Below are 56,049 nucleotides of genomic sequence, written 5' to 3'. Positions count from 1 at the left end.
ACGGGCATCGACGAGCCCGCCGGCGCATCGTGACGATCGACATACCCAAGAAGGAGACTCCCATGCAACTCATATCCCTGTTCAAGGTCCTTGCCGTCTCGGCGTCCCTGGCCGTGGTGCCGGTCCTGGCATCGGCCCAGGCCTACCCGACGCACGCCATCAAGATCATCGTGCCCGCCCCGCCCGGCGGCGCGATCGACACGATTGCCCGCGTCGTCGGAGACAAGATCGCCCACTCGATGGGGCAGGCGGTGATCGTCGACAACCGGCCCGGCGCATCTAACAATCTCGGCACGGATGTCCTCGCCAAGTCGCCACCCGACGGCTACACGATCGGCATCGTGGGCGGCAGCCACAACATCAACAAGTTCCTGTTCAAGAACCTGGGCTGGGATCCCGAGAAGAGCTTCGAGCCCATCGTCTACACGCACGAGGTTCCGCTGGTGTTCGCGATCTACCCGCAGATTCCCGCCAGGACATTGCCCGAGTTCGTGGCCTGGATGAAGGCCAATCCGGACCAGGCCAAGGTTGCCACCTCCGGACGCGGCAGTGCACAGGAAATGGCGGCGGAGATGTTCCGCATGGCGAGCGGCGTGCCCATGCTGCTGATCCCTTACAAGGGCTCTTCCGCCGCCCAGCCCGATCTGATGGCGGGGCGCACCGCGCTCTACATCGACACGATCAGCGCCATGCAGTCGCAGGTGAAAGCCGGCAACGTGCGCGCCATCGCGGTGTCGACCCGCAAGCGATCGACGTCTCTGCCGGATGTTCCGACCGCGGACGAACAGGGGCTCAAGGGCTACGACGCCAACACGAACGGCGGCTTCCTGGCGCCTGCCGGCACGCCCAAGGCGATCGTTGCCAGGCTCAATGCCGAGATCAACGCGGCGCTGAAGCTGCCTGATGTGCGCGCCAAGCTGGAGGCTGCCGGGGTCGAGATCCAGGGCGGAACGCCGCAGGAGTACGCCGCGCTGATCAAGTCCGATCTCGCCAAGTGGGGCAAGGTCGTGAAGGAGGCGGGCATCGCAGCGGAGTGATTCCGTGGGCGAGGGGCTCAGAAGGCGCGGCGGCTAGCGCGATGACGGGTGCCACTCCGCTCGCCAGAGCCGCCGCAGTTCGCTCGTGATCGCGGGCGATGGGTTGCCGAGCAGGGTCTCTCCGCTCACGCGATGGAGGAGGCCGAAGATGTGTTCTTCGCCGGGGTTGTAGAGCTGCACCGCGTTGTTGTCGCTGCAGTCGTGCGGCTTGCAGAAGGCGTTGAACACATAGCGATTGCCGACCGCGTCGACCCAGCGTGGCGGGGGCGAGGGGCCGTTCATGTTGGCGATCCAGGGTTCGCGGGCCAGGGGGCCCAGCATGGCGCGCCAGGTCCTGCCGAAGCGCGGCTCCGCGACCAGCCTGGCGGCGCCGTCGGCGTCGTCGGCGACCGCGGCAGGCGCCTTGGGCGGCGCGGGCGGCTGGCTGGGCGCCGGTGGCGGGGGGCCGATAGCCAGCGTGGCCTCGCACTGGCGGTACTTCTGCCCGGGCTTCGCTCCGAGGGATGCGCGGATCTTCGGGTCCGCCTCGACTTCGATGTAGTTGCCGCCGAGATCGCTGCTGACCATGAAGAGAAGCTCCGGCATGCCGCGCACCTGGCTCAGCAACGCGACCTCGAAGCTCCTGGGCGGCGAGTTCCCGAGGTAGCTGTAGGAGGCCTGCGGGTCGGCGCCGACCACGCGCCTGTTGTTGCCCTCGACCAGGAGCGCATCGGGCAGCACCCGCACGCGCGGCGCCGAGGGATTGCCGCACTCGGTCGAGTAGGTGCCTCCGAAGCGGGCGATGACGCCGCCGTCGAGTCGTTCGCGAGCCCAGCCTGGCAGGGCGAGCGCCGCAAGGGCGCAGAGCATGAGCAATCGAGGCTTGTTCGGCATCGAAGGATCATCGGGCCGCGAGGCCGGCTCCGCAAGAGAGGAGGGCCCCCGCCGAGCCACGCTCCGGTTCAGGGCGCGGGCGTCTTCGGCTTGTAGTCGCAGAAGGCCGACACAGCGCAGCGCCAGCACATCGGCTTGCGCGCCACGCAGACGTAGCGGCCGTGCAGGATCAGCCAGTGGTGCGCATGCAGCCGGTACTGGGGCGGTACGCGCTTCTCGAGCTTGAGCTCGACTTCGAGCGGGGTCTTGCCCGGCGCCAGGCCGGTGCGGTTGCCGACGCGAAAGATGTGCGTGTCGACCGCCATGGTGGGCTCGCCGAAGGCGACGTTGAGCACCACGTTGGCCGTCTTGCGGCCGACGCCCGGCAGGGCCTCCAGCTCGGCGCGCGTCCTGGGCACCTCGCCGCCATGCCGCTCGACGAGGATGCGGCAGGCCTCGACCAGGTGCCTGGCCTTGCTGCGGTAGAGGCCGATGGTCTTGATGTGGCTCTCGAGCCCCTCGACGCCCAGGTCGAGGATGGCCTGCGGTGTGTTGGCGACCGGGAAGAGCTTGCGCGTGGCCTTGTTGACGCCGACATCGGTGGCCTGCGCCGACAGCAGCACGGCCGCCAGAAGCTCGAAGGGATTGGTGTATTCGAGTTCGGTCTCGGGGGTGGGGTTGGCTGCCTGCAGGGTCGCGAAGAAGGACTCGATCTCGGATTTTTTCATCGTGCGCGGGAGTCTAGTACCGGCTTCCCCATGGCCGGGCGGCCGGCGCCGAAATTGCGACAATCGGGCCTGCAACTCTCCGACAGAAGGTTCTCATGCAATTCGCCTCCCGCCTCGACAACGTCGAAACCTCCGCCATCCGCGAACTCTTCAAGCTGCTCGGCACGCCCGGCATCATCAGCTTCGCGGGCGGGTTTCCGGACAGCGCGATGTTCGACGTCGAAGGGCTGAAGGAGGCGAGTGCCAGGGCGCTGGCCGAAGAGCCCGGCGGCGCGCTGCAGTACGGCGCGACCGAGGGCTACGAGCCGCTGCGCACCCAACTCAGCGCCTTCATGAAGACCAAGGGCGTCGATGTGGACCCCAGCGGCCTGATCGTGACCACCGGCAGCCAGCAGGCGCTCGACCTGCTGGGCAAGACGATGATCTCCCCCGGCGACAAGGTGATCGTCGAAGGGCCGACCTTCCTCGCGACCATCCAGTGCTTCCGGCTCTACGGCGCGCAGCTCATCAGCGCGCCGATCGACGCCAACGGCGTGAAGACCGACGAGCTGGAGAAACTCATCGCCGAGCACAAGCCGAAGTTCGTCTACCTGATCCCCACCTTCGGCAACCCCAGCGGCGCGATGCTGAGCCTGGAGCGGCGCAGGAAAGTGCTGGAGATGGCGGTCAAGTACCAGACGCTGATCGTCGAGGACGACCCCTATGGCGACCTGTACTTCGGCGAGCCGCCGCCGCCATCGATCCTGTCGCTCACCAGGGAGGTGCCGGGCAGCCGCGAACTGGTCGCGCATTGCGGCAGCCTCAGCAAGGTGCTGAGCCCGGGTCTGCGCATCGGCTGGATGATCGCGCCCGCGGAGCTGCTCGCCAAGGCGACCATGTGCAAGCAGTTCAGCGATGCCCACACCAGCACCTTCGCGCAGGCGACGGCGGCGCAGTACCTCAAGAGCGGACGCATGCCGGCCACGCTCGCCAACGTGCGCAAGGTCTACGGCGAGCGGGCGCGGGCCATGGGGGCGGCGCTCAAGCGCGAGCTCGGCGACGCGATTGCCTTCGAGCAGCCGGGCGGCGGGTTGTTCTTCTGGGCGCGGCTCACCGGCGCGAACGGCAAGATCGCCGATGCCAACGTGTTGGCCAAGAGGGCCATCGAGAAGCTGGTCGCCTTCGTGCCGGGCGCGCCCTTCTTCGCGGAGAAGCCCGATGTCGCGACGCTGCGCCTGAGCTTCGCGACGGCGAACGTCGAGAAGATCGAGGAAGGCATCGCCCGTCTGGGCGCCGCGTTATAAGGGACCATGAGAAAAACATTTCAACTCCGGCCCGAGGGAAAGAATCCCGACCGGGTCCTGGACGCGGTCAAGCACGAGATCCGCAAGTACATCAAGCGCGAGCGGCGCCGCGAACTGCCCGAGGGCGCGGACTACTGGGACTTCGACTGCAAGTTCGGCGCGACATCCGAGGGTGCCGAACCGGTGCATCTCGCCGCCATCACGGGGCTGATCGACGGCGTGGCCAAGGAAGCCGGCACGCAGTTCTACATCGAGATCCTGGCCAAGCCGGGCCACCGGGCGGCCAAGCCGCCCAAGCCTGACGCGGAGCAGCCGCAGCCCTGAGGGCGGGCGTCTCAGGCGTCTCGGGCTAGCGCAGGACTTCCAGCAGGCGGTCGAGGCCGCCTTCGTCGATGGCGACCATCGCCTGTTCGCGCACCTTGGGCTTGGCGTGGTAGGCCACCGAAAGGCCGGCCTCGGCCATCATCGGCAGGTCGTTGGCGCCGTCGCCCACCGCGATGGTCTCGTTGGCCGAGATGCCCAGCAGCGAGGCGACCTCCAGCAGGGTGCGGCGCTTTTCCGCGCCGTCGCAGATGTCGCCCCACGACTGCTGCATCACGCGGCCCGTGAGGAGGCCGTCGGCTTCGTCCAGCATGTTGGAGCGCGCGAAGTCGATGCGCAGACGGTCCTTCACGCGGTTGGCGAAGAAGGTGAAGCCGCCGGAGACCAGCAGCACCTTCAGGCCGGCGGCCTTGCAGGCATCGACGAGCTGTTCGGCGCCGGGGTTCAGGCGCAGGCGCTGGTCGTGGACCTCCTGCAGGGCCGCCACCGGCACGCCCCGCAGCAGCGCGACGCGGCGGCGCAGGCTTTCCTTGAAGTCCGGGATTTCGCCGCGCATCGTGGCTTCGGTGATGGCCGCGACCTCGGCCTTCTTTCCGACCGCGTCGGCGATCTCGTCGATGCACTCGATGTTGATCAGCGTCGAGTCCATGTCGAAGGCGATGAGCCTGAAGTCGGCGAGCATCAGCGGCGGCGTGAAGCGCTGGATCACCAGGCCGGGAGCGATTTCTTGGGGGGTCATACGGGGGCGGGTTGCTGGACCTGGGGTTGCCCGAGGCTGCGAAGCACGTCGCGCACCATCTGCGCGCGGTCCTTGGGGTCCTTGAGTTCGCGCTCGATGCGCAGCTTCTCGTTGCCGGCGAGCTTGATGTGCTTGTTCTTCTGGATCAGGCTGATGATGTTCATCGCGTCGATCGGCGGGTCCTTCTTGAAGGTGATGTTGATCACGCCCGGTGCCGCGTCGACCTTGACCACGCCATAGGGCCGCGCCAGCACCCGCAGCCGGTGCACGTCGATCAGGGTCTGCGCCTGCGGCGGCAGCTTGCCGAAGCGGTCGACTATTTCTTCGAGCAGCGTGTCGATCTGATCGGGCGTCCTGGCCGTTGCCAGCTTCTTGTAGAAGGACAGGCGCAGGTGCACGTCGCCGCAATAGTCGTCGGGCAGCAGGGCGGGCGCGTGCAGGTTGATCTCGGTCGTCACGCTGAGCGGAGCCAGCAGGTCGGGTTCCTGGCCGGCCTTGAGCGAGCGCACCGCTTCGGCCAGCATCTCGTTGTAGAGCTGGAAGCCGATCTCCAGCATGTTGCCGCTCTGGTTCTCGCCCAGCACCTCGCCGGCGCCGCGGATCTCCAGGTCGTGCATGGCGAGGTAGAAGCCGGAGCCGAGTTCTTCCATCTGTTGGATGGCGTCCAGGCGCTGCGCCGCCTGCTTGGTCAGCCCGTCGATGTCGGGCACCATGAGGTAGGCGTAGGCCTGATGGTGGCTGCGGCCCACGCGCCCGCGCAACTGGTGGAGCTGGGCCAGGCCGAACTTGTCGGCGCGGCTCATGACGATGGTGTTGGCGGTCGGCACGTCGATGCCGGTCTCGATGATGGTCGAGCACAGCAGCAGGTTGTAGCGCTGGGCGACGAAGTCGCGCATGACGCGCTCCAGGTCGCGCTCGGGCATCTGGCCGTGGGCGACGGCGATGCGCGCCTCGGGCAGGATTTCCTCGAGCTTCTGGCGCCGGTTCTGGATGGTCTCGACCTCGTTGTGCAGGAAGTAGACCTGCCCCCCGCGCTTGAGCTCGCGCAGCACGGCTTCGCGGATGACGCCGGTGCCTTCGTTGCGCACGAAGGTCTTGATGGCCAGCCGCCGCTGCGGGGCGGTGGCGATCACGCTCAGGTCGCGCAGGCCCTCGAGCGCCATGCCCAGCGTGCGCGGGATCGGCGTGGCGGTGAGCGTGAGCACGTCGACCTCGGCGCGCATCGCCTTCATCGCCTCCTTGTGGCGCACGCCGAAGCGGTGTTCCTCGTCGATGATCAGGAGGCCGAGGTTCTTGAACTTGACCGACTGGGAGAGCAGCTTGTGGGTGCCGACCACGATGTCCACGCTGCCGTCGGCCAGGCCCTTGGCGGCGGTGGTGATTTCCTTGGTCGAGCGGAAGCGGCTCATCTCGGCCACCTTGACCGGCCACTTGGCGAAGCGGTCGACCAGCGTCTGGTAGTGCTGCTCGGCCAGCAGGGTGGTCGGCGCCAGGAAGGCGACCTGCTTGCCGCCCGTGACCGCGATGAAGGCGGCGCGCAGCGCCACTTCGGTCTTGCCGAAGCCGACGTCGCCGCAGACCAGGCGATCCATCGGTTGCGGCGAGATCATGTCCTGGATGACGGCGTGGATCGCGGCCTTCTGGTCGGCCGTTTCGTCGAAGCCGAAGTCGTTGGCAAACACCTCGTAGTCGGCGGCCGAGTAGCGGAAGGCATGGCCTTCGCGGGCGGCGCGCCGGGCGTAGATGTTGAGCAGTTCGGCGGCGGAGTCGCGCACCTGCTCGGCCGCCTTGCGCTTGGCCTTTTCCCACTGGCCGGAGCCGAGCTTGTGCAGCGGCGCCTCTTCGGCGCTGACGCCGGTGTAGCGGCTGATCAGGTGCAGCTGCGACACCGGCACGTAGAGCGTGGCCTTGTCGGCGTACTCCAGGTGCAGCATCTCCTGCAGCAGGGGCTTGCCCTCGGCGTCGAGGCCCTGGCCGAGGTCCATGTTGATGAGGCCGCGGTAGCGGCCGATGCCGTGCGCCGAATGCACGACTGGATCGCCGATGGCGAGCTCGCTCAGGTCCTTGATCAGCGCCTCGACGTCGCTGACCTGCTCCTGCTTCTTGTTGCGGCGACGGATCGCGGGGGCGGTGGCGAAGAGCTCGGTCTCGGTGATGAAATCGATGCCTTGCTCGCGCCATGCGAAGCCGGCCACCAGCGCGGCGGTGGCGATGCCGATCTTCTCGTCGGGCGAGGCTTCGAATTCGGCGAGCGAGTCGAACGCGGGCGGGCCGACGCCGCTGGCGCGCAGGAAGTCGAGCAGGCTTTCGCGCCGCCCGTCGCTTTCGGCGATGAGCAACACGCGGTGCGGCGTGGCGCGGATGTGCTCCTTGAGCTTGACGAGCGGGTCGTCGGCGCCGCGGGCGACGGCGAAGGGGGGCAACTGCTCGAACTCGGCGTAGGGGGTGCCTTCGGTCGAGCGGATCGCCAGCTGCGCATGGACCTTCGCCCGCTGGTAGAACTGCTCGGCGCTCAGGAACAGCGCCTCGGGCGGCAGTGCCGGGCGCTCCGGGTCTCCGCGGACCAGGCGATAGCGCTCCCCCGTGTCCTGCCAGAAGTGCTGGAAGGCGGGCTCCAGCTCGCCATGCAGCACCACGGTGGTCTCGGCGCCCAGGTAGTCGAAGACCGTCGCGGTCTCTTCGAAGAAGAGCGGCAGGTAGTACTCGATCCCGGCCGTCGCGACGCCGTTGCCCATGTCCTTGTAGATGCGGCTTCGCGTCGGGTCGCCTTCGAGCAGCTCGCGCCAGCGGCCGCGAAAGCGCGCGCGCGCATCGTCGTCCATCGGAAACTCGCGCCCCGGCAGCAGCCGCACTTCGGGCACGGGGTAGAGACTGCGTTGCGTGTCGGGGTCGAAGGTGCGGATCGAGTCGATCTCGTCATCGAACAGGTCGACGCGGAAGGGTACCGGCGAGCCCATGGGGAACAGGTCGATCAGGCCGCCGCGCACGGCGTATTCGCCGGGGCTCACGACCTGTGTCACGTGGCTGTAGCCGGCGAGTGTCAGCTGCGCCTTGAGCTTCGACTCCTGCAGCTTCTGCCGGGTCTTGAAGTGAAAGGTGTAGCCGGCCAGGAAGGAGGGCGGCGCCAGGCGGTAGAGCGCGGTGGTCGCGGGCACGAGCACCACGTCCGCCTCCTTCTGGCTGATGCGCCAGAGGGTGGCCAGGCGCTCGCTGATCAAGTCCTGGTGCGGGGAGAAGCTGTCGTAGGGCAGCGTTTCCCAGTCGGGGAAGAGGGCGCAGCGCAGTTCGGGCGCGAAGAAGGCGATTTCGTCGATGAGCCGTTGCGCGTCGTTCGCGTCGGCGGTGAAGACGGCGGTGGCGCGGCCTGCCGATTTCTCGCGTTCGGCCAGCTGCGCGAGCAGCAGCGCGTCGGCCGACAGCGGTGGGCGCGGCAGCGTGAAACGCTTGCCCGGCGTGAGATGGGGGAGGTCCATGGAGTGCCTGGGAAATGCAGAACACCCCGCGCCGACGGGCGAGGGGTGTGATGGCCGATTCTAGAATGGCTGCCCCACTGCCGCTGGCCACGGAACAAGTTCATGACCGCTTCTCGTCTTTTCGCATTGATTCCCTGCGCGGGCGCGGGCAGCCGCGCGGGCGGCAAGGGCCCCAAGCAGTACCAGCGGATCGCGGGCCGTCCGATGGTGGGCCACACCCTCGAGGCCTTCCGCTCGCTCGTCGGCGTGTTCGAGGGCATCGCGCTGGTGGTGGCGCCCGACGACGCGGACGTGGAGGTCGTGCTGCCGCGCTTTCCGGCGGCTGGCGAGCTTCTTCTGCGCGTGGGCGGCGCGACCCGTGCCGCCACCGTGCGCAACGGCCTGCGGGCCTTGAGGCAGGCCGGAGCCGGCCCCCACGACTGGGTGCTGGTGCACGATGCCGCGCGCTGCCTGGTGGTGCCGACGCAGATCGAGGCCTTGATCGCGGCCTGCGAGCATGATCATGTCGGCGGTCTGCTGGCCCATCGGCTGGCGGATACGCTCAAGGTCGCTTCACCCGAGGGACGGGTGGCAAGCACGCTGACGCGCGCCGACAAGTGGCTGGCGCAGACGCCGCAGATGTTTCGCATCGGCATGCTGCTCGACGCGCTGGAGCGGGCCGGCGACGCGGTGACCGACGAGGCCGCCGCGATCGAGGCGATGGGCCTGGCCCCGTTGCTCGTGCCGGGCAGCGCGCAGAACCTGAAGATCACCTACGCCGAGGACTTCGCCGTGGCGGAGGCGGTGTTGCGCAGCCGGAGGCCTGGCCAATGACCGCCTTTCATCTCCGTGTCGGCGAAGGCTGGGACGTTCATCAATTGGTCGCCGGCCGCAAGCTGATTCTGGGCGGCGTCGAGGTGCCTCACGTCACGGGGTTGCTCGGTCATTCGGATGCCGACGTGCTGTTGCATGCGATCACCGATGCCTTGCTCGGCGCGGCCGGGCTCGGCGACATCGGGCGGCACTTTCCAGACACCGATCCGCAGTTCCGCGGCGCCGACTCGAGCGCGCTGCTTGCCGAGGCGGCGCGCCGCGTGCGCGCGGCCGGCTGGCAGATCGGCAATGTCGACAGCACCGTGATCGCCCAGGCGCCCAGGCTGGCGCCGCATATCCCGGCGATGTGCGCGCGCATCGCGGCCGCGCTGGAAATCGATGTCGAGCAGGTGAATGTGAAGGCGAAGACGGCCGAGAAGCTGGGGCCGGTGGGCGAGGGGCGGGCGATGGAGGCGCGTGCCGTCGTCATGGTGCATCGCTAACCCGGGCCACCGGTGTTGCCCCCCTGAAAGGAGGCCTTCGTTTACTTGGCTGGGGGGGGCTCGGGCTTGGCCGAGGCGGCGCGGGGCATGCGGATGTGCGCCGCCAGACCCCGGCCGGGCGTGCTCGTGAGCGCGAAGGTGCCTCCCATGCGCTCGATGTTCTTCGTCACGATCGACAGGCCGAGGCCCGCGCCGGCCGCGGAGGTGCGGGCGACGTCGCCTCGGAAGAAAGGCTTGCTCAGCTGCGACAGCATGGCCGGCGCGACGCCGGCGCCGTGGTCGCGCACCTTGATGAGCACCGCGTCGTTGTGCGCCTGCGCCTGGATCGCGATGTCGGCGACGCCGGTGGCCGGCGTCTTGCCGTAGCGCCTCGCGTTCTCGACCAGGTTGGAGATGACGCGCTGGAGCTCGACTTCGTCGGCCATCACGCGCAGGTCGGGCGGCACGTCGACCGTGATCTTGATGTCCTCGTGATCCTGCACCGCATAGGTACAGGCATCGATGACGTCGCGCAGCAGCACCGGCCTGAAGTCGACATGGTCGGGCCGGGCGTAGTCGAGGAACTTGTCGATGATGGCATCGAGCTGCGCGATGTCGGCGGCCATGTGGTCGCGGGCATCCTCGTCCGCCACGCTCATCTCGGTTTCGAGCCGCAGCCGCGCAAGAGGGGTGCGCAGGTCGTGCGAAATACCGGCCAGCATCACCGCACGGTCCTGCTCGATCTTGGCGAGCTGGTCGGCCATGCGGTTGAAGCCGACGTTCACGGCGCGGATCTCGTTGGTGCGCGCGCGCTCGTCGAGCCGGTGGGCCTCGTATTCGCCCTCGCGCACCTGCATGGTGGCCTGGGAGAGCTGCTTCAGCGGCCGGTTGATGAGTCCGGTGATCAAGGCCGCGCCGGCCAGCGAGATCGACATGGTCGTCGCCAGCCAGACCAGCCAGGTGCGCCGGTCCAGCCGACTGAAGCGGGTCGGGTCGACCAGCAGCCAGTAGGTGTCGCTCTCGATCGTGAAGCCGATCCAGAGCCCGGGCTCGTCGTTGACGCGGCTCGCCACGGTCGTGCCCTCGCCGAGCCGGGCGATGAGCTCCTCGGTCACACGCTGGTCGAGCGCGCCGCTGGTGTAGGGCAGGAAACGGTCGTTCGGCTCGCGCGGCAGGATGCGCACGCCCTCCTGGTCCGCCAGGGTCTTGATCAGCGATACGCGGGTGATGGCGTCGGAATAGACCAGCGCGGCGCGCGTGAGGTTCACCAGCGAGGCGATCTGGTGCGCGGTCTGGATGGCGCGCGGCTCGTATTCGAGCGCGCGGAAGGTCTGCAGCCAGGCAACCGTGCAGCCGACCAGCAGCAGCACCAGCAGAAAGAAAGTTCGCCAGAAGAGGCTCAGGCCCAGCTGGAGCCTGGGTCTTCGCCGCGACTGGCCGAGACCCTCCAGAGGACTTGGCAGGGTGACCTGCGGGCCGTCCTCGGCAAGGGGACTCGGCTGCGTCGTCTGGGGGCCGATCGTGGCGGCCACGTGGGTCAGCGCTTCAGGTCGTGCCGTCCGGCACGAACACGTAGCCGACACCCCAGACCGTCTGGATGTAGCGCGGCGCCGCGGCGTCGGATTCGACCAGCTTGCGCAAGCGCGAGATCTGCACGTCCAGGCTGCGGTCGAAGGGCTCGAACTCGCGCCCGCGTGCCAGTTGGGCCAGCTTCTCGCGCGACAGCGGCTGGCGAGGATGCCGCACCAGCGCCTTGAGCATGGCGAACTCGCCGGTGGTCAGGGAAAGTTCCTCGCCATCCTTCTTCAGCGCGCGCGAACCGAGATCGAAGCTGAAGGGGCCGAAGTTGACCGTTTCGTTCTCCGTCGACGGCGCCCCGGGCGCTTCGAGCGGCGGGCGGCGGCGCAGGACCGCGTGGACGCGCGCCAGCAGTTCGCGCGGGTTGAAGGGCTTGCCCAGGTAGTCGTCGGCACCGACTTCGAGTCCGACGATGCGGTCGACGTCCTCGCCCTTGGCGGTCAGCATGATGATGGGGGTGCGGTCGTTGGCCGCTCGCAGGCGGCGGCAGACGGAGAGGCCGTCTTCGCCGGGCATCATCAGGTCCAGCACGATCAGGTCGACCGTGTCGCGAAGCAGGATGCGGTTGAGCGCCTTGCTGTCTTCCGCGACGATGACCTCGAAGCCTTCCTGGGTCAGGTAGCGGCGCAGCAGGTCGCGGATGCGCGCGTCATCGTCGACGATGACGATCTTGTCTGTGCGGGCAGGTGCTTGATTCATTTCTACAACGCCGAATTTGTAACAGCACCAATTCTGGCTCTGTTGCGACCCCATTGAGCCGGTTTTCGTAGTGCTTTGACACTAAGTTACAAAACTTGCGGGTGCTCGCCTTCCAGACGCCTGTGCCTTGCGCAGCGGTGGCACAGTCAATTTTCCGCTTGATGGGCCTCCATGAAATCTGTCCCTCTTCTTCTCGTGCCGATTCTGCTTTTTGCCGACCTTGGCCTTTCCGCCTGGGCGGGACCGCCCGGGCCGGCGCCGCTCGGCGTACAACGGCGCAATGAGTTGCGCGTTGCAGTCGAGGCGCACCGGGCGGCGACGCGCGAGGAGGTGCAGCGGGAGGAGGCCGCGGCGGGGCGCCGTCTCACGCCGGCCGAACTCGCCGAACTGCGCTCGCAGGTGCGCGAGCAGTGGGCGCCACGGCAGGATGTGGTCAGATCGGCAGAATCGCAACCGGCTGAACGGATCGCGCCGCTGTCCATGTCGAGCGACAGGTTATCGACCGGTCCGCGCAGCCAGCGTCCCTGAGTGTCGCCCGCAAGGCGCCTCGGGCATGCCATTTGGCTCTCTTTTTTCCGGGCAGGAATCAGTTTTGAACAATGTCAGATGGATCGCGGCTTGCGCGGTGTTGATGAGTGCAGGCGCGGCGATGGCTCAGGGCGCGCCCTGGTCGCCCCCGCAGAACGTGCTGCAGCTTTCGGCCACGGGCACGGTCGAGGTCCAGCAGGACCTGCTGAGCATGAGGCTCACCACGACCCGTGATGCGCCCGACGCGGCAGCGGTGCAGACGCAGCTCAAGACGGCGCTCGATGCCGCCCTGGCCGAGGCGCGCAGGAACGCGCAGCCCGGCCAGCTCGACGTGCGGACCGGCAATTTCAGCCTGTCGCCGCGCTACACGCGCGACGGCAAGATCAACGGCTGGCAGGGCTCGACCGAACTCGTGCTGGAGGGCCGGGACTTCCCTCGCATCACACAGACCGCGGGCCGCATTTCGACGCTGACGGTCGGGAGCATCGGTTTCGGCCTGAGCCGCGAGGCTCGCGCCAAGGTCGAGGCCGAGGCGCAGACGATCGCGATCGACAACTTCAAGCAGAAGGCCGGCGAACTCGCCAAGGGCTTCGGCTTCGGCGGCTACACGCTGCGCGAGGTATCCGTCAATGCCAACGAGGGCGGGCCCATCCGCCCGCGCATGATGGCGATGGAGGCTTCGTCGAAGGTGGCGTCGGATGCGCCGGTGCCGATCGAAGCCGGCAAGACCAGCGTGGTGGTCAATGTCTCGGGTTCGGTTCAGCTGAAATAGGCCGCCATGGCCGTGGGGAGTTGCTCGCGTGTGAGCAAACCCCGGATGAATTAGGATGCAGCGAGACGATTCATTTCACCGCGACGCTTCCTTTTCTTCATGACAGAGTCCGTTCTTCATCACACCCGTGAGGACGCCACGGCCCCCATGAGATGGACGGGGCGGGATCACCCGGATTCGACGGCGTGAAACGCGAGCAACCCAATCTCCAGATGGCTGGCGTCTCCGCCGCCGGCATGATCGACTATCCGCTGTCCGCCGCCACCGCGGACCGCACGCCGGTGGTCGAGAACATGCTCGCGCGTGCCCGCGCCTTTGCCGAACCCCTGATCGCCGACGAAACGCTGGACACCGGCGAGAACACGCTCGCGCATGCCGATGCGGTGGCCAAGATCGTTGCCGCGATGGGCGGTTCGGAAGCGATGCAGGCGGCGAGCTACCTGGTCTATTCATGCCAGCACCTGAATCGCCCGCAGGAGGTGATCGCCAAGGTGTTCGGCGACAACTTCGCCGCGCTCGCGGTGGAGACGACCAAGCTTGTGTTCGTGCAGAAGCAGGCGCGCTCGGCGACGGCCAACGCCCATCTGGCGGACGGCGCGGAAGCACAGACCGAGAACGTGCGCAAGATGCTGCTGGCGTTCTCGCGCGATCTGCGCGTGGTGATGCTGCGTCTGGCATCGCGCCTGCAGACGCTGCGCCATGCGGCGGCGAGCAAGCAGCCGGTGCCCGAGGGCGTGGCGCGCGAATCGCTGCAGGTTTTCGCGCCCCTGGCGAACCGCCTGGGCATCTGGCAGGTCAAGTGGGAGATCGAGGATCTCTCGTTCCGCTTTCTCGAACCCGAGACCTACAAGCTCATCGCCCGGCTGCTCGATGAGAAGCGCATCGAGCGCGAGGGCTATGTCGAACAGCTGCGCGCCAAGCTCGAGCGCGATCTGATGGCCGAGGGGATCAAGGCCACCGTGCAGGGCCGGCCGAAGAATATCTACAGCATCGTCAAGAAGATGCGCGGAAAGTCACTCGACTTCGCGCAGGTCTTCGACATCATGGCGCTGCGCGTCGTGGTGGCAGACGTCAAGGATTGCTATGGCGCGCTGGCCTGGGTGCACTCGCACTTCCGGCCCATCGACGAGGAGTTCGACGACTACATCGCGCGGCCGAAGCCGAATGGCTACCAGTCGCTGCACACGGTAGTGCGCGAGGTGGTCCATGGGCAGGTCGGCAAGCCGATCGAGATCCAGATCCGCACCGAAGAAATGCACGACCATGCCGAGCACGGCGTGGCGGCCCACTGGGCCTACAAGGAAGCCGGCCACAAGGGCTACGCCGGCGTCTGGGCGAGCGGAGAGTACGACGCCAAGATCGCGGTGCTGCGGCAGCTGCTGGCCTGGGAGCGTGACCTCTCGGGTGGCTCGCAAGGGCGCGGGCTCTTCGATGACCGCATCTATGTACTGACGCCCGATGCGGCGATCGTCGAGCTGCCTCAAGGCGCGACGGCGGTGGACTTCGCCTACACGGTCCACACCAGCCTGGGGCACCGTTGTCGCGGCGCGCGCGTGGATGGCGCGATGGTTCCGCTCAACACGCCGCTTCAGAACGGCCAGACGGTCGAGATCATCGCGGCGAAGGAAGGCGGCCCGTCGCGCGACTGGCTCAATGCGGATCTGGGCTATCTCGCGAGCCATCGGGCGCGCGCGAAGGTGCGCGCCTGGTTCAACGCGCAGATCACACACGAGACGGTGGCACGTGGTCGCGAAGCGGTCGAGAAGGTGTTGCAGCGCGAGGGCAAGACGGCGCTGAAGCTCGAAGACCTGGCCTCGCAGCTCGGCTTCAAGTCGGCGGACGCGCTGTTCGAGGTGGTGGGCAAGGACGAGTTTTCGCTGCGCAACATCGAGACGCTGCTGCGGCCGCCGGAGCCCGTGCCCGGGCCGGATGAAGGGGTCGTCATCAAGAAGGCCCGCGGCAACGAGTCGGCGCGGGGCGGTGTGCTGGTGGTGGGCGTGTCCTCGCTGATGACGCAGCTCGCCAAGTGCTGCAAGCCCGCGCCGCCCGACGCGATTCGCGGCTTCGTGACGCGCGGCCATGGCGTCAGCATCCACCGTGCGGACTGCAGCAACTTCCGCACGATGGCGAATCACAATGCCGAGCGCGTGATCGATGTCGAATGGGGCGCATCGAAAGGCGACGCGGGTTCGGTGTATCCCGTCGACGTCGCCGTGGAAGCTGCCGATCGGCAGGGCTTGCTGCGCGACATCTCCGACGTGTTTGCGCGCGAGAAGATGAACGTGATTGGCGTACAGACGCAGTCCGTCAAGGGCACGGCGTGGATGACTTTCACCATCGAGATCGCCGATGCCGCGAAGCTCGCGCAAGTGTTGAACGTCGTGGCAGCGGTGTCCGGTGTGCGATCTGCGCGTCGTCGCTGAAAAGCGGCCTCGCGGCCTGCTACAATTCAGGCTCTCGGACACATCCTTAGGCGCGTAGCTCAGCTGGTTAGAGCACCACCTTGACATGGTGGGGGTCGTTGGTTCGAGTCCAATCGCGCCTACCAATTTTTCGATCGCAGCGCCGCTTAACCACCGGCCGACAGCGCATCGCAACCAACCCCGTATTTCATCTCTCCGCATCCACCGGGGTGTTGATCTGCGCGACGGTATATGGCCTTTGTACGACTGGCGAATTGCCTGCCAGTTGTGGTACCTTGGCTTTCCGTCACCTTCAAAGCAATTGACCCAGGGATCAGATGAATACGCCAGCGGCAGAGATCGATCCGGCGCTCGAAGAGCTTCGCCTCGCGGCGCTGGTCAAGCAGGCGCCCCTCGAGTTTGCGCGCGTCGTCTACGGACTCAACGACCGTGCCAACGGCCGTGCCGGCACCATGGCGGCCGAGGATGTCGCCCGCACCGTGCGGCAGGGTGGCCTGGTCACGCGGGAGCGAGCGGAGCAGCGCGCGCGCGGCTATCTTCCGGTCGCAGGCCAGGAGCACTGCCCGCGGTGCTGGGTATTCAACGGCATCAAGAGCCCGTTGCACTACCGCGAAACCACCGAACAGCGCCCCGAATCCGCGGCATGCAAGGTCTGCGGCGCGGAGTACGCGACCTCGCTGGACTGACCCCTCCCTCGCTCAGGGTAAACCTTGGCGCGGTGTCGCAGGGCCGCTCCCTAGAATCGGTCGCGCGCCCTGGCGTGAAACACTTAGGAGCATTTAGTGCAGAGCAAGAAGTCCGGTACCAAGCCGGTCCAGCGGGTGATCAAGAAGTATCCAAACCGAAGGCTCTACGACACGGAAACCTCCACGTACATCACGCTCACCGAGGTGAAGCTGCTCGTGATGAACAAGTCGCCATTCGTGGTGCGCGACGCGAAGACCGGGGACGACCTCACGCGCAGCATTCTGCTGCAGATCATTCTCGAAGAAGAGGCAGGAGGAGCCCCGATGTTCACCGAACAGGTGCTCGCCAGCATCATCCGTTTCTATGGCCAGGCCATGCAGAGCTACATGGGGCCGTACCTCGAGAAGAACATACAGGCGATGACCGAGGTGCAGGCGCAACTCGCCGAGAAGGCGGAGGGTCTGACGCCCGAGATGTGGTCCAAGTTCATGACGATGCAGTCGCCGATGCTGCAAGGCTTGATGGGCAATTACGTCGAACAGTCCAAGAAAGTCTTCCTGCAGATGCAGGAGCAGATGCAGAAGAACACCGAGCAGGTTCTGGGCGCTTTCGGCATCAAACGGCCCTGAGCGGGGCGCGGCGGCCGATAGCTGGGACAATAGGGGGATATGAGCGAAGTTGCATCCCTTGAACGAATTGTCCCGACGGCAGCACCCAAAGTCGGCTTTGTGAGCCTGGGCTGCCCCAAGGCCTTGACCGATTCCGAGCTGATCCTTACCCAATTGAGCGCCGAGGGCTATCAGACCTCCAAGACTTTTGAAGGCGCCGATCTGGTGATCGTCAACACTTGCGGCTTCATCGACGATGCGGTCCGGGAAAGCCTGGACACCATCGGTGAGGCCCTGGCGGAGAACGGCCGCGTGATCGTCACCGGCTGCTTGGGCGCCAAGACGGGCGAGCAGGGCGGCAATCTGGTCCGCCAGATGCACCCGAGCGTGCTCGCCGTGACCGGGCCCCACGCGACACAAGAAGTGATGGATGCGGTGCATGCGAATCTTCCCAAACCGCACGATCCCTTCCTTGATCTGGTGCCGCAGGCCTTCGGGGTCGCGGGGCTCAAGCTCACGCCGCGGCACTATGCCTATCTCAAGATCAGCGAGGGCTGCAACCACCGATGCACCTTCTGCATCATTCCCTCGATGCGTGGCGATCTCGTGTCGAGGCCAGTCGGCGATGTGCTGGGCGAGGCCAAGGCCTTGTTCGCCGGTGGCGTGAAAGAGCTGCTGGTGATCAGCCAGGACACCTCGGCCTACGGTGTGGATGTGAAGTACCGGACTGGCTTCTGGGACGGCAAGCCGGTCAAGACCCGGATGCTCGAACTCGTGCGCACGCTCGGCGAGATCGCGGAGCCTTACGGCGCCTGGGTTCGTCTGCACTATGTGTATCCGTATCCCAGCGTCGACGAAATCATTCCGTTGATGGCGAGTGGGCAGGTGTTGCCTTACCTGGACGTGCCGTTGCAGCACAGTCACCCCGACGTGCTCAGGCGCATGAAGCGGCCCGCGAGTGGGGAGAAGAATCTGGAGAGAATCGCACGCTGGCGCGAGGTGTGCCCGGAACTCGTGATCCGCAGCACCTTCATTGCGGGTTTTCCGGGCGAGACGGAAGAGGAGTTCGAGCATCTGCTCGACTTCATCCGCGAGGCGGAGATCGATCGCGCGGGCTGTTTCGCCTACAGTCCCGTTCAGGGCGCCGCCGCGAACGACATACCGGGCATGCTGCCGGAAGCCGAGCGCGAGGCGCGGCGCGCACGCTTCATGGAGGTGGCGGAGGCCGTGTCGATCGCCAAGCTGAAGAATCGTGTTGGCGCGACGATGCAGGTGCTGGTGGATTCGGCGCCGGGCATGGGTCGCAAGGGTGGTGTAGGCCGGTCATATGCGGATGCGCCGGAGATCGACGGCACCGTTCGCTTGCTGCCACCCGAGAAGATCAGCAAGACGCTGAAGGTCGGGGAATTCACCCGGGCCCGCATTGTCGGTGCTGAGGGACACGACCTGATCGCGCTGCCCATCTGATGCCAGGCGCAAACGGGAGAGACAACAAAAAAGCCACCGGAGGCCGGTGGCTTGATTGGAAACCCCATCAAGGGGTCTATATAAACTTGGTGCCCAGAAGAGGACTCGAACCTCCACGATGTTACTCGCTAGTACCTGAAACTAGTGCGTCTACCAATTCCGCCATCTGGGCCCACTTGTTGCAAGGAATGAATCCTTGCAACGCGTTTTGAATTTCAGGAAAGAGAGAGATCATATCAAAAATAATGGCCATCCCAGCGGCTTGCTGGATGAAGTTGAAGGCACAGTCCAAGGACATCGCGACGGACATGGTTTCGTGCAGCGCGACGACGGCGAAGCCGACATCTATTTACCCCCCAACGAGATGCGCGCGGTGCTGCACAAGGACCGCGTCAAGGCGCGCGTCGTGCGCCAGGACCGGCGCGGTCGTCCCGAAGGGCGCGTGGTCGAGATCGTCGAGCGGCCCGAACAACCCATCATCGGTCGCTTGCTTCACGAGGGCGGTGTCTGGCTTGTCGCCCCTGAGGACAAGCGCTACGGACAGGACGTTCTGATCCCCAAGGGCGCGACCGGCACGGCGAAGGTCGGCCAGGTCGTCGTCGTGCAGTTGACCGAGCCGCCCGCGCTGTTCGGCCAGCCCGTCGGTCGCGTGAGGGAAGTGCTCGGCGAGATCGATGACCCGGGCATGGAGATCGAGATTGCGGTGCGCAAGTACGGCGTGCCGCATGAGTTTTCCGAAGCCTGTCTCGCCGATGCGAAGGCGCTTCCCGACAAGGTGCGCCCGGCAGACAAGAAGGGCCGCGTCGACCTGACCGACATTCCATTGGTCACCATCGATGGCGAGGACGCGCGCGACTTCGACGATGCCGTGTACTGCGAACCCGCCAAGGTGGGCCGCGGCAAGGGCTGGCGGCTGCTGGTCGCGATCGCGGATGTCAGCGCCTATGTGCAGACCGGATCTGCCATCGACATCGATGCCTATGACCGGGCGACGAGCGTCTATTTTCCGCGCCGCGTGATCCCCATGCTGCCCGAGAAACTGTCCAACGGGCTGTGCTCGCTCAATCCCGAGGTCGAGCGCCTGTGCATGGTCTGCGACATGCTGGTGGCGGCTGATGGCGAAATCTACGCATACCAGTTCTATCCCGCCGTCATGTGGAGCCATGCGCGCTTCACTTATACCGAGGTCGCCGCCATTCTCGGCAACACGCGCGGGCCGGAGGCGTTGAAGCGCAAGGACCGGGTGAAGGACCTGCTGAATCTCCACGACGTCTACCGCGCGTTGCTCAAGCAGCGTTCGAAGCGCGGCGCGGTCGACTTCGAAACGACGGAGACGCAGATCATCTGCGACGATGCCGGGCGCATCGAGAAGATCGTGCCGCGCACCCGCAACGAAGCGCACCGCCTGATCGAGGAAGCCATGCTGGCGGCCAATGTCTGCAGCGCCGATTTCATCGCCGAAGGCAAGCATCCCGGGCTGTACCGCGTTCACGAGGGCCCCACGCCGGAGAAGAAGGAAATCCTGCGCGGCTACCTGAAGGCGATGGGTGTCGGGCTTTCGATCACGGACGACCCGAGGCCCGGCGAGTTCCAGGCCATCGCCGAGGCGACCAAGGATCGGCCGGACGCACAGCAGATCCACACGATGCTGCTTCGCTCGATGCAGCAGGCGATCTACACGCCGATCAATAGCGGTCACTTCGGCCTGGCCTATGAGGCTTACACGCACTTCACGAGCCCGATCAGGCGATATCCCGATCTGCTCGTGCACCGCGTGATCAAGGCCATTCTTGGCAAGACCAAGTACCAGCTCCCCATGTTGCCCACGCCTGGGGAGGCGCATGCCAAGCTCGCGAAGCGGCTTGCGTCGCGCGTGAAGGCGCCGACGAGCAAGCCTCAGAAGGCCACGGTCGCGCCGACCAAGGAGGTGCTTGCCTGGGAAGCGGCGGGTCTGCATTGCAGTGCCAACGAGCGACGCGCCGACGAGGCCAGCCGTGACGTGGAGGCCTGGCTCAAGTGCAAGTACATGCGCGAGCATCTCGGCGAGGAATACGGCGGCGTCGTCACCGCAGCGACTACTTTCGGCATCTTCGTCACCCTCGATGCAATGTATGTCGAAGGACTGGTGCACATCACCGAACTCGGCGGCGAATACTTCAAGTTCGACGAGCAGCGTCAGGAGTTGCGCGGTGAACGCACCGGCATCCGCTACGCGATCGGCACACGGGTGCGTGTGCAGGTGAGCCGCGTTGACCTGGATGGCCGAAAGATCGATTTCCGGCTGATGCGTGAAGGCGAAGAGCTGGGAGCGCGGGCCATGAAGGACAAGGGCGTCGCCGCGACTGGCGTGCCCACCAAGGCATCCGCCAAGCGCAGTGCGCGCAGCAAGCCCGAAGCGCCGGTCGAACGCAGCGATCGGGCCGCTGCCGCAGGGCCACAGACGGCGATGCAGGCGTTCAGGTCGGCCGTCAAGAAAGCCGCCAATAAGATGAAGGGGCGCAAACCGCGCCGTTGAAGGAGATATGAATGAGTGAGAACAAGAGCCAGAGCCGCATTGCGGTCGTCACGGGCGCCGGCACCGGCATCGGCCGTTCAGCCGCGCTCGCGCTGCTGGGCGATGGTTGGAGCGTGGCGCTGGCCGGGCGCCGGCTGGAGCCGCTCCAGCAGGTGGCGGAGGAATCGGGTGCCGGCGCGCGCGCGTTCGCCGTGCCGACCGACGTGGCAGATCCGGAATCGGTGCGGGCGCTGTTCGCGGCCGCTGTCGATCGCTTCGGCCGCGTCGATCTGCTTTTCAACAACGCGGGCGTCGGCAATCCCCCAGGTACCTTCGAAGATTGGACGCCTGAGCAATGGCGCGGCGTGGTCGATATCAACCTGAACGGGATGTTCTATTGCATCCAGCAGGCTTTTCGCACGATGCAGGCCCAGACGCCGAAGGGTGGCCGGATCATCAACAACGGTTCGATCTCCGCCAAGGCACCCCGGCCCAACTCGATCGCCTACACCGCGACCAAGCACGCGGTCGAAGGACTGACGAAGACCGCATCGCTCGATGGCCGCAAGCACGATATCGCGGTGGGCCAGATCGACGTCGGCAATGCGATGACCGATTTGGCATCGCGCATGGCCAAAGGCGTCCCGCAGGCCAACGGCGAACTCGCGATCGAGCCGCTGATCGACGTGAAGATCGTCGGCCAGTCAGTGCTCTACATGGCCAATCTGCCGCTGGAAGCCAATGTGCTGTTCCATACGGTGATGGCCACCAAGATGCCTTTCGTCGGCCGGGGTTAGAGAGCCGGCGGAGGGAAGCCTCGGGCCAATCCATCGGCAGTGAGCGGCGTGTTCGCCGGCCAGCGGTCGGCGAGATCGCCGTGGTGCCAGACCGCTTCGCAAGCCGCCTGCATGGCGGGACTGCCGGCGGCGGCCAGCGCGGCGCCCATCATGCCGGCCAGCACGTCGCCGGTGCCCGCGGTGGCGAGCCGGGCATTGCCCGTGGTGTTGATGACCGGCGTCTCATCGGATGCGGCAACGATGGTGCCGGAGCCCTTCAGCACAACCACCGCGTCGAATCGCTCCGCCAACTGGCGCGCGGCGCGCAGGCGATCGGCTTGAACCTCCACCGTGGTGACCTTCAACAGGCGCGCCGCCTCCAGGGGGTGCGGCGTGAGGACGGTGGTGCGATGGTCCCGTGCTCGCGCCTGCAGGAGAAGCTGCAACGCAGGGTCGGCCGCGACGGCGTTCAACGCATCGGCGTCGAGTACCAGGGTTCGCGCGGTTTCGAGTACTCGGGGCAACAGGCTGGTCACAGCCGCGCCGCCACCGCACCCACAGACTATCGTCAGCGCTTCGAGGTCCAGTGTCTCCGGTCGTCGAAACATCAGCGCGGGTTGCAGGGTGTCCAGCATCGGGAGGTCGGGATCCAGCGGCGCGACGAAGACGCGCCCCGCGCCGGCAGACAGGGCGGCGGATGCGGCGAGCAGGGCCGCGCCCGCCATGCCGGGTGCGCCGCCGATCACGGCCACGTCTCCATAGCTTCCCTTGTGCGAGGCGTGCAATCTCGGCACTGCCATCGGCATGCCGGCCAGGCGCGCCGAGGGCGGCTCGGACCCCTGGCCCACGCCGAGATCGTCAAACCACACCTCGCCGGTGGCGTCCCGGCCCAAGGCCGTGAAAAGGCCCGGCTTGCATGTGAGCAGGCTGAGGCAAAGGCGCCGGGCGTAGCGCGTGTCGCCGGCAGAGCGCGAGAGGTAGTCCGCCGAGAGTGTGCCGGTATCGGCGTTCAGGCCTGAGGGTATGTCCACGCTAAGCACCGGCGCGACGCCGGCGTACATGCGCCTGAGCCAGTCGAACATGAGGCCTTCGGGAGGACGCGAGGCCCCGATGCCGAGCAGCGCGTCGATTGCCAGGTCATGGTGTGCGGGCGGGCCATCGGCAAAGTGCACGCCGGCATCGCGCGCCCGTTGCAGGGCCGCCTGCGCGTCTGGCGGCAGCCGGGATTCGTCCCCGATCCGGGTGACGAGCACCGTGAAGCCGCGGCGCTGCAACTGAGCAGCGGCCTCGAAACCGTCGCCGCCATTGTTGCCGGGGCCGCATGCGATCCAGATTGCGCGTGCGTGGGGCGAAACAGCCATGGCGAGCCGCGCAACCGCCAGGCCCGCACGCTGCATGAGGGCATGCGGAGCCAGCGCGGCTGCTGCCGTCAGCTCGATCCGGCGTGAAGCTGCGATATCGAACAATGCAGCGGCGGTGGCGGTAGTGATGCGATACATGGAAGACCTGGCCGGTTGTCAATATTGCAGGAGACGCTCGACGCCCAGGCCTTCGAGGTCGATGCCCGCGTCGCGGCCGCCCATCAGATCGGCCAGAACCCGCGCGCTGCCGCACGAAAGGGCCCATCCGCTCGAACCGTGGCCCAGATTCAGCCACACACCTGGCACGCCGCTGGGGCCGATGATCGGCGGCCCGTCGGGCAGCATCGGACGCGCGCCCTTCCATTGCTGGACACCGGCCTGCAAGGTCGCTGCGCCGGGAAACCAGTCATGCAGCACCTTGTAGAGCGTTTGCAGGGCGGCGGGGTTGATCCTGTCGGGCGAACCGCCGAGTTCGGCGCTGCCGGCCACCCGCACGCGCTGCCCGAGCCTCGAGATGGCGACCTTGTAGCGTTCGTCCATCACGGCGCTTCGCGGTGCATTGAGCGGCTCGCGAATGTTGGCGCTGACCGAGTGGCCGTAGACCGGCGCGAGCGGGATGCGCAGGCCCAGGGGCTCGATCATCTTCGCCGACGCAACGCCGGCGCATACCACCACCGCATCGAAGCGATGGCCTTCCGAGCCGCTCGCCAGCGAGATCTCCGTCGGCGCGGCCCTTCGCAAAGGTGCGAGATCGCAGTTGAAATGAAACTGCGCACCCAGATCTTCGGCCTCCCACTTGAGCAGCAGCGCAAATTGACGGCAGTTCGCGACCTCGTCGTCCGGAAGGTGGATGGCGCCTGCCAGCGTCGTATCCGTGCTGAGCGCGGGTTCGATCGTGCGGGCTTCGTCGGCGTCGACTTCCCGGAAGTTGTTGCCCGCGGCGCGAAGCACATCGAGCCCCGGTTGCACCAGCTTGCGCTCGCGCTTGGAGCGCAGCAGAACGAGATAGCCATCGCTGCGTTCGTAGCTGAGCTCGCGCGCTTCCGTGATCTCGTGCAGTCGCGTGCGGCTGTAGAAGGCAAGGCGCTGCATTCGCGCGCGGTTGGACAGATAGGTTTCCAGCTTGCAGGCGCGCTCCCAGCGGGCCATCCAACCCATGTCCCGCGCCGTCAGCGGCCAGCGCAGCTTGATGGCGCCATGTGTGGAGAGCAGCGAGCGCAGCACCTTCGCGCGCATGCCCGGTGCGGCCCATGGCGTGACATAGCCCGGAGCCACCACGCCGGCATTTGCAAAGCTGGATTCTTCGGCGGCGGCACCACGTCGCTCGAACACAGCCACTTCGTGCCCATCCGATGCCAACTCCCAGGCTGTGGTGACGCCGATGATCCCGGCTCCCACGATGGCGATTTTCATTCGATTCTTTGCGGTGAGGTATTTCGTCGGCGCCTGCGTCGGAGGAGTGCAGGACCGTTATTGCGTTTGTAGCGCGCGCTCGGCCTGAAGTGCGACGGCCAGAATTGCATCGTCGTGCAGGGCGCCATGCCAGAGCATCAGGCCGACCGGTAGTTCGTCCGCTGCCTGACAAGGCAGCGAGATCGCGCAGCCGTCGAGCATGTTCACGACGGAAGGGTTGCGCAGCAGCAGCGCATTGACGCGGAAGAAGGCTTCGTCGCGCTCCTGGCCGGGCGCAACGCTCGCAATGGCGGGCGCCGTGATCGGCACCGTGGGCGACAGCACGGCGTCGAAGCCGGCAAGCGCCCGTTCCATGCGGCCTATCCAGCCGCGACGGGCCTTGATGAGCTCGATGTACTCGTGGGCCATCATGGTCGCGCCCTTGATGATGCGCTGCGCCACGCGCGGGTCGTAGCCGGCGCCGCTGCGCTCCAGCAGGAGGCGGTGCCAGGAATAGGCTTCGGGAGCGGAGAATCCACCGGTCGAGTTGATCGAGGAGAGGTCGGCCAGTTCGGGCAGGGCGATTTCCTCGATACGGGCGCCCGCATCGCGCAGTGTCTTGACCGCCCGCTCGAAAGCGCGCGCGACCATGGGATCGAGCTCATCCATGAAGACTTCCCGGACGACGGCCAGCCGGTAGGCTGAAAGAGGTGCGGTACCGGCCGTCACGCGGCGGCTCGCGAGGATCTCATGAGCGACGATCGCATCGCGCACCGAGCGCGTCATGGCGCAGACGGTGTCGAGCGTGGTCGACAGCGGCACGGCGCCGTCCGTCGGCACCAGTCGGGCGGTGTTCTTGAAGCCGACGATGCCATTGAGCGCCGCGGGGATTCGGATCGAGCCTCCGGTGTCGGAGCCCAGGCCGATGAACGCCGCGCCGCTGGCGACCGAGATGGCGGCGCCGGACGACGAACCGCCGGGAATGCGAGCCACGCCAGGGTCACTCAGGTTGGCGGGCGTGCCGTGGTGCGGGTTGATTCCAACGCCAGAGTAGGCGAACTCCGTCATATTGGTCCGGCCGATCAGCGTGCCGCCTGCAGCGCGAAGGCGGGCGACCGCTGGCGCATCGGCGGTGGCGGCCGGCGCATGGGCCAGCACGATCGAGCCGGCCGGCGTCGGCTGGCCGGCGATATCGAACAGATCCTTGGCCGAAAACGCAAGGCCCGCCATCCGCTGCCCCGGATTCGCGGCAACGGCGGCGCGGCGCGCTTCATCGAACATCGGTCGGGTGAAGACGTGTTCGCATGCCGGCGACTGGCCGGCAACGATGCAGCGCTCCATTTCGGTGCGTGCATCGGAGGTTCCCGTCATCAATGAGCGTCGGGTGGCGTGCAGGTCAGGGCGCATGGTGTGGTGGCAGGGGGAAGAGGGGGGAGCGAAGGGTGGTGCGTGCTATACTCTTTGGGTTTCGCTCAAGGCACTTTTCAGTTACTTTCCGAGCGCGAAACGCATCCGCAAACCAGCCCATTCAAGGTGTTGTGCGCCTCTCCGCAGGGAGGTTCACAAATCGGGCTGGATTTTAGACCCAACCTTTGGAGTTATTCCTATGTCGACAACCATGCGCGAAATGCTGGAAGCCGGTGTCCATTTCGGTCACCAAACGCGCTTCTGGAACCCCAAGATGGCGCCGTTCATCTTCGGCCATCGCAACAAGATTCACATCATCAATCTGGAAAAATCGCTTCCGATGTTCCAGGACGCGATGAAGTACGCCAAGCAACTCACCGCGAACCGCGGCACCATCCTGATGGTCGGCACCAAGCGTCAGGCCCGCGAGATCGTGGCTGCCGAGGCCCGTCGCGCCGGCGTGCCCTTCGTCGATACGCGCTGGCTCGGCGGCATGTTGACCAACTTCAAGACCGTCAAGACCTCGATCAAGCGTCTGAAGGACATGAAGGCCCAGCAGGAAGCCGGCCTCGACTCGCTGAGCAAGAAGGAGCAACTCACCTTCTCGCGTGAAATCGAGAAGCTCGAGAAGGACATTGGCGGCATCCAGGACATGACCGCTCTGCCCGATGCCATCTTCGTGATCGACGTGGGCTTCCACAAGATTGCCGTGGCCGAAGCCAAGAAGCTCGGCATTCCCTTGATCGGCGTGGTCGACTCGAACCACTCGCCTGAAGGCATCGACTACGTGATCCCTGGTAACGACGACTCGTCCAAGGCTGTCATGCTTTATGCGCGCGGCATCGCCGACGCGATCATCGAAGGCCGTTCCAGCGCCGTCAACGACGTGGTCAAGGCCGTGGCCGAAGGCAGTTCTGACGAGTTCGTCGAAGTCGAAGAGGGCGCCTCCGCCTGATTCGAGTTCTCGCGAGCCTGAAGAAGGGGCTTTGTTGCCCCTTTTTTTTAATCTGAATTTCGTGGCCCCCGATGCGGGCGGTCACCACTGACAAACCGAACGGAGAACACACATGGCAACAATCACCGCAAGCATGGTCGGCGAACTGCGCGCAAAGACCGACGCTCCGATGATGGAGTGCAAGAAGGCCCTGACCGAGGCTGAAGGCAACATGGAAAAGGCCGAAGAGCTCCTGCGCATCAAGCTCGGCAACAAGGCTGGCAAGGCGTCGGGTCGCATCACGGCCGAAGGCGTAGTCACGGCTTTCGTTGATGGCGACGCTGGCGCCATGATCGAGATCAACTGCGAAACCGACTTCGTCACGAAGAACGACAGCTTCCTCGCGCTGGCGAATGCCGCTGCGATGCTGGTCGCCAGGCACAACCCGGCCGACATCGCCGCGCTGGGTGCTCTTCCGTACGAGCAGGATGGCTTCGGCCCCACGCTGGAAGACGTGCGCAAGGGTCTGATCGGCAAGATCGGCGAGAACATGAGCTTCCGTCGCTTCAAGCGCTTCGGCGGCAACGGCAAGCTGGCGTCGTACCTGCATGGCACGCGCATCGGCGTGATGGTCGAGTTCGAAGGCGACGACACCTCCGCCAAGGATGTGGCGATGCACATTGCCGCGATGAAGCCGGTTGCGATCTCCAGCGCCGACGTGCCGGCGGAACTGATCGAGAAGGAACGCGCGGTCGCTGCCGGCAAGGCCGAGGAAGATCGCAAGGCTGCCGAAGCTGCTGGCAAGCAGCCGCAGCCGGCCGACATCGTTGCCAAGCGCATCGAGGGCGGCGTGCAGAAGTACCTGAAGGAAGTTTCGCTGCATAACCAGGCCTTCGTGAAGAACGACAAGCAGACTGTGGAACAGATGCTCAAGGCTGCCGGGACGTCGATCAAGGGCTTTACGCTCTACGTGGTCGGCGAGGGTATCGAGAAGAAGGTCGATGACTTCGCCGCCGAAGTGGCGGCGCAGGTCGCGGCGGCCAAGGCCGCGGCCTGAAATCCGCTTGCGGGGCGGCGCGCTCGGCGCTGTTGCCCCCTCCCGTCCCGTCTTACACTCGCCCCCGCCAACCCCAAAGGAAACGACCTATGCCTGAAGCCCGCCCAGCCCACAAGCGAATCTTGCTGAAGCTGTCGGGAGAGGCGCTGATGGGCGATGACGCGTTCGGTATCAATCGGGCGACCATCGTGCGCATGGTCGGCGAGGTGGCCGAGGTCGTGAACATGGGCGTCGAGGTTGCCGTCGTCATCGGCGGCGGCAACATCTTCCGGGGTGTTGCCGGCGGTTCGGTGGGGATGGACCGTGCCACCGCCGATTACATGGGCATGCTGGCGACGGTAATGAATGCGCTGGCGCTCGCCGATGCGATGAACAAGCAGGGCCTGATTGCCCGGGTGATGTCCGCCATCGCGATCGAACAGGTGGTGGAGCCATATGTGCGGCCGAAGGCCCTGCAGTACCTGGAAGAGGGAAAGGTCGTGATTTTCGCTGCCGGCACTGGCAATCCCTTCTTCACGACGGATACGGCCGCTGCGTTGCGCGGAGCCGAGATCGGCGCCGAACTGGTGTTGAAGGCGACCAAGGTGGATGGCGTGTACAGCGCCGATCCCAAGAAGGACCCTGAAGCGACCCGGTACTCTTCGCTGACCTTCGATCAAGCCATCGCTCAGAATCTCGGCATCATGGACGCCACGGCCTTCGCGCTGTGCCGCGACCAGAATCTGCCGATCAAGGTGTTCTCGATCTTCAAGAACGGCGCGCTCAAGCGCGTCGTGATGGGCGAGGACGAGGGCACGCTGGTGCATGCCTGAAGAGGAAGAAAGCCAATGACCATTGCTGATATCCGCAGCGCGACCGACGCAAAGATGAACCAGTCGCTTGCTGCATTCCAGAACAATCTGACCAAGATCCGGACCGGTCGTGCCAACCCGGCGCTGCTCGATTCGATCCATGTCGACTACTACGGCTCGCCGGTGCCGCTGTCGCAGGTGGCGAATGTTTCGCTGCTCGATTCCCGCACCATCAGCATCCAGCCCTGGGAAAAGGGCATGGGGGCCAAGATCGAGAAGGCGATTCGCGAAAGCGATCTGGGTTTGAACCCCGCTTCGATGGGTGACCTGATCCGTGTGCCGATGCCGCCCATGAGCGAAGAGCGCCGCAAGGAAATGACGAAGCTCGTGCGCAACGAGGGCGAAGCCGCAAAGATTGCGACTCGCAATCTGCGCCGGGATGCCAACGATGCCATCAAGAAGCTCGTCAAGGAGAAGCTGGCGTCGGAAGACGACCAGAAGCGCGCCGAAGCCGAGATCCAGAAGGTGACCGACCGCCACATCAGCGAGATCGACCGAATGGTGACGGCCAAGGAAGCGGAGATCATGGCAGTCTGAGATGGAAAAATCCCGCGCTGTGCCCCATCACATCGCCATCGTCATGGATGGCAATGGGCGATGGGCCACGCGTCGCCTGCTGCCTCGGGTGGCAGGGCACAAGCAGGGCGTCGAATCCCTTCGGCGCTGTGTGAAGGCCTGTGTCGATCGGGGCGTCGCTGTTCTTACGGTCTTTGCCTTTTCGTCCGAGAACTGGAATCGTCCGATCGAAGAAGTGTCCGGATTGATGGACCTGATGGTCGGTGCGCTGGGTCGCGAGGTACCCAAACTGAGCGCGGACGGCGTGCGCCTGCATTTCATCGGCGAGCGCGGTGGTTTGTCCGAGAAGATCTGTGCGGGCCTGGTGCAGGCGGAGATGGCGACGGCGCAGAACAGCCGGCTCGTGCTCAATGTGTGCTTCAACTACGGCGGGCGCTGGGACATCGCCCGTGCCGCCGCGCAGCTTGCCGCGCGCGGCGAACCGCTGACCGAGGCCAACCTTGACGCCGCGATGGCGCTTTCGCACGTGCCGGACCCCGACTTGTTCATTCGCACGGGCGGCGAGCAGCGGCTTTCCAACTTCTTGCTCTGGCAAAGCGCCTATTCCGAGTTGTTCTTCAGCGATCGCCTTTGGCCCGAATTCGACGATGCCGCACTCGATGAGGCCATCGCAGCGTTTCAGCGCCGCGAACGCCGGTACGGTCAGACTTCGGCGCAGCTTCAGGCTGGTGGCGCACGTCGCAATCAGCAAGTTGCCTGAGCGCATGCTCAAACAACGAATCATCACCGCGGTCGTCCTGCTGGCGATCCTGCTGCCGGCGCTGTTCTATCCCTCCTACGTGCCGTTCGCGTGCGTGATGCTGGTGCTGATCGCTGCCGGCGCCTGGGAGTGGGGCCGGCTGAATGGTTTCGGCCCGCGGATGTCCCTCTTCCTGGGGGCGGAGGCCGCCGCGTTGTGCGCGTTGTCATGGTGGCTGGGATTGCTCAACGAAGCTCTGTTGCCGGTCTGGATCGTTGCCAGCACCGCATGGGTTCTTGGTGGCGGCGCGTTGCTGCGCGTGGCGGTGCCCGGCTGGCCTCGCGTGCCCAAGGTCTTGCGTCTTGTCGGTGGGTTGCTGGCGCTCTGGGTGGCATGGCTTGCGGCTGTACAGGCGCGCATGATCGGCATCAACTTCCTGCTTTCCATCCTCGTGCTTGTGTGGGTCGCTGACGTGTTCGCTTATTTCGCGGGCCGGGCGTTCGGGCTCAAGTTCACGCGTCGCAAGCTCGCACCCACCATCAGTCCGGGCAAGAGTTGGGAAGGTGTCTGGGGCGGCATGGCGGGCGTGATCGTCCTGGCCTTCGCGTGGGTCTGGGCGGACGCTGCCACCAAGGCTGCGGTTGCGAGCCTCTATACAAGGCTGGCCGAGCGCGGCTGGTGGCTTCTGCTGATCGGGGTGGTCTTCCTGGCGGCGATGAGCGTCGTCGGCGATCTGGTCGAGTCCCTGATCAAGCGCAGCGCCGGCGCCAAGGACAGCAGCGCCCTGCTGCCGGGCCATGGCGGCGTGCTTGATCGAGTCGACGCCTTGCTCCCGACCCTGCCCATTGCCATGATGTTGGCTTTCCTGTGAACGCCCGCAAACAACGCATCACGATTCTTGGTTCGACCGGCTCGGTCGGCGTAAGCACGCTTGACGTGATCGCCAGACACCCGGAGCGCTTCGAGGTGTTTGCGTTGTCGGCGGCGACGAAGGTCGAACAAATGCTCGCGCAGTGCGCGCAGTTCTCGCCGGAGTTCGCCGTGATGGCGAGTCCGCCGCACGCCGCGCTGTTGGCCGAAAAGCTGAAGCAGAACGGCTTGCAGACGCGCGTCCTGATCGGGGAGGGCGCGATCGAAGCCATAGCCGCCCACGAAAGAACCGACGCTGTGATGGCGGCGATCGTCGGCGCTGCGGGCCTTGGGCCATGCCTCGCCGCGGCACATGCCGGAAAGCGCCTGCTGCTCGCCAACAAGGAAGCACTGGTCGTCGGCGGAGATCTTTTCATGCGCGCGGTGCGGGACGGCGGGGCGACCCTGCTGCCCATCGACAGCGAGCATTCGGCGATCTTCCAGTCGCTCCCGGAGGACCCGGCCACCTGGGCGAGGCGGATCGACAAGATCATCCTGACGGCTTCGGGCGGCCCGTTCCGGACGCGAGCGCCAGATACGCTGGGCAGCGTGACGCCCGAGCAGGCCTGTGCGCATCCGAACTGGGTCATGGGCCGGAAGATCTCCGTGGACTCGGCGACGATGATGAACAAGGCGCTCGAGGTCATCGAGGCGCGTCACCTGTTCGGCGTGGCGCCTGAGCAGATAGAGGTCGTCATTCATCCGCAAAGCGTGGTGCATTCGATGGTCCAGTTCACCGATGCGTCCGTGATCGCCCAACTCGGTACGCCCGACATGAGGGTCCCGATCGCGGTCGGGCTCGCGTGGCCGGAACGCATTCAGAGCGGGGCGGCGCGACTCGATTTCCTGCAGATGGGGGCGTTGACCTTCGACACGCCGGATGCCGTGCTGTTTCCCGGGCTCCGGCTCGCCTGGCATGCCTTGCGCGCGGCGGCTGGAACCACGGCAGTGCTGAATGCGGCCAACGAGGTGGCAGTCGAGGCCTTTCTCGATCGCCGCTTGCGTTTCGACCGGATCCATGCTGTCAACATGGAAACTCTGGAGGTCGTGGAACCCTCCAACCCGTCGTCGCTGGCGGACCTGCTGGCGCTGGATGCCCGCGCCCGAGCTGCCGCCAACGCCGCGGCGCTTCGTTTCGCAGCCTGACGTTTTCAATTCCCGGGAGATCTCATGCTCACTGTCGTTGCCTTCGTTGTCGCACTCGGCTTGTTGATTGCAGTGCATGAGTACGGTCATTACCGGGTTGCGGTCGCTTGCGGCGTCAAGGTGCTGCGCTTTTCGGTCGGCTTCGGCAAGACGCTCTATCGCTGGCAGCCCAAGCGTCAGCATCCGGGGCAGAACACGGAGTTCGTCATCGGCGCCTTCCCGCTGGGCGGCTACGTGAAGATGCTCGATGAGCGCGAGGGTCCGGTCGATCCTGCCGAGCGGCACCGTGCCTTCAATACGCAACGTCTGCGTTCACGCGCCGCGATCGTCGCCGCTGGGCCGATCGCGAACCTGCTGCTGGCGGTCCTGCTCTATACCCTGGTCAACTGGATCGGCGTGCAGGAGCCCGCCGCGAAGCTGGCGCAACCTGTCGCCGCTTCCTTGGCGGAGCGGGCGGGCCTGCGTGGCGGCGAGCACATCACGCGCGCCGGCTTCGACGGTCAACTCGATCCGGTCCAGTCCTTCGAGGACCTGCGCTGGCGCCTCACGCGCGGCGCGCTCGACGGACACGACATCACGCTCGAGATCGGCGCCGAAGGTGGGCGGCCCGCGCGTGAGATCTTGCTGCCACTGAGCGGCATCGAAGCCAAGGACGCCGACGCGCAGCTGTTCCGCAAGATCGGCATCGTGGCGCCACTGACGCGCCCGGAGATCGGCGAAGTGATCGGCGGGGGTGCTGCTGAACGCGCAGGCCTGCGCAGCGGCGATCTGGTGCGCTCGGTGGGCGCGACGGCCATCGTCGACGGGCAGCAGTTGCGGGACGCGATCCGTGCCTCGGTCGACGCGGGACACCCGCGCATGCAAACCTGGCAGGTCGAACGCGGTGGCCAGATGCTGCGAATCGAAGTCGCGCCAGACGTGCGGGACGAGGGCAGCGCCAAGGTGGGCCGCATCGGTGCCTACGTCGGGGCGCCGCCCGAGCTGGTCACGGTGCGACAGGGGCCGATCGACGGGGTGTGGCGCGGCATGGTCCGAACCTGGGAAGTGTCTGCGTTGACCGTGCGCATGATGGGCAAGATGGTGATCGGCGAGGCGTCCCTCCGGAACCTGAGCGGTCCGTTGACCATTGCCGACTACGCCGGCAGGTCGGCGAGCATGGGGCTCACGCAATACCTTCTGTTCCTGGCGCTCATCAGCGTGAGTCTCGGGGTGCTGAACCTCATGCCTTTGCCGGTCCTCGATGGCGGGCACCTGATGTATTATCTTTGGGAGGGCCTGACCGGCAAGAGCGTCTCCGACGCATGGATGGAGCGGCTTCAGCGCGGCGGCGTCGCGCTGCTGCTGGTCATGATGTCTATCGCACTCTTCAACGACGTCACGCGGCTCTTTGGTTAACTATCTGCCGGCCTTTCCAGCGCTGGCTCAAATCACAGATGAATACAACTTTCAGTCGCTTTCGCCTGCGTAGCGTCGCCGCGGTGGTGGTCAGCGCGCTGGCAGCCACGGCAGCCTGGGCGGTCGAGCCATTCACGGTTCGCGACATTCGTGTCGAAGGCCTTCAGCGCGTGGAGCCGGGAACGATCTTCGCGTCGCTGCCCGTGCGCGTTGGCGACACGTACAACGACGAGCGTGGTTCGGCCGCGATCCGCGCGTTGTTCGATCTGGGGTTGTTCAAGGACGTGCGAATCGACGTCAGTGGCAACGTGCTCGTGGTCATCGTCGAAGAGCGGCCGACCATTGCGGAAGTTGATTTCGTCGGCACCAAGGAGTTCGACAAGGCGGTCCTCCAGAAGGCTCTGCGCGACGTGGGGCTGGCCGATGGCCGTCCTTACGACAAGGCGCTCACCGACCGCGCCGAGCAGGAGCTCAAGCGGCAGTACATCAGTCGCAGCCTCTATAACGCGCAGGTCGTCACCACCGTCACGCCGATCGAACGCAATCGTGTCAATCTGACCTTCACGGTCACCGAGGGCGAGCCGGCGCGGATCCGCGAAGTGCACATCGTCGGCAACAAGGCGTTCAGCGAGGGCACGCTGCTCGATCTGTTCGACCAGGACGCTGGTGGCTGGATGAGCTGGTACACCAAGTCCAACCAGTACTCTCGCGCCAAGCTCAATGCCGACCTCGAGACGCTGCGTTCGTACTACCTCACGCGGGGCTACCTTGAGTTCCGGATCGACTCGACGCAGGTTGCCATCTCACCGGACCGCCAGGATCTCACGGTGACTGTCAACATCACCGAGGGTAAGAAGTTCGTGGTGGCGGGCGTCAAGCTCGATGGCAACTATCTGGGACGCGAGGAAGAATTCAAGTCCCTCGTGACGATCCAGCCGGGCGAGCCGTACAACGGCGAGCAGGTGACTGCCACCACCAAGGCGTTCTCCGACTATTTCGGCAGCTTTGGATATGCATTCGCGCGCGTCGAGGCGCAACCGGAGATCGATCGCACCAACAACCGTGTCACGCTGACCTTGAAGGCGGAGCCCGCGCGGCGCGTCTATGTGCGTCGCGTGGCTATCGGCGGCAACAATCGCACGCGCGACGAGGTGATCCGGCGTGAGCTGCGTCAGTACGAAGCCTCGTGGTACGACGGCGACAAGATCAAGCTGTCGCGTGACCGGATCGACCGCCTCGGCTTCTTCACCGAAGTGAACGTCGATACCCAGGAAGTGCCCGGAGCGCCTGACCAGGTAGACCTGTCCGTCAACGTGACCGAGAAGCCGACCGGTTCGCTGCAACTCGGTGCGGGATTTTCCAGTGCCGACAAGGTGTCGGTCACCTTCGGCATCTCCCAGGAAAATGTGTTTGGTACGGGCAATTTCCTGGGCGTTCAGGTCAATACCAGCAAGTACAACCGCGCAATCTCGGTGACGACGACGGATCCTTATTTCACGAAGGACGGTATCTCGCGCTCGATCAGCGTCTATCACACGACGACGCGGCCCTACTACAGCGTTGATGGCGACTACCGGCTGGTCAACGAAGGCGGCACGCTGCGCTTCGGCGTGCCCTTCAGCGAAGTCGACACGATCTTCTTCGGCGCCGGGCTGGAGCGCTACAGCTTCGACCCCGGGACCAATGTCGCCCTGCTGGCACCGCAGTCCTATCGCAACTACTTTGGCTGCACCGCCGACCCGGCAACGGGTATCTTCACCTGCGCCAAGGGCAGCGTTTCTGGCGTGCCGCTCACGATCGGATGGGCGCGCGACGATCGCGACAGTGCGCTGGTCCCCTCGCGCGGGCGCCTGCAGCGTGCCAACCTCGAATTCGGGGTGGGGGGCGACATGAAGTACATGAAGAGCAGCTACCAATACCAGCAGTTCTTCCCGCTCACCAAGCAATACACCTTCGCGATCAATGGCGAGTTGGGCTACGGAAAGGCGTACGGCAGCAATGTCTACCCGATCTTCAAGAACTTCTATGCGGGTGGCCTCGGCTCGATCCGCGGATTCGAGCAGAACTCCCTGGGCCCTCATGACCCGCCTCTGCTGGGTCAGACCGACGGTGCCGCCGTCGGCGGGACGAAGAAGGCCATCTTCAATGCTGAAATGAGTACGCCCTTCCCGGGAGCGGGCAATGACCGGACGTTGCGCCTCTATGGCTTCTTCGACGTCGGCAACGTCTTTGCTTCGCGCGACCCGGTCTTGACTGACGCCCAGTGGGCGGCGCAAAAGAAACTCCGCGCGTCTGTCGGTCTCGGCATCAGCTGGGTGTCGCCGCTGGGCCCGCTGCGTCTGGCCTATGCGATACCGGTCAAGTACCAGAAGCAAGACCTCTCTGACCCGCTGAATCCTATCCAGGAGGATAGAATTCAGCGCCTGCAATTCCAGATCGGAACCTCTTTCTAATGAATCCACTGCTCCGGAATTCACTGCTGCGCGCGGCCAGTGCGTTGCTCGTCCCCGCGCTCATGCTCATGAGCGTCGCCGCCCACGCACAGGAAACTTTTCGCATCGGCTTCGTCAATCCTGACCGCGTCCTTCGTGAAGCCTTGCCGGCGAAGGCCGCGCAAGCCAAGCTCGAAGCCGAGTTCCTGAAGCGGGAAAAGGATCTGCAAGACCAGGGCGCTGCGCTCAAGACCGCTTCCGAAACCTTCGAGCGCGAGGCCCCGACTCTCTCGGAAACCCAGCGTACGGCGCGGCAGCGCGCCCTGGTTGATCAGGACCGAGACTTCCAACGACGTCGCCGCGAATTCCAGGAAGACCTGAACGCGCGCAAGAACGAGGAATTGCAGCAGGTCTACGAGCGCGCCAATCGCGTGGTCAAGCAGGTGGCCGAGGCCGAGAAGTACGACGCGATCCTCCAGGAAGCGATCTACATCAATCCGAAGCACGACATCACCGACAAGGTGATCAAGGCGCTGAACGCGTCCACTTCCTCCGGCGGCAAGTAGCGCCGCAAACCGCCGTGGCACTGCTGCTAGGCGCAATCATCAAAGCCCTTGGGGGCGAACTGCATGGTGATCCTGCGCTATTGATCGAAAGGCTCGCGCCGCTGCAGTCGGCGCAGTCGAATGCACTCAGCTTCTTGAGCCATCCCAAGTACCGCCAGGATCTTGCGACATCCCAGGCGGGCTGCGTGATCGTCTCGCCGGCGTTGCGCGAATTGGCGGCTCAGCGTGGCGCGTTCATCGAGACGCCCGATCCCTATCTGTATTTCGCGCGCTTGACTCAACTCTGGAAGGCATCCCACGCCCGGCCCGATGAGGCCCGGATCCACCCCAGCGCGGTGATTGATCCTGACGCGCAGGTCGACGACAGCGCACGCATTGGTGCTCTCTGCGTCGTGGAGCGTGGCGCAAGGATCGGCGCAGGCACGGTGTTGAAATCCCGAGTCACGGTGAGCGAGGATTGCATCATCGGCTCGCATTGCCTGCTGCATCCCGGCGTTGTGATCGGTGCTGACGGCTTCGGATTGGCGCCGCATGAAGGCACCTGGGTCAAGATCGAGCAGCTCGGCGCGGTACGCATTGGCGACGATGTCGAAATTGGCGCCAACACCTGCATCGATCGGGGTGCGCTCGAAGACACCGTGATCGAAGACGGCGTCAAGCTCGACAATCTGATTCAGATCGGCCACAACGTACGCGTGGGCAAGCACACGGCCATGGCAGGCTGCGTCGGCGTTGCCGGCAGTGCCAACATCGGCGCGCACTGCATGATCGGGGGCGGCGCGCGCATCGCCGGCCACCTGACCTTGGCCGACGGCGTGCACATCTCGGCGGCGACGGTCGTCATACGGTCGATTCGCAAGCCCGGCCGCTACACCGGCGTGTTTCCCATCGACGACAATGCCGCCTGGGAGAAAAACGCCGCCACACTCAAGCAACTGCACGGTCTGCGAGAACGTCTCAAGGCGCTCGAAAGATCGACAATGCAGGACAAGAAATCATGACGCTCGATATCCATCAAATCCTCAAACTACTGCCCCACCGCTATCCGTTCCTGCTGGTGGATCGCGTGCTCGAGATGGAGAAGGGCAAGCGCATCACGGCGCTGAAGAACGTGACCATGAATGAGCCCTTTTTCAACGGCCATTTTCCGCATCGGCCGGTGATGCCCGGCGTGCTGATGCTGGAGGCGATGGCGCAGGCTGCCGCGCTGTTGTCCTTCCATTCGCTGGACATCGTGCCGGACGACAACATCGTCTATTACTTCGCGGCGATTGATGGCGCGCGCTTCAAGCGGCCAGTGGAACCCGGCGACCAACTCACGCTCGAAGTCGAGATCGAGCGCATGAAGGCCGGCATTTCCAAGTTCAAGGGGCGCGCATTGGTCGGGAGCGAACTCGCCTGCGAAGCCACTCTGATGTGCGCCATGCGGCAGATCACCTGAACCCTGCTTTAGGCATGACCCTGATTCATTCGACGGCGATCGTCGACCACCGGGCCGAACTCGACCCGACGGTCAGCGTCGGCCCCTATTCGGTCATCGGACCGCATGTGAAGGTTGCCGCCGGCACCACGATCGGAGCGCATTGCGTCATCGAGGGCCGGACCACCATCGGGCGGGACAACCGGATCTTCCAGTTCTCCTCCCTGGGCGCCGTGCCACAGGACAAGAAATATGCGGGCGAGCCGACCCAACTCGTGATCGGCGAGCGCAACACGATCCGAGAGTTCTGCACCTTCAACATCGGCGTGCCCGGTGCGGGTGGCATCACACGCGTGGGCAGCGACAACTGGATCATGGCTTACACGCACATCGCGCATGACTGCCGCGTGAATGACCACACGACGCTTGCCAACAACACAACGCTCGCCGGCCACGTGCATCTGGGCGACTGGGTGACGATTGGTGGACTGACGGGCATTCATCAGTTCGTGTCGATCGGAGCCCATGCGATGGTGGGGTTCGCCAGCGCGGTTTCGCAAGACGTGCCGCCATTCATGCTCGTCGACGGCAATCCGCTCGCCGTGCGTGGGTTCAACGTCGTCGGCTTGCGACGCCGCGATTTCTCGGCGGCACGGATCGCTGCCGTGAAGCAGATGCACCGCCTGCTCTATCGCCAGGGCAAGACGCTCGAAGAAGCCCGTGCCGCGATCGACGCGCTTGCGGCGGAGGTCCCCGAATCGGCTGCCGACGTCGCGCTGATGAGCAGCTTTCTGACGAGCGCGAAGCGCGGTATAGCGCGTTGACGCCTCCAATGCCTGAGACAGGACGGCAGTTCTCGCTGGTCGCGGGCGAGCCTTCGGGGGATCTGCTGGCCGGCCTGCTGCTCGATGGATTGAAGGCGCGCTGGCCCGCCATGAAGGCGGTAGGCATCGGAGGCCCGCAGATGATCGCGCGTGGGTTCGAGAGCTGGTGGCCGCAGGAGAAACTCGCCGTGCGCGGTTATGTCGAGGTGCTGCGGCACTACCCCGAGATCGCCACCATTCGTCGACGGCTCAAGGGGCGACTGTTGCGCGAAAGGCCCGAGCTGTTCATCGGCGTCGACGCGCCCGACTTCAATCTGGATCTCGAAACTGCATTGCGAAGCCGTGGCATGAGAACCGCGCACTTCGTCTGCCCGTCGATCTGGGCCTGGCGGCCGGAACGGGTCGAGAAGTTGCGTGCGGCAGCTGATCGTGTGCTGTGCATCTTTCCGTTCGAGCCCGCGCTGCTGGCGAAGGAGGGCATCGCCGCCAGCTATGTCGGGCATCCGCTTGCCAACGTGATTCCGATGACGCCCGACCGGGTCGCCGCGCGCGCGTCGCTTGGCCTGGACCCCGGCGTGTCGGTGGTCGCATTGCTGCCAGGCAGCCGGCGTTCGGAAGTTCGCTATCTCGCGCCGACCTTCTTTGAGGCCGCGGCTCTGATGCAGCGCGCTCGGCCCGAACTGCGGTTCATCGCGCCGGTGCTGCCGAGCCTGCGCACCGAGGTCGAACGACTGCTGCAGGCGAGCGCCATGGCTGGAAAGGTCATGTTGCTCGACGGCCGATCGCACGCGGCCCTCGCGGCTTGCGACGTCACCCTGATCGCCAGCGGCACGGCCACGCTCGAGGCGGCCCTCTTCAAGCGGCCAATGGTGATTGCCTACAACATGAATCGCCTGTCGGCGCAACTCATGCGTCGCAAGAGGCTGCAGCCCTGGGTCGGACTGCCGAATATCCTCTGCGGAGAATTCGTGGTTCCCGAGCTCTTGCAGGAAGAGGCGACGCCCAGGGCACTGGCCGACGCGACCCTGGCCTGGCTCGCCGATCCCGACCGGGCTCACGCCTTGCAACAACGTTTTTGCGCGCTGCATGCTGAATTGCAGCGCGACACGCCGACACTGTGCGCCGATGCGATCCAGAAAGTTCTTGAAGGCTGAACAGGCCAGACTGGCGTGGGACGCGCCCGGGCTCATGGCCGGTGTGGATGAGGCCGGGCGCGGGCCGCTGGCCGGCCCAGTCGTGGCTGCGGCGGTCATCCTGGACGATCAGCGGCCGATCCGCGGGCTGGCTGACTCGAAGACCTTGACCCCTTTGCAGCGCGAGCGGCTGAATGAGGAGATCCTGGCCAAGGCACTGTGCTGTTCGGTGGCACAGGCGAGCGTGGAGGAGATCGACACCCACAACATCCTCCAGGCCACGATGCTTGCGATGCGTCGGGCAGTCGAGGGCCTGCGCCTGAAGCCTGCGAAGGTTCTGGTTGACGGCAACCGCCTGCCGACGCTCAGCGTGCTGGCCGAGGCGGTCGTGAACGGCGATGCAACGGTCAAGGCGATCTCGGCCGCCTCGATTCTGGCGAAGGTGCACCGCGACCGGCTCTGCGAAGACCTGCACGCCGAATTCCCGCACTACGGCTTTGCCGCGCATAAGGGCTACGGCACCCCGGAGCATCTTGAGGCGCTGCTGCGCCATGGTGCCTGCATCCATCACCGCAAGTCGTTCGGGCCCGTGGCCGAAGCGCTGGTGCGGATGGAGGCGGCTTCCGTCACCGTGACGGTGAGCGGCCTTGTGGTCGAAACGACCCGAGTCGATCTGTGGACCGATGAATGAGCTCCGCAGACATCAGCCACGTCAGCTCGCGCGACAACCCACTGCTGAAGGAACTGCGCAAGCTCGCCAACGACCCGGGCGCTTATCGAAAGTCCGGCCGCATCTGGCTTGAAGGCGATCACCTCTGCCGGGCCGCGCGCGAGCGCGGGGTGCGACCGGCCATGGCGGTCTTTGCCGAGTCGCTGTGGCCGGCCGCGCGCATCGAGTGGGCGGGTGCGGCCGACAAGACCATCGTGCTCGCCGATGCCTTGCTCGCCGGCGTAAGCAGCCTGGAGTCCCCCGCGCCGATGGGCTTCGTACTCGACCTGCCCGCGCGCCCGGTCGTCGAGCCCACTGCGCCGACGGTGGTGCTCGACCGCTTGCAGGACGCCGGCAATGTCGGGTCGATCCTGCGCAGCGCCGCGGCATTCGGCTTTGCCCAGGTGATCGCGCTCAAAGGCACGGCGGCGCTATGGGCGCCCAAGGTGCTGCGCGCCGGCATGGGGGCGCATTTCGGGCTGCGGTTGATTGAGGGCGTGGAGATTGACGCGCTCGACGCGCTCGCCGTTCCCTGCATCGCCACCAGCTCGCACCAGGGTGAGTGGCTGCATCGCGCAACCTTGCCTTACCCCTGCGCGTGGCTGATGGGGCACGAAGGGCAGGGCGTCTCCGCGGCCCTGGAGGCGCGCGCTGCCCGCAAAGTGCGAATCGCGCAGCCGGGCGGCGAGGAGTCCCTCAACGTCGCCGCGGCCGCTGCGATCTGTCTTCATGCAAGCGTCGCCGGCGCTGGTTCGTGAGGCCGCCCCGGCTATAATCAAGGGCTTTCCCGCTCACACCCCCGCCCTCAGCGCACGCAAGCCAACCACTCGACGAAGGTCGCGACTCCAGAGTCACATCTTGGGTTCGCTTTGGGCGTCATCCATTCGGAGATCCCAGTGCTTTTGTCTCTCAAGGGAAATTTCCCGCCCGCCATCCTGGCGCTTGCAGACGGCACGGTCTTTCTCGGCAACTCGATCGGCGCCACCGGCGTCTCGACCGGCGAAGTGGTGTTCAACACCGCCATGTCCGGTTACCAGGAAATCCTGACCGACCCGAGCTATTGCCAGCAGATCGTGACGCTCACGTATCCGCACATCGGCAACTATGGCGTCAATGGCGAGGACATCGAGTCCGACAAGATCCACGCCGCGGGCCTGATCATCAAGGACCTGCCCCTGGTCGCATCGAACTTCCGCAAGACGGCCACGCTGAACGAGTATCTGGTGCGAGGCAACACGGTTGCCATCGCCAATATCGACACCCGCAAGCTCACCCGCCATCTGCGCACTTACGGCGCGCAGAACGGCAGCATCCACGGCCTGGCGCAAGGTGAGACCGTGACGCAGGCGTTGATCGACAAGGCCATTGCCGCTGCACAGGCAGCGCCCAGCATGGCCGGGCTCGACCTGGCGAAGGTCGTGTCGGTCAAGGAAACCTATGAATGGACGCAAACCGAGTGGAAGCTCGTGCATGTGGATGGCAAGCCCGGGTACGGCGTGCAGATCACACCGAAGTTCCATGTGGTCGCCTACGACTATGGCGTCAAGAAGAACATTCTGCGCATGATCGCGCAGCGTGGCGCGCGCATCACTGTGGTTCCGGCGCAGACGCCGGCGGCCGATGTGCTCAAGCTCAAGCCCGATGGAATCTTCCTGGCCAATGGCCCCGGCGACCCGGAGCCTTGCGACTACGCCATCGAGAGCACCCGCGAACTGATCGAAACAGGTATCCCGGTCTTCGGCATCTGCCTGGGCCATCAGATCATGGCGCTCGCCTCGGGCGCCAAGACCTTCAAGATGAAGTTCGGCCACCACGGCGCCAACCATCCCGTGAAAGACCTCGACAACGGCCGCGTGAGCATCACCAGCCAGAACCACGGTTTCGCGGTCGACGAGAAGACATTGCCCGCCAACCTGCGTCCCACTCACATCAGCCTGTTCGATAACACGCTGCAAGGGCTGGCACGTACGGACAAGCCGGCATTCTGCTTCCAGGGCCACCCGGAAGCCTCGCCCGGTCCGCACGACATCGGCTACCTGTTCGATCGCTTCACCGCACTCATGCAAAGTCACAAAGAAGGACAGAAGAATGCCTAAGCGCACCGACCTCAAGAGCATCCTCATCATCGGCGCCGGCCCGATCATCATCGGCCAGGCCTGCGAATTCGACTACTCCGGCGTTCAGGCCTGCAAGGCGCTGCGCGAGGAGGGCTACAAGGTCATCCTGATCAACAGCAATCCCGCGACGATCATGACCGACCCGGCCACCGCCGACGTGATCTACATCGAGCCGATCACCTGGCAGACGGTCGAGAAGATCATCGCCAAGGAGCGTCCGGATGCCATCCTGCCGACCATGGGCGGACAGACCGCACTCAACTGCGCGCTCGACCTGTGGCACAACGGCGTGCTCGCCAAGTACAAGGTCGAGCTGATCGGCGCCACGCCCGAAGCCATCGACAAGGCCGAAGACCGTCTCAAGTTCAAGGACGCGATGACCAAGATCGGCCTGGGCTCGGCACGCTCGGGCATCGCTCATTCGCTGGACGAGGCCTGGGCCGTCCAGAAGACGGTCGGCTTCCCGGTGGTGATCCGCCCCAGCTTCACGCTCGGCGGCACCGGCGGCGGCATCGCCTACAACCCGGAAGAGTTCGAAACCATCTGCAAGCGCGGCCTGGAGGCCTCGCCCACCAATGAGCTGCTCATCGAAGAGTCGCTGCTCGGCTGGAAAGAGTACGAGATGGAAGTGGTGCGCGACAAGGCGGACAACTGCATCATCGTCTGCTCGATCGAGAATCTGGACCCGATGGGCGTGCACACCGGCGATTCGATCACCGTGGCCCCGGCGCAGACCCTATCGGACAAGGAATACCAGATCCTGCGCAATGCCTCGCTGGCCGTCCTGCGCGAGATCGGCGTCGATACCGGCGGCTCGAACGTTCAGTTCTCGATCAATCCCAAGGACGGCCGCATGGTCGTGATCGAGATGAACCCGCGCGTGTCGCGCTCGTCGGCCCTGGCCTCCAAGGCCACGGGCTTTCCGATCGCCAAGGTCGCGGCCAAGCTGGCCGTGGGCTACACGCTCGACGAATTGCGCAACGAGATCACGGGCGGCGCGACGCCCGCGAGTTTCGAGCCCAGCATCGACTATGTGGTCACCAAGATCCCGCGCTTTGCGTTCGAGAAATTCCCCCAGGCCGACTCGCGCCTGACGACCCAGATGAAGTCCGTGGGCGAGGTCATGGCCATGGGCCGCACCTTCCAGGAGTCCTTCCAGAAGGCACTGCGCGGGCTCGAAGTCGGTGTCGATGGTCTCAACGAGAAGACGCAGGACCGCGAAGTGCTCGAGAAGGAACTTGGCGAGCCGGGCCCCGACCGCATCTGGTACGTTGGCGACGCTTTTGCCATGGGCCTGAGCGTGGACGAGGTGTTCGCGCTGACGAAGATCGACCCCTGGTTCCTGGTGCAGATCGAGGAGATCGTGAAGATCGAACTCGAACTCGAGACCAAGTCCCTCGACGACATCGACCGCGACACGTTGCTCGCGCTCAAGAAGAAGGGCTTCTCCGACCGCCGCCTCGCGCGCCAGCTGAAGACCACCGACACCGCCATCCGCGAGAAGCGGCGCGCTCTTGGCGTTCGCCCGGTCTACAAGCGCGTCGATACCTGCGCGGCCGAGTTCGCGACCAACACCGCCTACATGTATTCGACCTACGAGGACGAGTGCGAGGCCGCGCCGACCGACAAGAAGAAGATCATGGTGCTCGGGGGCGGCCCGAACCGCATCGGCCAGGGCATCGAGTTCGACTACTGCTGCGTGCATGCCGCGCTTGCCCTGCGCGAGGACGGCTACGAGACCATCATGGTCAATTGCAACCCCGAGACCGTCTCGACCGATTACGACACCAGCGACCGGCTGTACTTCGAGCCCCTCACGCTGGAAGACGTGCTCGAAATCGTCGACAAGGAAAAGCCGACCGGCGTGATCGTGCAATACGGTGGCCAGACGCCGCTCAAGCTTGCGCTCGACCTCGAAGCCAATGGCGTGCCGATCATCGGTACGAGCCCTGACATGATCGACGCGGCCGAAGACCGCGAACGCTTCCAGAAGCTGCTGCACGAACTCAAGCTGCGGCAGCCTCCCAACGCAACCGCGCGCACCGAGGCGGAGGCGCTCGAGAAGGCCGCAGCGCTGGGCTATCCGCTGGTGGTCCGTCCAAGCTACGTGCTCGGCGGCCGCGCGATGGAAATCGTCCACGAGCAACGCGACCTGGAGCGCTACATGCGCGAGGCCGTCAAGGTCAGCAATGATTCGCCGGTGCTGCTCGATCGATTCCTGAACGATGCCGTCGAATGCGATGTCGACTGCCTGCGCGATGCCGAAGGCGCTACCCTGATCGGTGGCGTCATGGAGCATATCGAGCAGGCCGGTGTGCACTCGGGCGACTCCGCCTGCTCCTTGCCGCCCTACAGCCTGAAGGCCGAGACCATCGCCGAACTCAAGAGGCAAAGCGCGGCCATGGCCGAGGCCCTCAACGTGGTCGGCCTCATGAACGTGCAGTTCGCGATCCAGGAGAAGGATGGCCAGGATGTGATCTACGTGCTGGAAGTGAACCCGCGCGCCTCCCGTACGGTGCCCTTCGTGAGCAAGGCCACCGGCATCCAGCTCGCCAAGGTGGCGGCCCGCTGCATGGCGGGTCAGTCGCTGGCTTCGCAGGGCGTCACCAAGGAAGTCACGCCGCCTTATTTCAGCGTCAAGGAGGCCGTCTTCCCCTTCGTCAAGTTCCCCGGCGTCGACACCATCCTCGGTCCTGAAATGAAGTCGACCGGCGAGGTGATGGGTGTGGGCAAGACCTTCGGCGAAGCCTTCGTGAAGTCGCAAATCGGCGCCGGCACGCATTTGCCGAAGTCGGGCAAGGTCTTCATTTCGGTCAAGAACAACGACAAGCCGCGTGCGGTGGACGTTGCGCGCGGCCTGGCCGCGCTGGGCTTCGAGCTCATCGCGACCAAGGGCACGGCCGCTGCGATCAACGCCGCGGGCATCGCCTGCGCGGTTGTCAACAAGGTCACCGAGGGCCGCCCGCATATCGTCGACATGATCAAGAACAAGGAAATCGCGCTGGTGATCAACACGGTTGAGGAGCGCCGCAACGCCATCGCCGACTCCCGCCAGATCCGGACCTCGGCACTACTGGCCCGCGTCACCACCTTCACGACCATCTTCGGCGCCGAGGCCGCAGTCGAAGGCATGCGCCACATGGATGAGCTCGGCGTGATCTCGATCCAGGAAATGCACAAGCAGCTCGCACTCGCCGCGTAGCCGCATGAAGACCTCGCCGATGGAAACGCAGCTCGTTGAACTCGATCTGGCCGACTGGAATGGCGCCGCGCCGAACGAGGCATGGATCGCTGCGCTCGAGTCGGGCAAGGTGCTGTACTTTCCTCGGCTCGGCTTCGAGGTGCTGCCCGAAGAGCGCGCATTGCTCACGCCGAGGCTGCTTTCGCCCGATGTGCGCAACATCAGCCTGGACGCGCAAGGACACCTCAAGGGCGTGGCGGGGGACGACGCGATCCAGCGCTCCGCCGCGGCGATGATCGGGCGCTTCCGTGCGCAGGCGCAGCAGCTCATCCATGGACTGCTGCCTCATTACACGCCGGCGCTGCGGCTCGCCCCGACCAGCTTCCGTCCGGCGCAGGTCGAAACGCGCGTGCAGTCCTGGCGAGCTGACGATCGTCGCCTCCACGTCGATGCCTTCCCCTCCCGTCCCAACTACGGTGAACGCATCCTCAGGGTGTTTACCAACGTCAATCCCGACGGCGCACCGCGCGAATGGCGGGTGGGCGAGCCCTTCGAGACAGTGGCCAGGCGCTTTCTTCCCCGTGCCAAGCCTTACTCGCGCTGGCAGGCCCGCCTCCTGCGGGCTTTGCGAGTGACGAAATCCCTGCGCAGCGAGTATGACCATCTGATGCTCCAGCTTCACGATGGCATGAAATCCGACCTGAGCTACCAGAAAAACGCCGAGCAGCAGACCGTGCTTTTCCCCCCGGGCTCGGTGTGGGTATGCTTTTCTGACCAGACCTCGCACGCCGTCATGTCGGGCCAATACATGCTCGAACAGACGCTGCACCTGCCCCCTGCGAGGCAATACAATCCGAATTCGAGCCCGCTCGCCATCCTGAGCCGGCTGACCGGACGCAAACTCGTCTGATCTTTCTCTCCCATCCGACCGCCGAACGGCATCGTTCGGCGGTTTCGCTTTATGGAGCAAACAACATGGCAACCATTCCCATCACCAAGCGTGGCGCAGAGAAGCTGCGCGAAGAACTCCACCGGCTCAAGACGGTCGACCGGCCGTGGGTCATCAACTCGATCGCCGAAGCGAGAGCGCAGGGTGACCTGAGCGAGAACGCCGAATACGAGGTCGCCAAGGATCGCCAGGGCTTCATCGAAGGACGCATCCAGGACATCGAAGGCAAGCTGTCGGCGGCCCAGATCATCGACCCGTCGCAACTCGATGCCGGCGGCAAGGTCGTATTCGGATCCACCGTCGAGCTGGAAGAGGAAAAGACCGGAGAGGCGGTCAAGTACCAGATCGTCGGCGAGGACGAAGCCGATCTGAAGCTGGGGCTCATCAACATCTCCAGTCCGATCGCCCGTGCCTTGATCGGCAAGGAAGAGGGCGATACGGCCGAAGTGCAGGCGCCAGGCGGCGTGAAGCGCTACGAGATCGTGGCCGTCAGCTACCTCTGACGGGCCACCGGGCATGAAGGACCGCATCGCGCTGCTTCTGGCCGCCCTCTGGTGGGGTAGCCTGACGACGATCGGCTTCCTGGTTGTTCCGATGCTGTTCGCCAGGATCGGCAGTCCTGCCGTGGCCGGCAATTTTGCGGGCCAGTTGTTCGCGGCCCAGAGCTGGGTTGCAATCGGTTGCGGCCTGGTGCTCCTGATCCATTTCCGGGCCAAGGCGGACGAGCGCATGGATGGGCCGGCGCGAAATGCCATTGGCCTCGTTCTGGCGGCCTTGCTGCTGGCCCTGCTGCAGGAATACGCCGTCGCACCCCACATCCTGGCGCGCGACAACCTGAAGCTCTGGCACGCGGTCGGCAGCGGCATGTACCTCGGCCAATGGCTTTGCGCCGGTGTACTGCTCTGGCGCATGGGGCCGCGCCCGCGCGCCGATTGAAGACCGACCGATCACGCCTTCCAGAATGCAGTGATCCAGCGCGCGGGTCGTATGAACCGGAAGCGCCGATTGCGCCGCCCCGCCAGGGCGTCGGGCGGATTGCACTCCCCATGGAAGACCATGATGCGGGCGTCGTGAGGCACGAAAGGTTCGCGCCAGTAGTTCAGGGGCCAGGTCGGAATGCCGTGGTACTTGAAGCTCGGGCACCATTCGGCCGGCCAGTACTTCAACTTGCCTTGCCGGTGGAGAAAATCGGACAAGTAGGCCTGTTCGTTGCGAAATTCCTTCTGCACCGCATCCATGTTCTCGCGGAAATTGGCCAGAACATCCGCGTGCGCGCCCAGTTCGAAGCGATATACCGACGAGTTCCCGGTGATACGCCGTCGCCGCCAGGGCCGCTCGTAGTCGTGGATGATCAGGAACTCGCCGGGGTATTCGAAGAACGCGTCGAGACTGCCGACGACGACGACGTCGAGATCAACGAACAGGGCAGTCCCACGCAGGCCATGGAGGTCCCGCTCGAAGGTGGTCAGCTTTTTCCAGGCGCGGTCGACCTGTCCAGGTGCCAGTTCCAGGTCCAGCGGCGGTATCGGCAGGCATTGGACCTCGCTGCGGATGCCCTTGCTGTCATCGGTCAGGCAGACGAAGTTGAAGTCGCCGCTCAGATGCCGCCGCACCATCGCATAGAGGCGATTGACGTAGTCGGGCCCGTACTTCGTGCCCCACTTCATGCAGAGGACATGGCGCTGCCGCCCTCCTTCCGGCTGGCTCGGCATCCTCAGTCGCCCTGGCGACGCTTCTTGACTGACAGCGGCCTCTTGGCCTTTGCCCGCTTGATCGTGCCGCCTGGGGTCAGGCGCTGGTTGCCGAGCACGCGCAGGGTCTTGATTTCGGGGTGTTGCCCGAAACGCTTGGCGTACTTGATGACCTTGACATCGCGCGGACCCGGCATGCGGTCCTCGTCGATTGCGCGTTCCTTCTCGGGTATCGGCCGCCAGAGCACGAGCAGCTTGCCGATGTGCTGGATCGGCGCTGCGCTCAATTCGTCGGCGAGCGTCTGCAGCATCGCTTCGCGCGCGGGGCGGTCGTCGGAGAACACGCGCACTTTGATCAGGCCATGGGCCTTGAGTGCGGCGTCGGCTTCCTTCTTGACGGCTGGTGTAAGCCCGTCGCCACCGATCATGACGATCGGATCCAGATGGTGCGCTTCGGAGCGGTGCACCTTGCGCTGCGCAGGGGTAAGTTGAATGGCGGGCATCCCCGTATTATCGAGTGTCAATGAATCCCAAATCGAAAAGCAAGAAAGTCAATAAGGCGTGGCTGCATGACCACATCAACGATCCGTACGTGAAATTGGCCACCCGAGAGGGCTATCGGGCCCGCGCCGCCTACAAACTCAAGGAAATCGACGAGACCTTTGGCTTGATCCGGCCCGGGCAGGTGGTGGTCGACCTGGGCTCGACGCCAGGGGCCTGGAGCCAGTATGTGAGGCGGAAGATGTCACCTTCCGGCGCCGCTGCCGGTGCGCTCGACGGCACCATCATTGCGCTCGACCTCCTGCCGATGGAGCCGATCGAGGGCGTGACCTTCCTGCAGGGGGATTTTCGGGAAGCCGAGGTGCTCGAACAACTGGAGCGCGTCCTGAATGGCCGCCTTGCGGATGTGGTCATTTCGGACATGGCTCCCAATCTGTCCGGGATTGCATCGGCCGATACGGCCCGCATTGCGCATCTCGTGGAGCTTGCCATCGAGTTCGCGCGGCATCATATGAAGCCGGAGGGCGCGCTCGTCGCCAAGGTCTTCCACGGCAGTGGCTACAGCGAGCTCACCCGGCTCTTCAAGGACAATTTTCGAGTGGCAAAGCCGGTCAAACCCAAGGCCTCGCGCGACAAGTCGTCGGAGACCTTCATGGTGGGAATCGGGCTCAGGACTGGTCTCGAAAACGGGCTCAACAATGCCGATACGAATTGATACGCGGCGGAGGGCTGTGCGCGTCGGTTGAAAACCATCGCCGTCATAGGCTCTCCATAGGGAAATTCCGACGTTTCGCAGGTTGAAAAGCCTAAAATGAACGCCAATTGCTTGCCCTCGGCGCTGCTTTTCTTTTTCCGTCGGCATGCGCTTTTGACCTGGAGCTTCGTTTGAACAATCAGTGGTTTTCCAAAGTAGCCGTCTGGCTCGTCATCGCGATGGTGTTGTTCACTGTGTTCAAGCAGTTCGACACCCGCGGCGTGGCGGGAGCGGGCAGCGTCGGCTATTCCGACTTTCTCGAGGAAGTTCGCAACAACCGCATCAAGAGCGCCACGATCCAGGAAGGCCAGGGCGGCAGCGAGATCGTCGCGATCACCAACGACGACCGCAAGATTCGCACGACTGCCACCTACCTTGATCGTGGGCTAGTCGGCGACCTGATCGCCAATAACGTCAAGTTCGATGTCAAGCCGCGCGAAGAGGGCTCGCTCCTGATGACGCTGTTGGTGAGTTGGGGGCCAATGTTGCTGCTGATTGGAGTCTGGGTCTATTTCATGCGACAGATGCAAGGAGGTGGCAAAGGCGGCGCCTTCAGCTTCGGCAAGAGCAAGGCCCGCATGCTCGACGAGAACAACAACCAGGTCACTTTCGCCGACGTCGCGGGCTGCGACGAAGCCAAGGAAGAGGTCAAGGAGGTCGTCGACTTCCTGAAGGACCCTGCCAAGTTCCAGAAGCTCGGCGGCCGCATTCCGCGAGGATTGCTGCTGGTCGGCCCGCCTGGAACCGGCAAGACGTTGCTGGCGAAGGGTATTGCCGGTGAGGCCAAGGTTCCCTTCTTCTCGATTTCAGGCTCGGACTTCGTCGAAATGTTCGTCGGCGTGGGCGCGGCCCGCGTGCGCGACATGTTCGAGAACGCCAAGAAGAACGCACCCTGCATCATCTTCATCGATGAAATCGACGCGGTCGGCCGCCAGCGCGGCGCGGGCTTGGGCGGTGGCAACGACGAGCGCGAGCAGACCCTGAACCAGATGCTGGTCGAAATGGACGGCTTCGAAACCAACCTGGGCGTGATCGTGGTCGCCGCGACCAACCGGCCTGACATCCTCGATGCAGCCTTGCTGCGCCCCGGGCGTTTCGACCGCCAGGTCTACGTGACGCTGCCGGACATCCGTGGTCGCGAACAGATCCTCAACGTCCACATGCGCAAGGTGCCGCTGGGCCAGGACGTGAACCCGAGCGTCATCGCACGCGGCACCCCTGGCATGTCGGGCGCCGATCTGGCCAACCTGTGCAATGAGGCCGCGCTGATGGCTGCGCGCCGTAATGCGCGCGTTGTCGAGATGCAGGACTTCGAGAAGGCCAAGGACAAGATCTTCATGGGCCCGGAGCGCAAGAGCATGGTGATGCCCGAGGAGGAGCGCCGCAATACGGCCTACCATGAGTCTGGCCATGCGCTGATCGGCAAGCTGTTGCCCAAGTGCGATCCGGTGCACAAGGTCACCATCATTCCTCGCGGCCGTGCGCTGGGCGTCACGATGAGCCTGCCGGCACAGGACCGCTACAGCTACGATCGCGAGTACATGCTCAACCAGATCAGCATGCTGTTCGGCGGCCGCATCGCAGAAGAAGTGTTCATGCACCAGATGACTACGGGTGCCAGCAATGACTTCGAACGTGCCACGCAGATCGCCCGCGACATGGTAATGCGGTACGGCATGACCGAGTCACTTGGACCGATGGTGTACGCCGAGAACGAAGGCGAAGTCTTCCTCGGCCGTTCCGTCACCAAGACCACCAACATGAGCGAATCGACCATGCAGAAGGTTGACGCCGAGGTGCGCCGCATCATCGACGAGCAATATGCCCTGGCGCGTCGCCTGATCGAAGAGAACAGCGACAAGATGCATGCGATGGCCAAGGCCTTGCTCGAATGGGAAACCATCGACTCCGAGCAACTCGACGACATCATGGCCGGACGCGCGCCGCGGCCGCCCAAGGATTGGGCACCGCGCATTCCGCCTTCGGGCAGCGGCGGTGGAAGTGGCGGTACCCCGGCGGTCAACCCGGATCCGGCACCCACGGCGGCCTGAGCATGACGCTTTGGCGATCAACGGGGCCTCTGGCCCCGTTTTTTCATTGGGGGATCGCATGATCGCGATCTGGCGCACGACGCGCTTTGCGATCGATCTGTCGCAGCCTCGGGTGATGGGCATCGTCAACGTCACCCCCGACTCCTTCTCCGATGGCGGCGCGCACGCGTCGACGGACGCGGCTGTGCGGCATTGCCAACATCTGGTGGACGAAGGGGCAGATATTCTCGACATCGGCGGAGAGTCGACGCGGCCGGGCAGTCCTGCGCTGCCGCTCGACGTCGAACTCGCGCGTGTGCTGCCTGTGCTGCGTGAGGCCCTGAAACTGCAGGTACCGATTTCCGTCGACACCTACAAACCCGAGGTGATGCGCGCGGCGCTTGACCATGGCGCGGACATCATCAACGACATATGGGCGCTTCGCCAGCCCGGCGCCCGGGCAGCCGTTGCGGGCCATTCCTCCTGCGGCATCTGCCTGATGCACATGCATCGCGACCCGCAGACCATGCAGCTCGCGCCGATGGAGGGCGACGTGGTTCCCGCGGTGCGCGCGTTTCTGGAGCGGCAGGCAGCAGCGCTCTTGCCGTTCAATGTCGATCCGGCGCGCATCGTTCTTGATCCGGGCATTGGTTTCGGCAAGACGGTGGCGCAAAACTTTGCCTTGCTTGCGCGTCAGCATGAATTGCTGAATGCCGGCTGGCCTCTGTTGGCGGGCTGGTCGCGCAAGTCCTCGCTCGGTGCGGTCTCGGGCATCGACGCGGCGGGCGAGCGCATGGTGCCCAGTGTGACTGCGGCGGTGCTCGCCGCCGAGCGCGGAGCATCGATCGTTCGCGTGCACGATGTGCGAGAGACAATCGCCGCATTGGCTGTCTGGCGTGCGATGAACAAAGAGCAACAAGGACAGGAGCCCCATTCATGACCAGAAAGTATTTCGGCACCGACGGCATCCGCGGCACGGTCGGTCAGCCGCCCATCACGCCCGACTTCGTATTGCGGCTTGCCCACGCCGTCGGCCGAGTGCTCAAGAGGACCGAGACCCGCCCGACGGTGTTGATCGGCAAGGACACGCGCATCTCGGGCTACATGCTCGAATCGGCGCTCGAATCCGGATTCAATTCGGCTGGCGTCGACGTTGTGCTCCTCGGGCCGCTGCCGACCCCCGGCGTCGCCTACCTGACGCGAGCTCAGCGCGCCAGCCTGGGGGTTGTGATCAGCGCGAGCCACAACGCGTTTCCGGACAACGGCATCAAGTTCTTCAGCGCCCAGGGCCGGAAGCTCAGTGACGAATGGGAACTCGCGGTGGAGGCGGCGCTCGAGGAAGCTCCGGTCTGGGCTGATTCCGCGCAGCTCGGAAAGGCGCGCCGGCTCAATGATGCGCCCGGCCGCTACATCGAATTCTGCAAGAGCACCTTCGCCAGCGACCTCACGCTGCGAGGCATGAAGCTGGTGGTCGATGGCGCGCACGGTGCTGCTTATTCGGTGGCGCCACAAGTGTTCCATGAGTTGGGTGCGGACGTCACGAGCATCGGCTGCGCGCCCGACGGGCTGAACATCAACAAGGACGTCGGGGCCACGCATCCGCAGGCCCTGATCGACGCGGTCCGCGCACGCGCGGCGGACTATGGCATCGCGCTCGACGGGGACGCGGACCGGCTGCAACTCGTGGATGCCAGCGGACGGCTCTTCAATGGCGACGAGTTGCTCTACCTGATGGTGATGGAGCGCATCGCGCGCGGCGAAAAGCCATCGGGTGTGGTCGGTACGCTGATGACCAACAAGGCGGTCGAGGTGGCGCTGCGGGGCCTGGGCATCGAGTTCGTGCGCGCCCGCGTGGGCGATCGCTATGTCCTCGAAGAGCTCGAGAAGCGCCACTGGTTGCTGGGCGGCGAGGGTTCCGGCCACCTGCTCGCGCTTGATCGCCACACGACGGGCGACGGCATCGTGAGCGCGCTTCAGGTCCTGCAGGCCTGCGTGCGCAGCGGAAAGCGCGTTGGGGAGTTGCTGGCAGGCGTGACGCTGTTCCCCCAGACGCTCATCAATGTTCGGCTCGCGCCAGGACAGGACTGGAAGGCCAGCGCGTCGCTGGCGGCCGAGATCCTGCGCGCGGAAGCCGAACTCGGCGATTCGGGGCGGGTGTTGATTCGCGCCAGCGGTACCGAGCCGCTCCTGCGCGTCATGGTCGAGGCGCGCGACGCATCGCGGGCCGAGGCTTGCGCGCAACGGCTGGCTGCGACTGTCAAGGAAGGCTGAGGATGCTGGTTGACATCCAGTTCGTCGACTATCGAAATCCGGTGCACGCCCGGGCACTCGTCGATTTGCTGGACGCCTACGCACGCGACCCTGCCGGCGGAGGCACGGCGCTGGCCGCTGAGGTGCTGGATCAGCTCCCCGCGGCATTGGCTGCACTGCCGCATGCGTTCAGCGTGCTGGCCTACGAGAGCGAACAGCCGGTGGGCCTCATCAATTGCATCGAGGGCTTTTCGACTTTTGCGTGCAAGCCTCTGGTGAATGTGCACGATGTGATCGTCCTGGCCAGCCACCGCGGCCAGAGAATCGCGCAACTCATGCTCGGCCGCGTCGAGCAAGAGGCCAGGCGCCGAGGTGCATGCAAGCTCACGCTCGAAGTGCTCTCGGGCAACCCGAGCGCACTGCGGGCGTACGAGCGCGAAGGCTTTGAGGGCTATCGGCTCGACCCGGCCTTCGGCTCCGCGATGTTCCTGCAGAAGATGCTCTGAGCCAGGCTTCCCTGCATGCTGTGGTTGCGACCCCCTTGCCGGGGGCGCTCCCGCGCGGGATTGCCGATCAGAAGCGCGTGACCGGCATCTCGTCGTCGCCCTTGCTGGGCGCATACTTGCCCAGTTCCCATTTGGCGATCGCATTGCGGTGCACCTCGTCCGGGCCATCCGCAAAACGCAAGGTTCGCGCGCCGGCATAGGCATAGGCGAGCGGGAAGTCGTCGCACATGCCCCCACCGCCGTGCACTTGCATGGCCCAGTCGATCACCTGGCAGGCCATGCTGGGCGCCACCACCTTGATCATCGCGATCTCGGTCTTTGCGACCTTGTTGCCCGCTACATCCATCAGCCATGCCGCCTTGAGCGTGAGCAGGCGCGCCATGTCGATCTTGCAGCGTGCTTCGGCGATGCGCTCCTGCGTGACGGTTTGCGATGCGACCGTCTTGCCGAAGGCCACGCGCGCGGAAGCCCGCTTGCACATGAGTTCCAACGCGCGCTCGGCCAGGCCGATCAGGCGCATGCAGTGGTGAATGCGTCCAGGGCCAAGGCGGCCTTGCGCGATCTCGAAACCACGGCCTTCGCCCAGCAGGATATTTCCAACGGGCACGCGCACATTCTCGAAGTACATCTCGACATGCCCGTGCGGAGCGTCGTCGTAGCCCATCACGTTGAGGGGGCGCACAATGCGGATGCCTTTGGCATCCGCAGGCACCACCACCATGCTCTGCTGCGAGTGCCTTGGCGCGTCGGGATCGGTCTTGCCCATGGTGATGTAGACCGCGCAGCGTGGGTCTGCAGCGCCTGAGATCCACCATTTGCGGCCGTTGATCACATACTCGTCGCCTTGGCGCTCGATGCGGGTCGCGATGTTGGTGGCGTCGCTCGACGCGACGTCGGGCTCGGTCATTGCAAAGGCCGAGCGGATCTGCCCTTCGAGCAGCGGCTTGAGCCAGCGCGCCTTGATCTCGTCCGAGCCGTAGCGAGCGATGGTCTCCATGTTGCCGGTGTCCGGTGCCGAGCAGTTGAAGGCTTCGCTGGCCCATGGCACGCGTCCCATGATCTCTGCGAGCGGTGCGTACTCCTGGTTGGTCAGGCCCGCCCCTTCATAGCCCGAGGCCGCTGCGCTGTCGACCGGAAGAAACAAGTTCCAGAGGCCTTGCGCTTTCGCCTTGTCCTTGAGCCTTTCGACCGTCTTGAGCGCGGTCCAGCGCTTGCCCGCGGCGGTGTTGGCCACCAGTTCGGCCGCGTACTCGGCTTCGGCAGGGTAGATGTAGTCGTCCATGAACGCGGTGACGCGCTTCTGCAAGTCCTTGGTCTTGGCCGAGTATTCGAAGTCCATGTTGTCTCCTGTGAATGTGGGAATGGCTTCAGGCCTTCTGCGCAAATCGCCAGGCCATCTCGGCCATGGGGCGCGCGCCGCGGCCGGACGCCACCGCCTGTTCGCTCGAGGCGGTACCGGCCTCGACGCGCTTGGCGATGCCCTGCAGGATCGCGGCCATGCGAAACAGGTTGTAGGCCTGGTAGAAGTTCCAATCGGGTG

General features: G+C 65.1%; 52 protein-coding genes and 2 tRNA genes (1 of these 54 only partly in view). 40 read left to right on the top strand and 14 right to left on the bottom strand.

What is annotated here, in order from left to right; genetic code table 11:
• Positions 1-62: 62 nt before the first annotated feature.
• Complete coding sequence (locus AC1DNF_RS09995; protein ID WP_478148411.1) at positions 63-1,037, top strand: Bug family tripartite tricarboxylate transporter substrate binding protein; 975 nt, start codon at positions 63-65, stop codon at positions 1,035-1,037.
• A 33-nt stretch (positions 1,038-1,070) separates the two neighbouring features.
• On the opposite strand, the gene AC1DNF_RS09990 is transcribed toward AC1DNF_RS09995, so the two are convergent.
• Both AC1DNF_RS09990 and nth read right to left on the bottom strand, forming a co-directional pair.
• The gene (locus tag AC1DNF_RS09990; protein WP_478148410.1) at positions 1,071-1,910 is read right to left on the bottom strand and encodes an Ivy family c-type lysozyme inhibitor; all 840 of its coding nucleotides are present in this window, start codon (positions 1,908-1,910) and stop codon (positions 1,071-1,073) included.
• A 68-nt stretch (positions 1,911-1,978) separates the two neighbouring features.
• Positions 1,979-2,617 carry an endonuclease III gene (nth, locus tag AC1DNF_RS09985; RefSeq protein ID WP_478148409.1) on the bottom strand — a complete coding sequence of 213 codons (639 nt, stop codon included), beginning with the start codon at positions 2,615-2,617 and terminating at the stop codon, positions 1,979-1,981.
• A 95-nt stretch (positions 2,618-2,712) separates the two neighbouring features.
• Here nth and AC1DNF_RS09980 point away from each other — a divergent pair, with 95 nt between their 5' ends.
• Both AC1DNF_RS09980 and AC1DNF_RS09975 read left to right on the top strand, forming a co-directional pair.
• On the top strand, positions 2,713-3,900 hold the full coding sequence (locus AC1DNF_RS09980) for an aminotransferase-like domain-containing protein (RefSeq protein WP_478148408.1): 1,188 nt from the start codon (positions 2,713-2,715) through the stop codon (positions 3,898-3,900).
• A 6-nt stretch (positions 3,901-3,906) separates the two neighbouring features.
• Entirely contained in the window at positions 3,907-4,224 is a 318-nt protein-coding gene (locus AC1DNF_RS09975) for a DUF6172 family protein (protein ID WP_478148407.1), read from the top strand.
• Positions 4,225-4,249: 25 nt separating this feature from the next.
• Here the strand turns inward: AC1DNF_RS09975 and serB are convergent, their stop codons facing one another.
• Positions 4,250-4,960 (bottom strand): phosphoserine phosphatase SerB, encoded by a 711-nt coding sequence (serB, locus tag AC1DNF_RS09970; RefSeq protein WP_478148406.1) that lies wholly within the window; start codon positions 4,958-4,960, stop codon positions 4,250-4,252.
• A complete protein-coding gene (mfd, locus tag AC1DNF_RS09965) occupies positions 4,957-8,433 on the bottom strand; it encodes a transcription-repair coupling factor (RefSeq protein ID WP_478148405.1) in 3,477 nt (1,158 codons plus the stop codon). Before mfd ends, serB begins: the two co-directional genes overlap by 4 nt.
• Positions 8,434-8,535: 102 nt before the next feature.
• On the opposite strand from mfd, the gene ispD reads away from it, so the two are divergent.
• Both ispD and ispF read left to right on the top strand, forming a co-directional pair.
• On the top strand, positions 8,536-9,246 hold the full coding sequence (gene ispD, locus AC1DNF_RS09960; RefSeq protein WP_478148404.1) for a 2-C-methyl-D-erythritol 4-phosphate cytidylyltransferase: 711 nt from the start codon (positions 8,536-8,538) through the stop codon (positions 9,244-9,246).
• Positions 9,243-9,728, top strand: coding sequence for a 2-C-methyl-D-erythritol 2,4-cyclodiphosphate synthase (gene ispF, locus AC1DNF_RS09955; protein ID WP_478148403.1), 486 nt, complete (start codon positions 9,243-9,245; stop codon positions 9,726-9,728). Before ispD ends, ispF begins: the two co-directional genes overlap by 4 nt.
• A gap of 41 nt (positions 9,729-9,769) precedes the next feature.
• On the opposite strand, the gene AC1DNF_RS09950 is transcribed toward ispF, so the two are convergent.
• On the bottom strand, positions 9,770-11,170 hold the full coding sequence (locus AC1DNF_RS09950; RefSeq protein WP_478148470.1) for a sensor histidine kinase: 1,401 nt from the start codon (positions 11,168-11,170) through the stop codon (positions 9,770-9,772).
• An 82-nt stretch (positions 11,171-11,252) separates the two neighbouring features.
• The gene (gene ompR, locus AC1DNF_RS09945; RefSeq protein WP_478148402.1) at positions 11,253-11,984 is read right to left on the bottom strand and encodes an osmolarity response regulator transcription factor OmpR; all 732 of its coding nucleotides are present in this window, start codon (positions 11,982-11,984) and stop codon (positions 11,253-11,255) included.
• Between the two features lie 171 nt (positions 11,985-12,155).
• On the opposite strand from ompR, the gene AC1DNF_RS09940 reads away from it, so the two are divergent.
• The 7 genes from AC1DNF_RS09940 (at position 12,156) to rimO (ending at position 18,469) form a co-directional block, all read left to right on the top strand.
• A complete protein-coding gene (locus tag AC1DNF_RS09940) occupies positions 12,156-12,512 on the top strand; it encodes a hypothetical protein (RefSeq protein ID WP_478148401.1) in 357 nt (118 codons plus the stop codon).
• A 103-nt stretch (positions 12,513-12,615) separates the two neighbouring features.
• Positions 12,616-13,284 (top strand): SIMPL domain-containing protein, encoded by a 669-nt coding sequence (locus AC1DNF_RS09935; protein ID WP_478148469.1) that lies wholly within the window; start codon positions 12,616-12,618, stop codon positions 13,282-13,284.
• Positions 13,285-13,520: 236 nt separating this feature from the next.
• The gene (locus tag AC1DNF_RS09930) at positions 13,521-15,707 is read left to right on the top strand and encodes a RelA/SpoT family protein (RefSeq protein WP_478148468.1); all 2,187 of its coding nucleotides are present in this window, start codon (positions 13,521-13,523) and stop codon (positions 15,705-15,707) included.
• Between the two features lie 48 nt (positions 15,708-15,755).
• Positions 15,756-15,832: transfer RNA gene (locus AC1DNF_RS09925), tRNA-Val, on the top strand.
• Positions 15,833-16,024: 192 nt separating this feature from the next.
• Positions 16,025-16,393, top strand: coding sequence for a hypothetical protein (locus AC1DNF_RS09920; RefSeq protein WP_478148400.1), 369 nt, complete (start codon positions 16,025-16,027; stop codon positions 16,391-16,393).
• Positions 16,394-16,489: 96 nt separating this feature from the next.
• Entirely contained in the window at positions 16,490-17,023 is a 534-nt protein-coding gene (gene phaR / locus AC1DNF_RS09915) for a polyhydroxyalkanoate synthesis repressor PhaR (protein WP_478148399.1), read from the top strand.
• Between the two features lie 39 nt (positions 17,024-17,062).
• Positions 17,063-18,469: a 30S ribosomal protein S12 methylthiotransferase RimO gene (rimO, locus tag AC1DNF_RS09910; RefSeq protein ID WP_478148398.1), complete on the top strand. Its 1,407-nt coding sequence runs from the start codon at positions 17,063-17,065 to the stop codon at positions 18,467-18,469.
• A gap of 87 nt (positions 18,470-18,556) precedes the next feature.
• On the opposite strand, the gene AC1DNF_RS09905 is transcribed toward rimO, so the two are convergent.
• Positions 18,557-18,641: transfer RNA gene (locus tag AC1DNF_RS09905), tRNA-Leu, on the bottom strand.
• A 90-nt stretch (positions 18,642-18,731) separates the two neighbouring features.
• Here AC1DNF_RS09905 and rnr point away from each other — a divergent pair.
• Positions 18,732-20,984 (top strand): ribonuclease R, encoded by a 2,253-nt coding sequence (rnr, locus tag AC1DNF_RS09900; protein WP_478148467.1) that lies wholly within the window; start codon positions 18,732-18,734, stop codon positions 20,982-20,984.
• 11 nt (positions 20,985-20,995) lie between these two features.
• Positions 20,996-21,760, top strand: coding sequence for an SDR family oxidoreductase (locus AC1DNF_RS09895; RefSeq protein WP_478148397.1), 765 nt, complete (start codon positions 20,996-20,998; stop codon positions 21,758-21,760).
• On the opposite strand, the gene AC1DNF_RS09890 is transcribed toward AC1DNF_RS09895, so the two are convergent.
• From AC1DNF_RS09890 to AC1DNF_RS09880, 3 genes are read right to left on the bottom strand one after another with little or no spacing between them, the layout of a single operon-like run.
• A complete protein-coding gene (locus AC1DNF_RS09890; protein WP_478148396.1) occupies positions 21,757-23,238 on the bottom strand; it encodes an NAD(P)H-hydrate dehydratase in 1,482 nt (493 codons plus the stop codon). The two genes, AC1DNF_RS09895 and AC1DNF_RS09890, sit on opposite strands and share 4 nt — an antisense overlap.
• A gap of 18 nt (positions 23,239-23,256) precedes the next feature.
• Positions 23,257-24,513 (bottom strand): D-amino acid dehydrogenase, encoded by a 1,257-nt coding sequence (locus AC1DNF_RS09885; protein WP_478148395.1) that lies wholly within the window; start codon positions 24,511-24,513, stop codon positions 23,257-23,259.
• Between the two features lie 57 nt (positions 24,514-24,570).
• Entirely contained in the window at positions 24,571-25,899 is a 1,329-nt protein-coding gene (locus AC1DNF_RS09880; protein ID WP_478148394.1) for an amidase, read from the bottom strand.
• 199 nt (positions 25,900-26,098) lie between these two features.
• Between AC1DNF_RS09880 and rpsB the strand changes: the two genes are divergently transcribed.
• The 21 genes from rpsB to AC1DNF_RS09775 all read left to right on the top strand — a co-directional run bounded on the left by rpsB (position 26,099) and on the right by AC1DNF_RS09775 (position 47,713).
• Positions 26,099-26,854: a 30S ribosomal protein S2 gene (gene rpsB, locus AC1DNF_RS09875; protein WP_478148466.1), complete on the top strand. Its 756-nt coding sequence runs from the start codon at positions 26,099-26,101 to the stop codon at positions 26,852-26,854.
• Positions 26,855-26,966: 112 nt separating this feature from the next.
• On the top strand, positions 26,967-27,890 hold the full coding sequence (tsf, locus tag AC1DNF_RS09870) for a translation elongation factor Ts (protein ID WP_478148393.1): 924 nt from the start codon (positions 26,967-26,969) through the stop codon (positions 27,888-27,890).
• Positions 27,891-27,979: 89 nt separating this feature from the next.
• Positions 27,980-28,702, top strand: a complete 723-nt coding sequence (pyrH, locus tag AC1DNF_RS09865; RefSeq protein WP_478148392.1) for a UMP kinase — start codon at positions 27,980-27,982, stop codon at positions 28,700-28,702.
• A 15-nt stretch (positions 28,703-28,717) separates the two neighbouring features.
• Complete coding sequence (frr, locus tag AC1DNF_RS09860) at positions 28,718-29,278, top strand: ribosome recycling factor (RefSeq protein WP_478148391.1); 561 nt, start codon at positions 28,718-28,720, stop codon at positions 29,276-29,278.
• A gap of 1 nt (position 29,279) precedes the next feature.
• Positions 29,280-30,017 (top strand): polyprenyl diphosphate synthase, encoded by a 738-nt coding sequence (gene uppS / locus AC1DNF_RS09855; RefSeq protein ID WP_478148390.1) that lies wholly within the window; start codon positions 29,280-29,282, stop codon positions 30,015-30,017.
• A gap of 4 nt (positions 30,018-30,021) precedes the next feature.
• Positions 30,022-30,867, top strand: coding sequence for a phosphatidate cytidylyltransferase (locus AC1DNF_RS09850; protein ID WP_478148389.1), 846 nt, complete (start codon positions 30,022-30,024; stop codon positions 30,865-30,867).
• A complete protein-coding gene (gene ispC / locus AC1DNF_RS09845) occupies positions 30,864-32,051 on the top strand; it encodes a 1-deoxy-D-xylulose-5-phosphate reductoisomerase (protein WP_478148388.1) in 1,188 nt (395 codons plus the stop codon). The genes AC1DNF_RS09850 and ispC overlap by 4 nt, the downstream gene beginning before the upstream one ends.
• Positions 32,052-32,075: 24 nt before the next feature.
• Positions 32,076-33,446 (top strand): RIP metalloprotease RseP, encoded by a 1,371-nt coding sequence (gene rseP / locus AC1DNF_RS09840; RefSeq protein WP_478148387.1) that lies wholly within the window; start codon positions 32,076-32,078, stop codon positions 33,444-33,446.
• A 38-nt stretch (positions 33,447-33,484) separates the two neighbouring features.
• Complete coding sequence (gene bamA / locus AC1DNF_RS09835) at positions 33,485-35,899, top strand: outer membrane protein assembly factor BamA (protein ID WP_478148465.1); 2,415 nt, start codon at positions 33,485-33,487, stop codon at positions 35,897-35,899.
• Positions 35,900-35,961: 62 nt separating this feature from the next.
• Positions 35,962-36,444: an OmpH/Skp family outer membrane protein gene (locus AC1DNF_RS09830; RefSeq protein WP_478148464.1), complete on the top strand. Its 483-nt coding sequence runs from the start codon at positions 35,962-35,964 to the stop codon at positions 36,442-36,444.
• 14 nt (positions 36,445-36,458) lie between these two features.
• Entirely contained in the window at positions 36,459-37,445 is a 987-nt protein-coding gene (lpxD, locus tag AC1DNF_RS09825) for a UDP-3-O-(3-hydroxymyristoyl)glucosamine N-acyltransferase (RefSeq protein WP_478148386.1), read from the top strand.
• Positions 37,442-37,885 carry a 3-hydroxyacyl-ACP dehydratase FabZ gene (fabZ, locus tag AC1DNF_RS09820; protein WP_478148385.1) on the top strand — a complete coding sequence of 148 codons (444 nt, stop codon included), beginning with the start codon at positions 37,442-37,444 and terminating at the stop codon, positions 37,883-37,885. Before lpxD ends, fabZ begins: the two co-directional genes overlap by 4 nt.
• Positions 37,886-37,899: 14 nt before the next feature.
• A complete protein-coding gene (gene lpxA / locus AC1DNF_RS09815; RefSeq protein WP_478148463.1) occupies positions 37,900-38,688 on the top strand; it encodes an acyl-ACP--UDP-N-acetylglucosamine O-acyltransferase in 789 nt (262 codons plus the stop codon).
• Positions 38,689-38,696: 8 nt separating this feature from the next.
• Entirely contained in the window at positions 38,697-39,842 is a 1,146-nt protein-coding gene (gene lpxB, locus AC1DNF_RS09810) for a lipid-A-disaccharide synthase (RefSeq protein ID WP_478148384.1), read from the top strand.
• Positions 39,814-40,512: a ribonuclease HII gene (rnhB, locus tag AC1DNF_RS09805; RefSeq protein WP_478148383.1), complete on the top strand. Its 699-nt coding sequence runs from the start codon at positions 39,814-39,816 to the stop codon at positions 40,510-40,512. The genes lpxB and rnhB overlap by 29 nt, the downstream gene beginning before the upstream one ends.
• Entirely contained in the window at positions 40,509-41,288 is a 780-nt protein-coding gene (locus AC1DNF_RS09800; RefSeq protein ID WP_478148382.1) for a TrmH family RNA methyltransferase, read from the top strand. Before rnhB ends, AC1DNF_RS09800 begins: the two co-directional genes overlap by 4 nt.
• A gap of 138 nt (positions 41,289-41,426) precedes the next feature.
• Complete coding sequence (gene carA, locus AC1DNF_RS09795; RefSeq protein WP_478148381.1) at positions 41,427-42,626, top strand: glutamine-hydrolyzing carbamoyl-phosphate synthase small subunit; 1,200 nt, start codon at positions 41,427-41,429, stop codon at positions 42,624-42,626.
• Entirely contained in the window at positions 42,619-45,849 is a 3,231-nt protein-coding gene (carB, locus tag AC1DNF_RS09790) for a carbamoyl-phosphate synthase large subunit (protein WP_478148380.1), read from the top strand. Before carA ends, carB begins: the two co-directional genes overlap by 8 nt.
• A gap of 19 nt (positions 45,850-45,868) precedes the next feature.
• Positions 45,869-46,738 (top strand): Kdo hydroxylase family protein, encoded by an 870-nt coding sequence (locus AC1DNF_RS09785; RefSeq protein WP_478148379.1) that lies wholly within the window; start codon positions 45,869-45,871, stop codon positions 46,736-46,738.
• A 65-nt stretch (positions 46,739-46,803) separates the two neighbouring features.
• Positions 46,804-47,280 carry a transcription elongation factor GreA gene (greA, locus tag AC1DNF_RS09780; RefSeq protein ID WP_478148378.1) on the top strand — a complete coding sequence of 159 codons (477 nt, stop codon included), beginning with the start codon at positions 46,804-46,806 and terminating at the stop codon, positions 47,278-47,280.
• 13 nt (positions 47,281-47,293) lie between these two features.
• Entirely contained in the window at positions 47,294-47,713 is a 420-nt protein-coding gene (locus tag AC1DNF_RS09775; RefSeq protein WP_478148377.1) for a DUF4149 domain-containing protein, read from the top strand.
• An 11-nt stretch (positions 47,714-47,724) separates the two neighbouring features.
• Here AC1DNF_RS09775 and AC1DNF_RS09770 read toward each other — a convergent pair whose 3' ends face one another.
• Both AC1DNF_RS09770 and AC1DNF_RS09765 read right to left on the bottom strand, forming a co-directional pair.
• A complete protein-coding gene (locus AC1DNF_RS09770) occupies positions 47,725-48,489 on the bottom strand; it encodes a glycosyltransferase (RefSeq protein WP_478148376.1) in 765 nt (254 codons plus the stop codon).
• A 2-nt stretch (positions 48,490-48,491) separates the two neighbouring features.
• Positions 48,492-48,971, bottom strand: a complete 480-nt coding sequence (locus AC1DNF_RS09765) for a YhbY family RNA-binding protein (protein WP_478148375.1) — start codon at positions 48,969-48,971, stop codon at positions 48,492-48,494.
• A gap of 20 nt (positions 48,972-48,991) precedes the next feature.
• Here AC1DNF_RS09765 and AC1DNF_RS09760 point away from each other — a divergent pair, with 20 nt between their 5' ends.
• The 5 genes from AC1DNF_RS09760 (at position 48,992) to AC1DNF_RS09740 (ending at position 54,509) form a co-directional block, all read left to right on the top strand.
• A complete protein-coding gene (locus AC1DNF_RS09760) occupies positions 48,992-49,684 on the top strand; it encodes an RlmE family RNA methyltransferase (RefSeq protein ID WP_478148374.1) in 693 nt (230 codons plus the stop codon).
• A 170-nt stretch (positions 49,685-49,854) separates the two neighbouring features.
• The gene (gene ftsH / locus AC1DNF_RS09755) at positions 49,855-51,774 is read left to right on the top strand and encodes an ATP-dependent zinc metalloprotease FtsH (RefSeq protein WP_478148373.1); all 1,920 of its coding nucleotides are present in this window, start codon (positions 49,855-49,857) and stop codon (positions 51,772-51,774) included.
• A gap of 58 nt (positions 51,775-51,832) precedes the next feature.
• A complete protein-coding gene (gene folP, locus AC1DNF_RS09750) occupies positions 51,833-52,693 on the top strand; it encodes a dihydropteroate synthase (RefSeq protein ID WP_478148372.1) in 861 nt (286 codons plus the stop codon).
• Positions 52,690-54,024, top strand: coding sequence for a phosphoglucosamine mutase (glmM, locus tag AC1DNF_RS09745; RefSeq protein ID WP_478148371.1), 1,335 nt, complete (start codon positions 52,690-52,692; stop codon positions 54,022-54,024). The genes folP and glmM overlap by 4 nt, the downstream gene beginning before the upstream one ends.
• Before the next feature lie 2 nt (positions 54,025-54,026).
• Positions 54,027-54,509: a GNAT family N-acetyltransferase gene (locus AC1DNF_RS09740; protein ID WP_478148370.1), complete on the top strand. Its 483-nt coding sequence runs from the start codon at positions 54,027-54,029 to the stop codon at positions 54,507-54,509.
• A 67-nt stretch (positions 54,510-54,576) separates the two neighbouring features.
• Here AC1DNF_RS09740 and AC1DNF_RS09735 read toward each other — a convergent pair whose 3' ends face one another.
• Positions 54,577-55,848: an acyl-CoA dehydrogenase family protein gene (locus AC1DNF_RS09735; RefSeq protein WP_478148369.1), complete on the bottom strand. Its 1,272-nt coding sequence runs from the start codon at positions 55,846-55,848 to the stop codon at positions 54,577-54,579.
• 28 nt (positions 55,849-55,876) lie between these two features.
• Positions 55,877-56,049, bottom strand: the final stretch of a protein-coding gene (locus tag AC1DNF_RS09730) for a phosphotransferase (RefSeq protein WP_478148368.1). The gene runs 916 nt beyond the window's last position; the window shows 173 of its 1,089 coding nt (coding positions 917-1,089); the start codon falls outside the window, past its right edge; it ends in the stop codon at positions 55,877-55,879.

This window comes from Variovorax sp. 01T432, assembly GCF_056398605.1.
This window is presented reverse-complemented; position numbering and strand designations above follow the sequence as displayed.

What these genes read in the sequence shown, in the direction of transcription:
- serB (WP_478148406.1), bottom strand. Translation starts at nt 4,960, where the DNA reads ATGACCCCCCAAGAAATCGCTCCCGGCCTGGTGATCCAGCGCTTCACG.
- AC1DNF_RS09990 (WP_478148410.1), bottom strand. Translation starts at nt 1,910, where the DNA reads ATGCCGAACAAGCCTCGATTGCTCATGCTCTGCGCCCTTGCGGCGCTC.
- AC1DNF_RS09895 (WP_478148397.1), top strand. Translation starts at nt 20,996, where the DNA reads ATGAGTGAGAACAAGAGCCAGAGCCGCATTGCGGTCGTCACGGGCGCC.
- carB (WP_478148380.1), top strand. Translation starts at nt 42,619, where the DNA reads ATGCCTAAGCGCACCGACCTCAAGAGCATCCTCATCATCGGCGCCGGC.
- AC1DNF_RS09760 (WP_478148374.1), top strand. Translation starts at nt 48,992, where the DNA reads ATGAATCCCAAATCGAAAAGCAAGAAAGTCAATAAGGCGTGGCTGCAT.
- AC1DNF_RS09890 (WP_478148396.1), bottom strand. Translation starts at nt 23,238, where the DNA reads ATGTATCGCATCACTACCGCCACCGCCGCTGCATTGTTCGATATCGCA.
- AC1DNF_RS09765 (WP_478148375.1), bottom strand. Translation starts at nt 48,971, where the DNA reads ATGCCCGCCATTCAACTTACCCCTGCGCAGCGCAAGGTGCACCGCTCC.
- AC1DNF_RS09775 (WP_478148377.1), top strand. Translation starts at nt 47,294, where the DNA reads ATGAAGGACCGCATCGCGCTGCTTCTGGCCGCCCTCTGGTGGGGTAGC.
- AC1DNF_RS09785 (WP_478148379.1), top strand. Translation starts at nt 45,869, where the DNA reads ATGGAAACGCAGCTCGTTGAACTCGATCTGGCCGACTGGAATGGCGCC.
- fabZ (WP_478148385.1), top strand. Translation starts at nt 37,442, where the DNA reads ATGACGCTCGATATCCATCAAATCCTCAAACTACTGCCCCACCGCTAT.
- rseP (WP_478148387.1), top strand. Translation starts at nt 32,076, where the DNA reads ATGCTCACTGTCGTTGCCTTCGTTGTCGCACTCGGCTTGTTGATTGCA.
- AC1DNF_RS09880 (WP_478148394.1), bottom strand. Translation starts at nt 25,899, where the DNA reads ATGCGCCCTGACCTGCACGCCACCCGACGCTCATTGATGACGGGAACC.
- nth (WP_478148409.1), bottom strand. Translation starts at nt 2,617, where the DNA reads ATGAAAAAATCCGAGATCGAGTCCTTCTTCGCGACCCTGCAGGCAGCC.
- AC1DNF_RS09935 (WP_478148469.1), top strand. Translation starts at nt 12,616, where the DNA reads ATGAGTGCAGGCGCGGCGATGGCTCAGGGCGCGCCCTGGTCGCCCCCG.
- pyrH (WP_478148392.1), top strand. Translation starts at nt 27,980, where the DNA reads ATGCCTGAAGCCCGCCCAGCCCACAAGCGAATCTTGCTGAAGCTGTCG.
- AC1DNF_RS09800 (WP_478148382.1), top strand. Translation starts at nt 40,509, where the DNA reads ATGAGCTCCGCAGACATCAGCCACGTCAGCTCGCGCGACAACCCACTG.
- lpxA (WP_478148463.1), top strand. Translation starts at nt 37,900, where the DNA reads ATGACCCTGATTCATTCGACGGCGATCGTCGACCACCGGGCCGAACTC.
- ispD (WP_478148404.1), top strand. Translation starts at nt 8,536, where the DNA reads ATGACCGCTTCTCGTCTTTTCGCATTGATTCCCTGCGCGGGCGCGGGC.
- folP (WP_478148372.1), top strand. Translation starts at nt 51,833, where the DNA reads ATGATCGCGATCTGGCGCACGACGCGCTTTGCGATCGATCTGTCGCAG.
- rnhB (WP_478148383.1), top strand. Translation starts at nt 39,814, where the DNA reads ATGCGATCCAGAAAGTTCTTGAAGGCTGAACAGGCCAGACTGGCGTGG.
- ispF (WP_478148403.1), top strand. Translation starts at nt 9,243, where the DNA reads ATGACCGCCTTTCATCTCCGTGTCGGCGAAGGCTGGGACGTTCATCAA.
- AC1DNF_RS09885 (WP_478148395.1), bottom strand. Translation starts at nt 24,513, where the DNA reads ATGAAAATCGCCATCGTGGGAGCCGGGATCATCGGCGTCACCACAGCC.
- AC1DNF_RS09770 (WP_478148376.1), bottom strand. Translation starts at nt 48,489, where the DNA reads ATGCCGAGCCAGCCGGAAGGAGGGCGGCAGCGCCATGTCCTCTGCATG.
- AC1DNF_RS09740 (WP_478148370.1), top strand. Translation starts at nt 54,027, where the DNA reads ATGCTGGTTGACATCCAGTTCGTCGACTATCGAAATCCGGTGCACGCC.
- tsf (WP_478148393.1), top strand. Translation starts at nt 26,967, where the DNA reads ATGGCAACAATCACCGCAAGCATGGTCGGCGAACTGCGCGCAAAGACC.
- bamA (WP_478148465.1), top strand. Translation starts at nt 33,485, where the DNA reads ATGAATACAACTTTCAGTCGCTTTCGCCTGCGTAGCGTCGCCGCGGTG.
- AC1DNF_RS09850 (WP_478148389.1), top strand. Translation starts at nt 30,022, where the DNA reads ATGCTCAAACAACGAATCATCACCGCGGTCGTCCTGCTGGCGATCCTG.
- mfd (WP_478148405.1), bottom strand. Translation starts at nt 8,433, where the DNA reads ATGGACCTCCCCCATCTCACGCCGGGCAAGCGTTTCACGCTGCCGCGC.
- AC1DNF_RS09995 (WP_478148411.1), top strand. Translation starts at nt 63, where the DNA reads ATGCAACTCATATCCCTGTTCAAGGTCCTTGCCGTCTCGGCGTCCCTG.
- AC1DNF_RS09980 (WP_478148408.1), top strand. Translation starts at nt 2,713, where the DNA reads ATGCAATTCGCCTCCCGCCTCGACAACGTCGAAACCTCCGCCATCCGC.
- ompR (WP_478148402.1), bottom strand. Translation starts at nt 11,984, where the DNA reads ATGAATCAAGCACCTGCCCGCACAGACAAGATCGTCATCGTCGACGAT.
- greA (WP_478148378.1), top strand. Translation starts at nt 46,804, where the DNA reads ATGGCAACCATTCCCATCACCAAGCGTGGCGCAGAGAAGCTGCGCGAA.
- AC1DNF_RS09940 (WP_478148401.1), top strand. Translation starts at nt 12,156, where the DNA reads ATGAAATCTGTCCCTCTTCTTCTCGTGCCGATTCTGCTTTTTGCCGAC.
- frr (WP_478148391.1), top strand. Translation starts at nt 28,718, where the DNA reads ATGACCATTGCTGATATCCGCAGCGCGACCGACGCAAAGATGAACCAG.
- AC1DNF_RS09735 (WP_478148369.1), bottom strand. Translation starts at nt 55,848, where the DNA reads ATGGACTTCGAATACTCGGCCAAGACCAAGGACTTGCAGAAGCGCGTC.
- rimO (WP_478148398.1), top strand. Translation starts at nt 17,063, where the DNA reads ATGAGCGAAGTTGCATCCCTTGAACGAATTGTCCCGACGGCAGCACCC.
- AC1DNF_RS09975 (WP_478148407.1), top strand. Translation starts at nt 3,907, where the DNA reads ATGAGAAAAACATTTCAACTCCGGCCCGAGGGAAAGAATCCCGACCGG.
- AC1DNF_RS09830 (WP_478148464.1), top strand. Translation starts at nt 35,962, where the DNA reads ATGCTCATGAGCGTCGCCGCCCACGCACAGGAAACTTTTCGCATCGGC.
- glmM (WP_478148371.1), top strand. Translation starts at nt 52,690, where the DNA reads ATGACCAGAAAGTATTTCGGCACCGACGGCATCCGCGGCACGGTCGGT.
- lpxB (WP_478148384.1), top strand. Translation starts at nt 38,697, where the DNA reads ATGCCTGAGACAGGACGGCAGTTCTCGCTGGTCGCGGGCGAGCCTTCG.
- AC1DNF_RS09930 (WP_478148468.1), top strand. Translation starts at nt 13,521, where the DNA reads ATGATCGACTATCCGCTGTCCGCCGCCACCGCGGACCGCACGCCGGTG.
- uppS (WP_478148390.1), top strand. Translation starts at nt 29,280, where the DNA reads ATGGAAAAATCCCGCGCTGTGCCCCATCACATCGCCATCGTCATGGAT.
- rpsB (WP_478148466.1), top strand. Translation starts at nt 26,099, where the DNA reads ATGTCGACAACCATGCGCGAAATGCTGGAAGCCGGTGTCCATTTCGGT.
- AC1DNF_RS09920 (WP_478148400.1), top strand. Translation starts at nt 16,025, where the DNA reads ATGAATACGCCAGCGGCAGAGATCGATCCGGCGCTCGAAGAGCTTCGC.